Here is a 57,078-nt window from a genome sequence, read left to right as displayed (position 1 = left end):
AAGATCCTGCCTCGCCGGCAGGCAGGCGCTGCGCTTATAGTCCCGATAACTATCGGGAAAAGAACAAAGACTTGATTGTAACTGATTGATAAACAGTCGTTATTCTAAATTAAATTTGCCCGATCACTTTAAGTGAAATTGGTTTCAAAAACAAGGTGTATTTTTAAGTTCTTGAAGCAGATCATGCTTTAAGGGGATTTGCAAACTTTTCACCTATTTTACCGGACACTGATGTTTAGAAATATAAAATAACCAATTGTCGTAATAAACCAAAACATGCTTACAAAACGAATCATTCCGTGTTTAGATATAAAAAATGGACGTACCGTAAAAGGGGTTAACTTTGTGAACCTTATTGATGCGGGAGACCCCGTAGTGTTGGCAAAACAATATGCAGAAAAAGGTGCGGACGAATTGGTGTTTCTAGATATTTCAGCCACTTTGGAAGGACGTAAGACCACCTTGGAGATGGTTTTAAAAGTCGCAGAACAAGTGAATATTCCATTTACCGTTGGTGGTGGAATTTCATCCCTTGAAGATGTTGATTTACTTTTGAAATCAGGTGCTGATAAAGTTTCGATCAATTCCTCAGCTATCAAACGCCCTGAACTTATTAATGAATTGACGGATAAATTTGGGAGTCAGTGCATAGTGGTTGCCATTGATGCGAAACAAATCGACGGACAGTGGATCGTCCATTTGGCGGGTGGAAGCATTCCTACAGAATTGGAACTTTTTGATTGGGCCAAAGAAGTTGAAAGGCGAGGTGCAGGTGAGATATTATTTACTTCCATGGATCATGATGGCACTAAAGACGGATTTGCAAATAATGCGTTGGCGAGATTGTCTACAGAATTAAATATTCCAATCATTGCGTCTGGTGGAGCAGGAACCATTCAGCATTTTGTGGATACTTTCCAAAATGGTAAATCTGATGCAGCGCTTGCAGCCAGTGTTTTTCATTTTGGTGAAATTGAAATCAAAGATTTAAAAGAAGCGTTAAAGAAACATAATATTGAAGTACGATTGTAGATTAAACCAGCAAAACACAGTACCTATTTTTCTTTGACCGCTCAAATTGAATGAACTTACACTTTAAGACAACTCTTATAGCAGTGTGTTGTAATAAACTATATAAAAATGAATTTAAAATATAATTCAGAGGGCTTGATTCCTGCCATCATACAGGATGCCACCACAAAAAACGTATTGATGTTAGGGTATATGAATGAAGAAGCGTTCAGACTAACCCAAGATGCCAAAAGGGTAACCTTTTACAGCAGAAGCAAACAACGTTTGTGGACTAAGGGGGAAGAAAGCGGCAATGTGTTGAATTTGGTGGACATTAAAGTTGATTGTGACAATGACACGCTATTAATTCAAGCACATCCAGAAGGTCCAACCTGCCATAAAGGTTCTGATACCTGTTGGAATGAAGAAAATACCTCCAATTTCGGATTCCTTTCCCAATTGGAGCAGACTATTGAAGACCGTCGCACCAACTCAAAACCTGAAGATTCCTATGTAGCATCACTTTTTGCCAAAGGCATCAATAAATTAGCCCAGAAAGTAGGTGAGGAGGCGGTAGAAGTGGTTATAGAAGCGAAGGATGAGAATGATGGGCTATTTCTAAATGAAAGCGCAGATTTATTATTTCATTACCTCATGTTACTCCAAGCAAAAGGTTTTAAATTGGAAGATATTGAGCGGGTGCTTAAAAACCGTGAGAAAAAATAAATGAACTATTTCTATCTGATCAAGATTCAGTATTTGGGATTTCGTTACCATGGTTGGCAAAAACAGCCCCAGCTGAAAACGGTGCATTTGATGATTGATAAAACATTGAATTACGTCTTTGGTGGCGAAAAAAAATTCAAATCCTTAGCAGTTGGTAGAACAGACGCCATGGTATCAGCCAATGAAACGGCATTCGAATTGTTTGTAGAAGAGCCCATTTTAAATTTTGATATTTTTATAGAGTGCTTCAATTATTATTTGCCTCAAGATATAAGGGCCTTATCTATGAAAGCAGTAGATAAAGACTTTAACGTCATCCAAAACGCAAAACTAAAAGAATACGTCTATGTGTTTGCTCATGGGCAGAAAGCGCATCCGTTCTGCGCGGCAATTATGACCACGTTTAGAGACGTTCTTGATATTGAGATCATGATACAGGGTGCAAAGCTTTTTGAAGGCATACATAATTTTAAAGGTTACTGTTCTAAAGTTTCGGAAAATGGGCTGTATGTAAGAGAGGTTGTATCTTGCCAACTCATTCCAAACACCACGATTACGGCGAGCTTTTTCCCTAAAGAATCCTTTCTACTTAGAGTAAAAGGTGAAGGTTTTGGATACAACCAAATAAGAACCATGATGGGGACGCTCGTGAAACTTGGTCAACATGAAATTTCCTTATCAGAAATTGCCGATAGTTTAAAGTTCAAAAGTAGCGTGACAATGGATTATATAGCACCTGCATCGGGTTTGATATTGAATGCTGTAGAATTTGAATAAATCTTCTATTTCTATAACTGATTAGTTATTTCAACCACTTTCTCGCCACAGCACGTTTTGAAAACCAAATTAGAAATACTGAAATCACCAAAATCGTTAGGCTTAAAAAGATATCGCGAGGATTCACTTCAGTCAGGATATAAAATTGTTGGAAGCCAACCGCTAAAAAAGAAACGATAAATAAAACATAAGCCCAGCGTTTGCGGATCAGCAAAAACATAGAGCCAAACAATCCGGCAAAAACAGCTATGGCAAAGACTGATAGATACCAGGCGGGTAAATGTTGTTCGGTTTTTGAGAGTTCTCCGAGATGATCGTCAGTCATAAACGCGAGGGCAATATAATTATACACGCCAATAGCATTCCATATAAAAGCAATAATGCTAACGATCCAAAAGTAAACTGGAGGCCTATTTAAAGAAGTAAAATTCATAAATTGTAGGTTTTTGGTAGTTAAAAACACAACAATTTATGAATTTTTTATTAATGTACAGTAAGTCTTTGTTGGAGAAACTGTCTGTGGGACAATTTAGTTGTCATCTACCACATGTAGAACGGGCGTTTTGTTAACCCATTTTCCGTTTTTAGATTCCCCTAAGATGTACACTTCTTTTGTCAATTCATACTCTTTGATCGTACGAAGCATGTGTTCCTTGGTATCTCTATGGATTTTAATTCCTGTATTTTTACCTTTATTTCTGATTTCTATATAAAAACCGTCTCTAAATTTGATCGGTCTTGTAGGTGGTCTTCCCATGAATTTAATTATTTGATGTATTAACTCGCATATTAAACAAAATTATGTCAAAAAGCAAACCTTAATTGAACTTTTCAAAAATAGACTCTTTTTTGAGGTAGAGACACTATTCTTGATAGTAATTTTATATTCATTAATAGAGCCATACTATACGAAAAAAATTTTTACTTTTAAGCCATTGATGTTGATAAGAATTCAGAAAAAATATGAAATCTAAAAAGAAGAAAAAATCCTATAAAACCATTAATCGCTCACCGGGCACGATACAATATCGAGGCAAGAAACAGTCTGCCGTAACGGTTGTAGAGATTATTAATTACAGTAAAGAATACTACCATAAAATTGAAACCCAAAAAGTAGAAGACGCGTTCCATTTAAAGGGAAATGATAAAGTAACTTGGATTAATGTAAACGGACTTAACAACACTTCAGAAATAGAAAAATTGGGCAACCATTATGGCTTGCATCCTCTTACTTTAGAAGATATCCTAAACACGAACCACAGACCCAAAATGGATGAGTTTGACCATTATTTGTTTTTGGTTATGAAAATGCTTTATTTTAAAAATGAAGATGAGCTGGTGTATGAGCAGGTCAGTATGGTGGTGGGAGAAGATTATGTGCTGACGTTTCAGGAAGCTGATGGCGATGTTTTTGATGATTTGAGAGAGCGCATCTCAGCAGGTAAAGGTCGAGGACGCAGTATGGGCTCTGACTATTTAATGTATGCCATTATGGATGCAGTGGTTGATAATTACTTGACCGTCATAGAAGCTTTTGGAGATAAAATTGAGGACATTGAAAATCGTATTTTCGATTCTGAAACAGAAAATGATCAAACGGCAAATACCATTCAGACACTAAAACGTGAAGTACTTAAGATCAGACGGTCCGTATTTCCTTTGCGGGAGGTGATTAATAGATTGGAGAAAATTGAACACCCAATTATTGATGATAAGACCAGAAATTTTTTAAGAGATTTGTATGATCATATCGTTCATGTCAATGAAAGTATTGAAGTGTATCGTGAGATGGTGTGGAGTTTGTTGGATATGTATATGACCATTATCAGCAATAAAATGAACGAAGTCATGAAAGTGCTGACTATTATTGCAACCATCTTTATTCCGTTGACCTTCATAGCGGGAATTTATGGGATGAATTTTGATCATATGCCAGAATTGCACCATAAGTATGGTTACTTTATATTATGGGGTCTTATGCTTTTTATATTCTTCATGATGCTACTCTTTTTTAGAAGGAAAAAATGGCTATGAGAATGTTTAAGTCTCTTATTACAAACGGTGTTAGTCCTTCCTGAAATTTCTTTTATGGGATATTTTAAAGTGTTATAGGAAGACGTTTCATAAACGCTTTGAACCTCATAAATTCATGAGTTTTCTTTACAATTAAAGAAGATGAATTGTGCTATTTTATCATAGAAATTATGATATTCTTAGCAGATTGGTTGATGGTTATTGTAACTTTATAGGCTCTTTAAAGAGTTTTTTTGTCTTATGTTCCCTAATCAAAATCATCAAGGCAGTAGTGCACCGCAACTATAAAAAAGACTGTACATTTTAAAATTTTTATATGAAAGACGAATTAAACAAATCCTTTGCCAAGCTGGTTGAAAAACTTTTGGGTTGGATGAATGCCATTGTAGAAAGCTTACCAAACCTCGCCTTGGCCATTTTAGTTATGGTCATTGCATATTTTATGGCGAAATATGTCAGTAAACTTATGCTAAGGATAATTGGGAGTCGGGTCAGACAAAAATCGGTCAGCAATGTCATCTCCAGGTTAACGGCGATATTAGTGGTGTTTATTGGTTTGTTTTTAGCACTCGGAATTTTAAACCTCTCACAAACCTTGACCTCGTTAATTACAGGTGCTGGTGTATTAGGACTGGTAATTGGTTTGGCGTTACAAGGCACGCTTTCAAATACCATTTCAGGAATTGTCATTTCTTTTAGAGAAAAAATTCAAATAGGAAATTGGGTAGAAACCAATGATTTTGCTGGGGAAATTGTCGATATAAATCTTAAAAATTTCACACTGAAGGAATCAGACAATAATCTGGTCTTTATCCCTAATAAGACCATCTTGGAAACACCAATGAAAAACTATTCATTGACGCCATATATTAGAGTGGATGTGTCTTGTGGGGTAGGTTATGAATCGGATCTGGAATTTGTAGAAACACTAACCAAGAGAACGCTAGAACAGACGTTTAAAAAAATTGACGACATGAAACCTGTTGAATTCTTTTTCACCGAATTTGGAGACAGTTCTATCAACTTTAAATGTCGTTTCTGGATTGAAGGCACCAAAAATGTCCATAAACTCAATGCCACCAATAAAGCGATAATCGCCATTAAAAAAGCGTTTGATGCTGAAGGCATCAATATACCATTCCCTATTAGAACGCTGCAGTTTAACAATCAATTGACGGTGAACAAAAACCCTGATAAAAGCGAGGAAGAATCCACCAACGAGTAAAAGAAATTAATAAGCTATAAATTATGACTAAAGCTTCCACATTCTCTAAAGATTTATTGGAGTTTTTGAAACTGTTACAGGAGAACAATGATAGAGATTGGTTTAATGAGCATAAGGCAGCATTCACAAAATTGCAAATAGCCGCAAAACACAACTTCCATACGTTGTTTGAAGCCCTTAAAATGCATGATGATGTGGATCGGGTTAAAATATTCAGAATTTATAGAGATGTCCGGTTTTCCAAAAACAAAGCCCCTTATAAAACTCATTTTAGCGGATCGTTTCACAGAAAAAAACCAGACTTACGCGGCGGGTATTACCTCCATATCCAACCCAACAATGAGAGTTTTATTGCCGTAGGTTTTTGGGATCCTTCAAAAGAAGATTTATTACGAATCAGAAAGGAGTTTGAAATGGACGATGAAGACATTCGTGCCATTATTGAAAATAAAAAAATTAAAGATATTTGGGGTAATTTGGCAGGTGATGAGCTTAAAACTGCTCCAAAAGGTTTCGATAAAGAACACAAGGCCATTGATTTGATTCGCAAAAAACAATTCATTTTTACCAAAAAATATACAGACGCAGAAGTGCTGTCCACTAATTTTTTAAACGATGTTAATGGGGCATTTCAAACCATCAGGCCTTATTTTGATTATATGACTGATGTGTTAAATACAAACAGTAATGGGGAATTGCTTATATAACTTCAATAATGGTAAAGGTGTTGCCATTAAATTCAATAAGGTCTCCTGCGGTTTTGTTGTTGAGCAGCATGCCAATTGGAGAGCCAAGTGAAATTGCAAAAACACTGAAGTCATCGAGATCAATTTTTCCCGCACTAATGGAGATAAAAAAAGTATTGGTTGTTGTTTTGACCAAACTTCCCAGGGTAACAGTATCGTAAACCATCTTTGGGCTAATGGCTTTTAAACTGTCCAACATTTTCTGGGCATCAATTAAATGGATCGAATTTTTCTCCAAATCGTTAAAAAGCTTTCCGTTTCCTGAATCGTCATCATCGCCACTTCCTTTGTCATTGCTTTCAATAGCGTCCTTGATGGTTTCGATTTCATTTTTATAATTGGCAATCCGCTTGTTGGCATAGTCATAACAAGCTTGCAGAACATCACTTTTTAGTTTCATATAACAGTTGCCTTCTCTGGCTTAAATAGTTGGATATGACTGATTAAACGCTCCTTTGCAAGAGTCATCATACGCTTATTTAGGGCTGATGGATTTTCGATATAAACTTCATATTCTTCCATAGTAAAATGACCAATGATCATTCCTTTAATAGAATTTCTGAACTTCATATCCTTGTGGAGGACATTTTCAATATAGCCCAATTGTTTCGGCAAAGATAGGTCATAAAACACATTTTTGTGCTTGGCAATATAATTTTTAAACACCGCCACAATAAGATCGTTTTGAAGCTTTAGCAACGGTCTCAAAGTGGCGTTTTGAAAGCGTTCTCCGGGACTCATGGTGTCGTAAATTAAAGCACTGGAAATGACGGGTCTAATCTGAATGAAATCTTCGGTTCTAGTAGTCATGACTTTAGGTTTTTATAAAATTATGCATAATGATTTTCTTAGAGATCAAGGACCAGAGATGTTGTTAACCGGTTTATTAACAACAGCATTATTTTAGAGGTTTTAAAGGGTTTGTGAGCTTTTTTAAATATTGTTTGCCAAGATTGAAGTATCTTTGGCACATACCTTAAATGTGTTGATATGAAATTTGGAAGCGTTGACAACCCTCAAGATATTGACTTTACATTGCCACCGGATCATAGAGATACGGCTGGTGTTTTGAATGCCTTTAAAAGCAAAAATCCACCAGAGATCTATGTGGGTTGTGCCAAGTGGAATAAGGCCGATTTAAAAGGTTTTTATCCAAAGGGCACCAAAGATGAATTGACCTATTATGCAACACAGTTCAATTCTATAGAACTTAACGCCACATTCTACCGCATATTTTCACCAGAAACCTTTTCTACTTGGTATGAGAAAACACCTGACGGCTTTAAATTTTTTCCGAAGCTCTATCAAGAGATTAGTCATTGGAAACGCTTAAATGGAGTAGAAAAAGTGGTGGACGATTTTCTTTATAGCGCTAATAATCTGAAAGAAAAATTGGGTACTGTATTTCTCCAGATGCACACTAATTTTGCGCCCAAAGATTTTGATAAGGTAGAAGCTTTTGTAAAAGCATGGCCATCAGAAATTCCTTTAGCTATTGAATTTAGACATACAGATTGGTACAATGATGTTGCCGTAGCTGACCGTTTATATGATTTGTTTGAAACCTACAATGTGGCCAACGTTATTGTAGATACTGCCGGGCGGCGTGATTTGATGCACATGCGTTTAACCAACGGGACGGCGTTTATTAGATATGTTGGCGCAAACCATGAGAGCGATTACAACAGACTGGATCAATGGGTATCACGACTCAAAGAGTGGCAGCAACAAGGCATACAAGAAATAGATTTTTTTGTGCACCAAAATATCGAAAAGGAATCACCTTTACTTTCGGCTTACTTTATTAAACAATTGAATGCTGAATTGGGCACAGCTTTAAAGATTCCCAATGATAACAGCCCTGAATTATTCTAACACTAAACTTAAAAACCACAAATCACAATGAGATTTCACACGCGTAAATGGGTAAAACCAGAAGACCTTAATCCTAATGGAACACTTTTTGGAGGGCAATTACTGGCTTGGATTGATGAAGAAGCGGCGCTCTACACTGCTATTCAACTGGAAAATTCAAAGATTGTAACAAAATATATTTCGGAAATCAATTTTATGAGCTCCGCTAAACAAGGAGATATTATTGAAATAGGGATGGATGTTGTTAAATTTGGAGGTACTTCAGTGACCCTCAAATGTGAAGCACGAAATAAAATGACTAGAGAAACCATTCTGACTGTAGACAATATTATTATGGTAAACCTAGGTAAGGATGGCAAGCCTACTGCTCATGGAAAAACCAAAATTGAGTTTGTTAAAGACCGCTTAAAATAGTCGGAAAGTTATATTTCTTAACAAATAGGGAAATCCTTAACAACCAATGTGTAGTAATATTCGTATATTTATTACAAACCAATATAACACTTATCAAAATGAAAAAATTAGGAATAATACTTCTTATGTCGACGCTGTTTGTGTCGTGCTCTTTATCAAAAGTTGAAAAATCAGCTAGAAAAACCGTTGATGGCAATTGGGTACTGAATTCTGTAACCTACGACACTCAGGGAGTTTTCAATACCGTTTTATTCAATGACGCAACGGCATCCTGCTTTAAGGATAGCCAGTGGTTTTTTAGATCCAATAACAGTACCGGAACCTATACTATAATAGATGCCGACTGTTCCACTGGTGTTAGAAACTTTAGATGGGCTGCGAATGAAATTGGCAAAAACACAGGTAACTTTGATTTTACAATGAAATTTACCGATGCCAAGAAAAAGGATTTGCAAGAGGATACCGGCTATAGAATGAATCTTAAATACTTAGATGATAACAGTATGCAGGTAACACAAACTATTCAATTTGAAGGAAAACCCTTTAAAATCAATTTAAATTTTACAAGAACAACTTTATAAACTTTTGAACATGAAAAATACTTTTAAAACAATTGCACTATTATTTATGGTAAGTGCCTTAGTAGTGAGCTGCGATGCCACTAGAAATGCAAATAACAAGCAAAAAGGAACCGTAATTGGAGCCGGTGGTGGTGCTGTTATTGGAGGCGTCATTGGAAATAATGTGGGCAGTAAAAACAATTCAGCCTTAGGTGCTATTATTGGTGCTGTTGTAGGTGGTGTTGCCGGAAATTATATTGGTGACAAAATGGATAGACAAGCTGAACGCATTGAACAAGAAATCCCAGGAGCTCAAGTAGAACGTGTTGGTGAAGGTATCAATGTTGTATTTGATGAAAGTAGCGGTGTTTATTTTGACACCAATAAACATAACATCAATAGCGCATCATCTGCAACCTTGAAAAAATTGGCTGCCGTCTTTAAGGAATATCCAGATACAAATATTTTGGTAGAAGGTCATACTGATAGTACGGGTCCGGACGATTTTAATATGACGCTATCTAAGCAACGTGCGCAATCAGTAACGTCTTTCTTATCAGGACAAGGCATTTCAACTGGGCGTTTTACAACCAATTGGTATGGTCCTAATCAGCCAAAATATGATAACTCTACCTCAGATGGCAGAGCAAAAAACAGACGTGTGGAGTTAGCAATTATTGCTAATGATGACATGAAAAAAGAAGCAATGGAAAAAGCTGGTAATTAAAAAAAATAGATTTTTTTTAGTAGTAAAGCAGCCTTATTTCGAGAATTTGAAATAAGGCTGTTTTTTTTATGCCCTATTCTTTGTTGACATTGAAAATAGTTGGCGTCAATTCGAAAAGTTCTAGATCGAAATAGGTAATGGCTGAAAGCACATGATCGAAAATATCAGACATGATATACTCATAATTCACCCAACGTTTATCGCTGCTAAAGGCATAGATTTCCAAAGGGATTCCTTGAGAGGTTGGTTCCAATTGGCGTACCATTATGGTCATGTCTTTATTAATGCCAGAATGACGTTCAATATAGGTTTGAACATATTTCCTGAACACGCCCAAATTGGTAAGGTTACGGCCGTTGATTAAAGTGTCCTTGTTAACCTTATTAGACGTATTGTAGTCTATTAGTTCCTTTTGTTTGGTCGTGAGATAGGCCGTGATGAGTTCTATCTTTTTAAGGTCTTCAATTTCAGGGTCTGTAAGGTAATGGATGCTTTTTGATTTGATTAAAATAGACCGTTTAATGCGTCGTCCACCGGATGACTGCATGCCGCGCCAGTTCTTAAACGATTCCGAAATAATCGCATAGGTTGGAATATTGGTGATGGTCATGTCAAAGTTTTGAACTTGTACCGTTGAGAGGTTGATCTCAATAACATCACCATCAGCGCCGTACTTATCCATCGTAATCCAATCGCCAATTCTTAAGGTGTCATTGATGGCCACCTGAATGCTCGCCACAAATCCTAAGATGGTATCTTTAAAAATCAAAAGAAGCACTGCAGATGCGGCACCTAGAGTGGTAAAGAATTTTAAGAAAGATAAATTGATGATGGCAGCAAAACAAGATGCAATCCCAATAACCCATACAAAAAGCATGACCACCTGAATATAACTATCAATGGGTTTATCTCTTAAACGGGGTAAGGTTTTGAAAAAAGATTCTAAACTTCTGAGAACACTTCTAACAATCCAAATGGTGAGTAGAATTCCATAAACCTTTAGTAGAATGAGAATAAACGACTGAAATTGAGGGAAGTCATAAAATACAATGGGAAACAATTTGATGGTAATAAATAAGGGTACCAAATGTGCAATGTTTCGGGGTGCTTTATGACTCACTAAAAAATCATCAAATTGCGTAGTAGAACGCTGGGCAAATCTATTAAACGCCTGGACCAATATTTTTCGCGTCAGTAAGTCTGAAACAAAGATGATCACAAACAATATTAAAAGCAGTGTGAGCATGTTAAAGATTGTCGCCCATTCATCAGTGAATCCAAGATCAAAAAAATAATCGCAAAAAATATGGCTGTACTCAGGCATTATGCGGTCTGATTTAAATATTTGCGTTCAATATAGAACGTCGCAAAAGGAATTAACGATGCTAAAAGAACAATTCCCAAAGTTTTAAAAGACCATTTTAATTTGGAGCCCACTAAAAGCGCCAAAATAACATAGGCAATAAATAACAGCCCATGCGCCATCCCGATAGGATAGAGTAAGGTTTTGTAAATTTCAGGATTGAAAGGTTTGACCAATAACATGTTGCCAAATAAGACCAAATAGGAAATACCCTCTAAAATGGCAACAATTTTGAAGCTCTTTAATAATGTAAACATAGCGACTTAAATTTTATGCAAAAATACCTATGTTATACTGTATTAGCTAATTTTTTAAAGGAGATTTTTTTATGTGAATGGTACCGTTTTGCTATTGTTATGTAATGCTTAAGCAAACAAATAGGAGGTTTTTATGATTGATTTTCTGATAGGTATAACCATTCAAAATGGTCTTCATTCTTTAAAGATTTGATTCGGGTAAATCCGTTTTTGACGTAAAATTGATGCAAACGATTTTCTTCCGTCAAGAGGAAATATTTCTCATGTGCTTCGGCTTTCTTCAATTGCGTAAGCCAGTACGAACCTAAGTTGTTGCTCCGTTTGTGTTTTGCAATCCAAATAAAGCCCAGGTATAAATAACCTTTACTGAACCAATAATTGGCTTCATCCTCAAAATAGGTAAAATTAGGTGGGCAGGCAGAAAACATGATGCCACCGCCAATGATGATATCATCTTCTTCTATAATATAAATTTTAGCCACAGATTCGTAGTCGGTCCAAAATGGTACAATTTCTTTTTGCCATTCTGAGGGCAACATATCAAAGAATTGCTGTGGTGCTGTAGTTAATTGTCTAAAGGTAAGGGATTCCATGATTATATTTTTAAGCGTTTAATATATGCTGTATAAATTTAGAAATTTTGTGGCGGATTTAGGGCTATAAAAGTCCCCAGGACCATAATCGATCTGAATCTTCCAACCATCGGTCGCCAATGTCAGTCCTGTAATAACCATTATTGACAATGACATTGCTGATGCGATTGTTCATCATTTTTTGAGCATCTTTCATCGTGATTCCGGTTCCGGTTACCAACAGTGCAATGCCGGTATTTCCGGTAATCAGCCATTCTTCATTTACCTTTTTTAGATGCATCGGGTGGATCCCTTCCTTTAAATCCTTTCTAAATACGACCACCGCATCCTTTGAGAACAACTCGAAAGTTTTTTTGTCGTCATAAGGAAAAGGTGGTACCACCATAAATGCGCCTACTTGGAAGCCCTTTTTTGTTGCAATCCTGAAATTTTGACCTGAAGCAACTTTGTAAAGCAGTTCTCCAATAGGTTCATTAATGCCTGCACGTTGGATGAATATTTGAGGGTAACCAAAGCGCGACGTAAACTCTAAAGGATAAATCCCGTTGCCATTAACAATGCAGTTGATATCAATATGACCAATGAATTTTTGTTTAACCAAAGACGATTCAAATTTCAGCAAAGTGGCATCAAAAATAGGAGAGTGGTTGACCCAAAACATACTTGAACCCATCTCTCCAGTAGAAACTCCCAATTCTTTAGGAAATAGTTTTTTATGCTCAAAAGTGATATTGATAGGTTTTATAAATTCCTTTCCATTAAAAAAGGCGGCGACAGAAATTTCGACCCCTTTCACTTTTTTCTGCAATTGAAAATTTCCAAAGTCGTCTCCCCAAGATTTATCATAGGCCTTTAAGACGCGAATCACATCTAAGCCTTCGTCATCGCTACCTACAAATAGGAGTTGCTTTAATTCCTGCGTTTCGCCGGACGGTTTAATAACATAGGCATCAGGATGTTTCTCTACATAAGCAATGGCATCCTGAAAACTTACAAACTCTTTAAAAGGTAAGGTTTTAATTTTGTGCTTTTGAAGTTCTTTTTGACCAAAATTGCGATCCAATTCGAGAAGGTCAGTATACTCACTTCCACCGAAAACAATTTTTCCGGCCGCTCTTAACTCTGTGCATTCCTTTCCAAATCCGGTATAATCAAAAATCAGAATATCAGCCCAATCAATATGTTTTTTCCAGTCTCTGACTTTCTTTACAAAGCCAGTTCCGATTTCACGAGAGGGTTTATCCTCTATATATAATTTGACATCGTGGCCTTCGTTTTGTGTAGCGTAGGCAATGTCAAGAATTTCTCCCCAACGGGAAATGAACAGGAAGTTTTTAGGTGAGCTATTGTGCTTTTTCAAAGTGTTTTTTAGATCAATATTGTGTTACGAAATTAGTTAATTTTTCGTCTTAATGATCAAATTGAAAATAAAAAAAGACTGTTATTGCTAACAGTCTTTTTAGAATTGATTAATTGAATAAAAACGATTATTCGTTAGTACCCATTAATGCAAAGAATTTATCTAAGTTAGGAAGGATCACAATACGTGTTCTTCTGTTTTTTGATCTATTATCATTGGTGTCATTCTCCGCAAGTGGCTTGTAAGAACTTCTTCCTGAAGCAATCATTTTTTCTGGAGCTACACCGTAGTCATCTTGTAATTTTCTAACCACTGAAGTTGCACGCAATACGCTCAAATCCCAGTTGTCTGCAATTTTGCTCGTACGTATACTTCTAGCATCTGTATGACCTTCAACCATTACTTCAACACTTGGCTCAGAATTGATAACATTAGCCAATTTTTGTAAGATATCGTTTGCTTTGTTGCTCACTTTATAACTTGCTGTGTTAAACAACATTTTGTCAGAAATAGAAATCATTACGACAGTTTCATTAATATCAATTGAAATATCTTCATCTTCATTAAGATTGCTATTATCCAAAGATTTGTTCAAGTTGTAAGACAACGCAAGATTCATTGAATCTTTTAAAGTCTTAGCTTCTGCAAGTTTTGACTGATCTACATTTTGCAAGGTTTTACGCATTGCTTTTTTAGTATCGTTTGAAATCACTGCAATATTGTCAACATTGACGAGCATTGCATCATTTTCTTCAGTAAGTGAATTGATTTTCTTATTGTAGCTATCAACTCTTGCTTGAATAGCATCAAACTTTGCTTCAAGATCTTCTTTCTCTACTCTAGTTTTAGTAAGTTCACTCTTAATTTGACCATTTTCAAGTTCTAAGGCAACATATTTCTTTTTAGAAACACAAGAGCTAAACATTATAACGGTGAATAATGCAATTGAAATTTTTTTCATAATTATAAATTTATCGGTTTAGTATATGTACGGCTATCTGCCCCTTATAGACGTTGGCCCATCTCACATTTTTGATTATTTTAACTTTTAAAGACTGTTATTACAACATAATGTGATAGTTAAGTATTTTCTTTTATTCAAAAGAATCTATATAAGGATTAACTTATGGATCAACATTAATACAGATGCTCATAAAATTAAATTGATACATTGAAATGCGCTGCTTCCTTTTACAATTTCAAGAGGTACTATTCTTTTACACCTTATTTTTTGAACTTTTGATTTTGTTCTCCTGCCCCCGTTGATTCATCCTTTTCCAAACGAATAGGAAATCCTTTTTCTCCACCATAGAGCTTAATTTCTTGAATGTCTGCAGGTAAGTAATACCCATTTTCCTCTAGGGCTTCCTTGACATTACGGACAACATTCCCTTTCGTAATCAGCGCCATTCTTCTAAAATCTTTGGTATCTACCCAAAAATAAACTTTCAAATTAACGGTACTTGTGGCCAATTCATCTTCTATGACAAAATTGACATGTTCTGCATCTTCAATAACATTAGGTTCTTTGCTTAAGGCATCCATAATAGTCTGTTTGGCGCCTAGTATATTGTCTTCGTAAGCAATACCAATAATAAAGTTCCATCGGTAAAAACCATCTTCTGTATAATTGGTCACGGGTTTGGTTAAGACATCACTGTTAGGGATATAAACGTCTTTCCCATCAAAGGTTTTTAATTTGGTATACCGAAATTCTAAATTTTTCACCTTCCCAAAATTCTCACCAATCTCAACAGTATCATCTACATCAAAAGGCCTGTTAAAGGCTAAGATAACCCCCGCAAGAAAGTTCTCACCAATATCCTTAAAGGCAAATCCCAGAACAAGGGCACTTGCGCCCGCGGCGGTTAAGATTGCCGTTGCAATGCTGCCTAAGCCCGCAGACCGTAAGGCAATCATAATAACAAATATGATTAACAAGTATTTTATAGCTTGTCCCAAAAATTTACTCATTAATGGGTCATGGGTTCTTGCGGAAATACGTTTTCTTGTAAATTGCCCAATCCACTTGGCTATCAGCGAGCCTAAAATCACAATGAGAATGCCCACTCCAATACCGGGAAGCTGGTCTATAAGATTGTTATAAAAATTAAGGAACGATTCTGAAACTGTTTTTGTGTCGTACTGCATATATCTAGTTGAAAAATAGGAATCCAAAGAGGAAGCTTATAGGTATCGGTTTTTAAATTGAATAAGCCCAATATGGTGATAATATAAGCAAATCATATGGTTGTTTATACGGTTTCTACTCGGTTTCTTCGAGATGGTCATTTTCTGGCCCACCTTGGCTATAAAGCTGATTTTCTTCGTCCTTTAGTGTTTTTTTCGATCTATCTTCTGGCAATGTTCTTCCAGGAATATCTAAATCTTTCCCTTCAAAATCTACTGGTGCTGACCTGTTGGTCTCGTTCAATTGTGAGTCATCGCCACCATCTGTTCTCAGGTTTTTTTGTTTTTTACCCAATAGATCCTTATCGCGTTGAGAAACTGCTGAGTCATAATTCTTGTCTTTCTTATTCTTTTCCATAGTATCTGTATTTTAAATTGACATTGAAGTTTTAAGATACATTTATCGATCCGCAACACTTAACCGATTACAGATTAATGTTGCTCCAATAGGAAAACCATTTACGGCGCTTCTTCTATGGGGATGAGTCCCCTTTAATTTGGGTTGCATTAAAGAGTTTGATAGGAATGCATTATTTTTGAACTAGGTAATAGAGACACTGGTAAAAGATAAACAGTATTCAGTTTTCGCATTGACAGGGTTTCGGGATCTTACCAAAATTATATATTCTCGTGAAGTATTAATTTGTGAAAAATCAATTAAGTCATCATATCAATAGCGTTGTTTCAATTTCTGATCAAGAAATGAACGAATTCTTGTCGCTATTTTCCGAACAATCTCTCAAAAGGAAGTCTTACCTTATTCAGCCTCAAGATACCGTTACCAAAGAATATTACGTACTCAGTGGATGTTTGATAGCCTATTATGTAGATGTACACGGTGAAAAACACATCTTGCAATTTGCAATTGAAGACTGGTGGATCAGTGACTTTGAAGCGTTTTTCAACAATCAACTAGCTAAACTTTACGTAGAAGCCATTGAGGATTCGGTAGTGTTAGCTATTGAAAAAAGTATGCTTGAGGTAGCTTATAGCCGTATTCCTAAGTTAGAGCGCTTTTTTAGAATAAAAACTACAGCCGCTTTTGTAAGTGCCCACAAACGCATACTCACTACACTAGAAAAATCCGCTACCCAGCGTTATCTCGACTTTTGCCTTTTATACCCAAATATTACCACCCGTATCAATGATTATCATGTAGCTAATTATCTTGGTATAAAGCCTGAAAGCCTGAGTCGCATTAAAAAAGCACTGGAAGTTGCGCCTTAACTATTTTTAACAGTAGCCACTAACCTATATCAAGCATTCCAAGCCGTTGGATATGTATCTTTGAATATCATAATAATGGACCATAAGAAATTTGGGGGTTTTTAACGAAAGCGAAAGAAAGTGCACTTGAAAGTTTATTATAAAAAGCTTAGATGCAGAAACCTGAAAAACTTTTCGTCACTCCCCCAGAATCTTCAGAACAAAATGTCTAGGTCCAATTAATTTTAAAAATATAAATGAAAAACATGTCAAAACAACCTCTATTATCAACATATAAAATGGCCGATTTAGAATTGCCAAACAGAATAGTCATGGCACCTATGACGCGTAGTCGCGCCGACAATGAAGGCAACGTACCCACCGAAAAATTACACGTGCCTTATTATACGCAAAGAGCCACCGCTGGATTAATTATAACGGAAGGTTCTCAGGTTTCAACGCAGGCAGTGGGGTATTATACGGCTGGTATCCACTCTCAAGAACAAGTGGAGGGTTGGAAGAAAGTAACCAAATCTGTACACGACGCTGGTGGACGTATTTATATTCAATTGTGGCACGTGGGGCGCATGTCCCATCCTGATTTTCATAATGGTGATTTGCCGGTGGCGCCTTCTGCTATTAACCCAAATTCGCAATCATTTACACCTAGTGGGTTTAAAGATACCGTGACGCCTAGGGAAATGACTTTGGAAGATATCAAAATGACTATAGCCGACTTCCAGAATGCTGCAAAAAATGCGGTTGAAGCAGGATTTGATGGTGTAGAGATTCATTCGTCCAATGGGTATCTGTTCCATCAGTTTTTTAATGGTACCAGCAACCATCGTAAAGATCAATACGGAGGCAGTATTGAAAACAGAGCGCGTTTCTTTTTTGAGACGCTTGATGCCATAATACAAGTAATTCCAGAAAATAGAATAGGCGCGCGTTTCAATCCGTCACTTCATAATGTATTTGGGATGACCATGGATAAAGACACAATTCCTACATTTGATTATATCATTGAAAAATTGGAAAAAGAATACGATTTGTCGTATATTCATCTGTCTGAGCCCTTTAACGACGTATCTGATGTGGAATTTGCAGTTGAGCATATAGCAAAACGTTACAGACCCAAATATAAAGGTACCTTGATGATCAGTACTGGTTTTGACAAGGAATCAGGAAATAAAGTTATTGAAGATGGTGATGCCAATTTGGTTTCTTTTGCCAAATTATACATTTCCAACCCAGATTTGGTGGGACGTTTTAAAGAAGATGTTGCCACTACACCCTGGGATCCCGACACTTTTTATACTCTAGGAAAGGAAGGTTACACCACATACAAAGCAGAAACTAGAGATTTAATTCCAAATTTATAAACTATGAGTACTACAGATAAACAAAAAACTTTTACAACGATTAATCCAGCTTCAGAGAAAGAGATTACAACCTATACCTATATGACCACCGATGTGGCTTTAAAGGCGGTAGAGAGATGCCATAATGCTTACCTAGATTGGCGATTAAGGCCTATTGAAGAACGCGCCAAAATTATCAAAGCCATTGGTAAGGAGTTATCCAACCAAAAAGACAAATTAGCGGCAATAATGACTGAAGAAATGGGCAAACTTCTAAAGCAAGGGCATCAAGAAATTGAGCTTTGTGTAGGAATTTGCGACTTCACCGCCACTGAAGGTGTTGAGATGTTACAAGATGAAGAACGCGAATTGGCTGAAGGCGGGAAAGGTATTGTGACCTACTCTCCAATTGGTGTCATTTATGGAATTCAGCCTTGGAATTTCCCTGCCTATCAAGTTATTCGTTATTCTATTGCCAATTTAATGGCCGGTAACGGTGTCTTGTTAAAGCACGCAAAAAATGTGACCGGTTCTGCACTGTTGTTGCAGGAGATTTACGAAGCTGCCGGTCTGCCTAAAGATTTATTTAAAGTATTGATTATTGATCACGATCAGTCGGACAAAATTATCGAACATGATTTGGTGCGCGGTGTCACTTTAACTGGAAGTTCTGAAGCTGGCCGAATTATAGGCAAAAAAGCGGGGCAGGTTCTAAAGAAAACGGTTCTGGAATTAGGCAGTAATGATGCGTATTTGGTTTTGGATGACGCAGATGTAACATTGGCCGCAAAAACCTGTGTACAAGGACGGGTGTATAATAATGGTGAAACCTGTGTTTCTGCCAAGCGTTTTATTGTCACAGAGAAAGTTTACGACCAATTTAGAGAGGCATTTATAGAAGGTATGAAAAGTATTGTGACTGGAGATCCTACAGATAAATCTTCTAAAATGGGACCACTTGCACGTAAGGATTTACGGCAAACACTGCACGATCAGGTAGAGGAAAGTGTTAAAAAAGGTGCAAAACTCAGTTTAGGTGGCGAGATTCCAAATGGTAAAGGTTATTTTTACCCTGCTACTGTTTTAGAAAACGTGACACCAGGACAACCTGCCTATGATGATGAGTTGTTCGGTCCTGTAGCCGCTTTGATAAAAGCAAAAGACAATAAAGATGCCATGCGTATTGCCAATGACAGCCAGTTTGGATTGGGCGGCGGAATTTTTTCTAAAGACGAAGACAAAGCTATTGAATTGGCAAGAACACATTTTGATACGGGAATGGTTAATATAAACTCCTTTGGATTGGCACGACCAAATATGCCTTTCGGAGGGATTAAAAATTCTGGATTTGGTAGAGAACACGGCGGATTTGGAATTCGTGAATTTGTCAATGTCAAATCGATATTTGTGCCAAAGAAAAAGTAGAAGTCAACATAATTAAAAAGACTGAATGGTGTTCATAATTATTGTAAAAGCAGGCATTTCAGCATTTTAAAACAAAGATTAACTAAAAAATTTGAAAATTATGAAATTTAATAGAACAGCAAAAGCCCACTGGGAAGGTGGTGGTAAAGATGGAAAAGGATCATTATCTACAGAAAGTGGTGTGTTAAAGGAATCGCCTTACGCGTTTAAAACTCGTTTTGAAGATGCAGTAGGAACCAATCCTGAAGAATTAATTGGAGCAGCACATGCTGGATGTTTTACAATGCAGCTAAGCTTCTACATTGTTGAAGAAGGGTTTACAGCAGAACGTTTGGACACACAAGCCAAAGTTTATTTTGAGGATGGCAGCATTCCTAAAATAGAATTAGACCTAAAAGGGAAAGTCCCTGGAATGGATGAAAGTAAATTCAAGGAACTCGCCAAAAAATCTAAAGAAAACTGTCCCGTATCAAAATTATTGAATGCGGATATTACATTGAAGACAACTTTTGAGAGTTAATAAATGGTTTCTTTATGAATCATCAGTGTCCGGTAAAACAGGTGAAAAGTTTGCAAACCCCCTTAAAGCATGATCTGGTTCAAGAACTTAAAAATGACACCTTGTTTTTGAAACCAATTTCACTAAGTGTGATTGGGCAAATTTAATTTAGAATAACGACTGTTTATCAGTCAGTTAAAATCAAGTCTTTGTTCTTTTCCCGGTAGCTATCGGGACTATAAGCGCAGCGCCTGCCTGCCGGCGAGGCAGGATCTTAATTCTTTATCGGACAATAATGTTTATGAATATAATCGAGTCAAACAATTAATTTAAAAAATTTGAAGAACTCATGAATACAACTATAAAAGCTTACGGGGCAAAGGACTCCAAAGCAGACTTAAAACCCTTGGATATTGAGCGAAGAGCTTGTGGCGATGACGATGTGAAAATCGATATTACCTATTGTGGCGTTTGCCATAGTGATATCCATACCGTTAGAAATGATTGGAAAAACTCGAGATATCCGGTAGTTCCTGGTCACGAAATTATTGGGCGCGTAATTGAAACGGGTAAAAATGTGACGAAATTTAAGGAAGGCGATCTGGTAGGTGTGGGCTGTATGGTCGATTCTTGTCAGGAGTGTTCCGCCTGTAAAGAAGATTTGGAGCAATTTTGTGAAGAAGGCATGGTGGGTACCTACAACGGTAAGGACAAACATTTGGGAGGACATACCTTTGGTGGATACTCTACTTCAGTTGTGGTCAACAAAGAGTTTGTTTTAAATATTCCTGAAAATATTGACGAAAAAGGAGCCGCACCGCTTTTATGTGCAGGGATTACCACCTGGTCGCCATTGTGCAAATGGAACGTTAAAGAAGGTGATAAAGTAGGGGTGATTGGTTTGGGCGGCCTTGGGCATATGGGAGTAAAATTCGCCAATGCCTTGGGAGCACATGTCGTAATGATTACAACCTCGCCAGATAAGGCTAAAGATGCAAAAGCGCTTGGAGCACATGAAGTTCTTATTTCAAAAAATGAAGACGACATGAAAAAGCATAGCAACAGCTTCGATTTTATTTTAAATACAATTCCTGTGGGTCACGAAATGGATCCGTATATCGGATTGCTAAAACGTGATGCTACTATGGTGCTAGTGGGTGCTGTGGAACCACTCAAACCATTTCATGGTGGCGGATTGATTCTCGGGCGTAAACGTATCGCTGGTTCCTTAATTGGAGGAATTAAAGAAACTCAAGAAATGTTAGATTTTTGTGGAGAGCACAATATTGTCTCAGACATAGAAGTGATTGATATGAAAGATATCAACAACGCTTATGAACGTATTATTGACTCTGATGTCAAATACCGATTTGTGATCGATATGGCATCATTGAAAAACTAAGAATACATTTTAAAATAACAACTTCAAAAGAGGCGTTTCAACGCCTCTTTTCCTATTTTTGCCAATTGCTTTTTGTCACTATCCCACTTTGCTACATCATGAACAGTTCAAAAAACACCATCTTTATTATCCTTGCTTTTTTCTCCATTTATGTTATTTGGGGCTCTACGTATTTGCTGAACAAAATAGCGGTAACTGAGCTGCCTCCATTTATGTTGGCGTCCGTGCGTTTTATAACTGCGGGTGTTTTGATTTTTATAATTGCCAAACTTATGGGTAAATCCTTAGCCATTTCTAAAAAACAGCTCATCAATACCGCCATTGCGGGGTTCTTGTTTCTGACCTTTGGAAACGGTATTGTGGTTTGGGCACTTAAATATGTGGACAGCGGTTTTGCGGCTTTAGAAATATCCGCACAACCTCTGGTGGTGTTAATTTTAATGCGGGTATTTCAAGGAAAAAAGATTCAGGCCATGTCTGTTTTAGGGGTGATTTTAGGAATTATTGGTATCTATTTATTGGTCAGTCAAAATGAGGTAGTCAGTAAAGAAGGCTCAATTTTAGGCATGATCATGATATTTGTGTGTATGGTGAGTTGGGCTACTGGGAGTTTATTTGTAGGAAAGGCAGACTTGCCTTCTAATTATTTTGTGAATACAGGCTATCAAATGATTGCGGGAGGGATAATGCTTGTCGTATTGAGTTTGCTTTTTGGCGAAGCGTGGAGTTTGCCCAATGTATGGAGTGAAAAGGTACAATTGTCAATGGTACTATTGATTGTTTTTGGAAGCATAGTGGCGTTTACCTCCTTTAATTTCTTGCTAAAACGCGTCTCGCCAGAAAAAGTGGCCACCTCTACCTATGTCAATCCAATTATAGCCTTAGTATTAGGCTGGTATTTTTTAAACGAGGTGATTACAACCCAATCCATAATTGCCGCTATTGTCTTATTAACAGGTGTTTATTTTATTAATACGAAGAAAAAACTGGTGCTTTTTGCAAGGTTTCGTAATAGAAATTAAATATCTTTAGTTTTTAATTTGATATGGACAAACAAATGCTACGCGACACCAGTCGAAGGATTTCCCCCTATATTCATAACACGCCTATTTTTACATCGCATTTATTGGATGACATGACAGGAGCAAAACTGTTCTTTAAATGTGAAAACTTCCAAAAAATGGGTGCTTTTAAAATGCGTGGTGCCGTCAATGCCGTGCTGCAATTGACCAAAGAAGAGCGGGAGCGAGGTGTGGTAACACATTCTTCAGGAAATTTTGCCCAAGCATTATCCTTAGCCGCCAAAAATTTGGATGTTCCGGCCTATATCGTGATGCCCAATAATGCACCTAAGGTAAAGAAGGATGCTGTTGTTGGATATGGCGGAATTATAACGGCGTGTGAACCGAATATAAACGCTAGAGAGGAGGCAGCAGCTAAAATTGTTGCCAAAAAAGGTGCGACGTTTGTCCATCCTTCAAATGATCTCAATGTAATTTTAGGAAATGCCACTGTAGGGATGGAGCTTTTAAATGCGCATCCCAATCTGGATATGATTGTCGCACCAGTGGGCGGAGGTGGTTTGATTGCTGGTACAGCGTTGTCTTCCCATGTTTTCGGTAAAAATTGTAAGGTTATTGGAGGAGAGCCGTTGGTTGCTGATGATGCCTATCGGTCTCTAGAAAGCGGTCAAATTGAAACAAATTACAGTACAAATACCGTAGCTGACGGATTGAGAACGCAATTGGGTGACATCAATTTTCCGATCATTCAACAGTATGTGGATCATATTATACGGGTGGAAGAGGTGGAGATTATTCAAGCCATGAAATTGCTTTGGGAACGCTTAAAAATAGTTATTGAACCCTCTAGCGCTGTCGCGTTTGCGGCAGTGTTAAAGAATAAAGATTATTTTAAAGATAAGAGGGTTGGAATCATTCTATCTGGTGGCAATGTGGATTTAGAAACCATCAGGTTTTCTTAAGGAATTGTTCTTTGTTAGCCCTTAAAACTCGACGTTCCATAGAAGGAGATATACACATAAAAAAACCCACTAGAAGTAGGCTTTTTTTTGTGCTTAATACTTTAACTATTGTTTGTTAGCTAATTCATTGGCTTCTCTCTTGACATCTTGAACTGCTTCTCTCTTGACGTCTTGAACGTTGTTTTTTATATCGTCCAATTGAGTTTTGACCGAAGATTCGACTTCATTATATTTGTCTTTTACCTTTTGGCCAACCTCATTTACTTTACTATGAAGCTCTTCTTTTTTTTGTGGAGATAAGTTTTTATATTTCCACCAGGCAAAAAGACCTGCCCCAAGTCCTAATAAAGCCAATAGACCTTTTCCTGTTCCTTGTTGATTTTTCATATTCTAAGTTTTTTTAGTTTTGATTATCTGATATTAAAGATAAGAAATTTTTAAATCAAAAGATAAATTTTCGTTATGATTGTGAGAAGTTTAATATCTCATTAAGATAACATTAAGAGCTTATTAAACGAGTTAAACTATTTGTTGAATTCCACTAGATGGATGGATGCGGGCCCATTTGCCGATTCATTGGAAATATAAAGATCACCCTGATCACTAAAGGTCATTCCTTCAGGTTGTGGAAAATTAATCTTGTCTAACTTAAATACCGTTTTAAGTACTCCATTTGAATCCATGATGAGCAATTTTGGATTTTTACCTTCCAACACATAAATATCATGGGTTGTAGGATGCACAGCAATTTCTGAAGGATTAAACGTTTTATACCGTTTTTTGTTTCTGTAAGGTTTTAAGGCCGCAGCGTTCATTTCTATTTTATAGGCTGGCGAATTGGTATCTACATTTTTTGAAGACAATGCAATCTTATACAAGCCTTTAAAATCATCTTCCAGATCTTTATCTTTTGGTGCTGTAAGCAACGCCGAGTCTTTGATAGAGTACACAAGCGATTCCATATTATGAGAGGAGTCAAAGCCGGTTTGATGAGAGGTGACTATTTTATTGGTCGCGTTCCAATTTTTTACTTCGTAAAGTAGACCGTCACTTTGCATCACATAGAGATCATTATTATGGAGAGCGATGCCTTCATAATCACCATTACCAGCAAAAGGAATTTCTTCCGTGATTGCCCGTTCATCAAGATTATAGATGTAAATCATGCCAGTTTCATCTTGCACACAAGCTATAGTTTGGTGATCTATCCAAACAATGCCGCTTATTTCATCAAGTTCTTTGGGTAGTTCCCAAGTTTCAGAAATCGTATAGTTGTCGCTACCTTCAGTTATATGGGCGCTTGCCTTGTTTACTTTGGCAAATCCTATGACCCCTATGCCGATTAAAACAGCGATAAATAGACCTATAAATATGGTTGACTTTTTCATAATAAAAATTTTATAATTCAAAGGTCTATTTTAAAACTGAAAACATTTAGGAATAGTAGTCCAATTGTCTGTATTTAGTATAAGTTTAACTTACACTAGGAAAATGCAGACTAAAGATGTGTTGCGACGTATAAGAGTAGCTAAGCTCAATCCTGTATTTTTCTGAAATAGCTTTTGCTATGGCGAGACCCAGACCCGTGGACTTTTTATCCGTACTGATCTTTTTGAATCGTGAAAACACGAAGTTGGAGTCAAGAGCCGCTTCCAAGCCATAGTTCCGTACTACAATTGAATTATGCGTAATGCCAATAGTAACCGTATGGTTCTGTTGGCCATGAACAATCGCATTTTTAATAAGATTTGTCAGTAAAACGATGGCCAGATCCTTATTCGTTTGAAAATGCAATTGCTCAATACTTTCAACTTTAAGTCCGATGTGTTTATGGGACGCCAAATCTTCAAAATCCTCAGTAATCGTAATGATCAATTGATTAAAATCAATCATTTCTTCATCGGTAAACTGTCTGTTTTCAATTTTTGAAAGTAGGAGTAAGGATTTATTAAGACGGGTCAATCTTCCTAGGTTGTCTAAAATGGACGCCATTGTGTTGAGTTCCGACTCAGACAAGTTGGTGTTTTCTAAGAATAGTTCCAACTTGTTAATACTAATAGCTAATGGTGTTTGTAGCTCATGTGAAGCGTTTTCGATAAAATGTTGCTGTTCTAAATACCGTGCTCTACTTTGTTCAATCAAGGTGGTAATGGAAGCATTGAGCAGTTTAAACTCGACTATAGAAGTGTCTTTGGTTTGGATTTGGTGGTTTTTTTCAATCCTAAAATTGGGCAATTGTGCCATCAAGCTATGAAAAGGTTTCCAAATCTTTTTGAGCATTAAATTGTTTAAAACAACAATCGTGATCATGAGTATGGCATAAAGTACAATAAGATAGGTAACAAGATCCTGAATCAAATCATCTTCTTCCACCATGGACGTAATAAATTTGACCTTGTAATAAACATCATTATAGGCCATTTTAGTTTCATAGGTACGAACTGGTTCAAAATCCTTTTCATTCAACATATACATCAAGGTGTCTGAATACCGTTCAGTAAATTGATCATGATAGGTTTTGGATATAGGCGTAATGCTGTGGTTCCAGAGTTCTAAATCTGTATGCTCTAAAATTTCCGGATTTGTAGGCAAGCGTTGTAAGAGTAATATTTTTTGGTTTTCTAAACCATCGTCAAGACTATCGTAAATCTCATCGAGCATGGCGTAGTAAAAAATGAATGCCCAAATGGTAATCAGTGGCACCAAAAGAATGGCTAAATATTTTGAGGTATGATTGAGTAACTTCATTACATCACTTCTAATTTATAACCAACCCCATAAACAGCTTCAATAGTAATGGTAGCATGCTCCAGTTTTTTTCGTAGGTTTTTGATTTGGGAATAAATAAAATCAAAACTATCTGCCTGATCTATATGATCTCCCCAAACGTGTTCTGCCAATGCAGATTTGGTTACCAATCTTTTTTTATTAGTAATGAGATACATTAAAATATCATATTCCTTGCGGTTTAAAACAATAGGGTTACCGTCCACTTTTACCTCGCGGCTCTCTGGAGCAACAGCTACATTGCCAATATTGATTTGTTGGTTGCCTTCAAAATGACGTCGTCTTAAAACCGCTTTTACCCGTGCATGCAATTCGGCCATATGGAATGGTTTCGGCAAATAATCATCAGCACCTAAATTAAGACCCTCTAATCTATCGTCTAAAGAGTCCTTTGCTGAAACGATGATAACCCCATCATCTTTCCCTGAAGATTTCAAGGCTTTTAACAGCTCCAATCCATTGCCGTCAGGTAAGGTAATGTCCAATAAAATACAGTCGTAATCATAAACACCAATTTTATGGAGTGCCGATTTGTAATCAGAGGCAGTTTCCACAACATAATGTTGACGTTCTAATGTCTGTACCATATTTTCCAACATTTCCGGTTCGTCTTCTATAATCAACAATTTCATCTTTAAGTGTTATCTGTTCTAGGCAATTGTACTACTGAAATCTATAATCATTTAGGAATACTTCTAAAATAGCTAAAAAGAAGCTGTAAGCAGATGGGAGTGGGTAATATTTTTAGAAAAGCTTAACAGTTTACTGTTTTGTATTCCTAATTTGTTACAGTTTTCAGCCCTTCCTTTGTTTCAAATTAAAAACTATAATATTATGAAAAATTTAAAAATAGCTGCGCTATTAATGTTCGCCACTGCAACCATCAGTGCACAAGATTTAAACACCAATGATGTGCCTGCAAAAGTACAAAGTACGTTTACTGCAGCCCATAACAATGCAACTGATGTTGAATGGGAGAAAAAAGGTGATCATTTTAAAGTGGAATTTGAAATCAATAAAATGGATCATGATATCTGGTATGATGCTGAAGGGAAGGTTGTGAAATCGAAAATGGAAATTTCAGAAAGTGAATTGCCAGCAGCCTTGATTTCAGCAGTAAAAAATGCCTATGCAGACTATAAGATTGATTCTGTAGAGGTACTTGAAATGAATGGCGCTAAAACCTATGTGGTAGAAATTGAAAAGGGTTGGTTAAAAGAGCGTAAATTAATAATTGATGCTTCAGGAAAAGTAATAAGTGATTTGGAAGATTAATTTTTTCATAGTGAAGTTAGATAGTAAAGGGATTGGAACCATGTTTCAATCCCTTTTATTTTAAATTTGAAACGTTTATGATCATAACTAAATATCGTTTTTTAATTCTGAGTATAATGATCCTCTTTTCGGTTAAAGGACAATCGCAAGATAAATTTAAAGGCTATTTTGAACCTGCAATAGACTTGTCTTATCAAGTAAATCCAAAATATGGCTTAAGCTTCGGAGTTGAAAATCGCAATGTTATATATAGCGATAAGAACATGCAGTACACTGTTAAACAGATAGATCTTTCACATTTTTCTGAATACCAATGGCATTCCAAGTACGCTTTTGGGCTAGGCGTGCAATACAGGATAGAACATGCTTTTGATGTGGATGAAGAAAGCGAATTGAGGTTTCAGGAACAAATTGTTTACACGCCAGAAAGGTCAGGTTTTGAAACTGATCATCGTGTCAGAATTGAACAAAGGCTGTATGCGTCGGTCACCAAACACAGATTCAGGTACCAATTGGGCTACACCATACCATTAGCTCAAAAACAAGCCAATGAACCGTATTTGAAATTTGATACTGAGAGTTTATTGGAGATTGCCAAAACTCAAAAGCCGGAACTTGAGCAGCGCTTGGGAGTTGGTCTGGGATGGTTTGTGAGTTCTAAAACGACGCTACAATTTGGAGTGGAATATCAATTGGAAAACTATACCCAGCAATTGAACCATGAACTTTTTCTATTGGCCGAATTGGGAATAGAGCTATAGAAAAGTTTAAAAGTAGAAATCAGTAGTCCAAGTTAACGAGGATAAACTTGAGAGTTCTGAAAACGAAGTTGCGACACCGTCAAAACCCAAACGTTCAAGAACGCATAGATAGAGAAGGGTGCCGCTTTAAATATTCTTCCATTTTTGGTAGAAAAATTACTATTCATGGGGGTCAGAATCGTTTTTCTTCTTGTCATCTATCATAAAATTAATAACAATGCCCAACAATGTGGCGCAAACTATTGCAAAAATGATGATCGTAATTACGCCAGTTTTCCAATTGGCATTTAAAAGGAGAGGTTGATACATGTCTTTTATATTGAGTGTTTCGATAAACATAGCCTTTTACCTCCTTAGAAAAGATGATTTATGTCAGTAATTGTTGGTTAATGGTCCAAACTATCCATACAGTCAATAAATCTTTGATTATAGTCTCTAAAAATAATAGTAAACCACTTTTTAGATATGGAAATTGTATAATTTTGCATGGTCTTAAAACACAGATAAAATGAAGCCATATACAATACTGATGCTTATGTTGTTTTCAATAGGATCAGTAGCCCAAGTTGATTACAAAAGACAGTTGGATAGTTTAACTACGGTGCATAAAGTATGCACAATAGAAAGTACAATTAGAAATCATCGGGTAAAGCTCGATCAGTTGAAAAAAGAAAAGAAACGACTTGAGACTCAGTTAACAGAGGTTGAAAGTTTTAAACTGGGGCGTACAGATGCTGAAAAAGAACAGCAACTGTTGGAAGTCAACGCGTTGTTAGAAGCCAATGCTGTGGCACTTACTAAGGCCACCGTTCATTTAACATCTTTGATTAATGATTTGGTGATAGCAAATGAAGATGTAAAAGATTTACAGAACAACTAAGAAATTTAGAGTATTATGGGAGTGTATTGACAGCGCACATTTGAATGGTCAAATGATGTCCTTCAAATTACACTCCCATTATTATTATTATTATTATCTTAAATGTTAAACTTTCTTTGGTGGTAATGCAAATGCTATAGCATCATGCTCAAAGTGGTTACGATGAGAGCCATCGCAAAATGGCTTATTAGCTGATAATCCGCATCTACATAAAGATATAACATCTCGTCCACCAAGGTCGTAGGCATTGCCGTCCTTATCCACAATTTCAAAATCTCCTTCTATTCTTAGTGAACCGTTGTTGTTTACTTTCAGGGTTGTTTTACTCATAGCAATATTTATTTACAGCGTTAATTTTTATTATAGCGTGCTAATTTAGCCTAAGTTTTTCAATTCTTATTGGAAACACTATTTTATCCTGAACACAAATTTTCGAGTCACTGATATTTAGAACATTATAAATGCTTGAATTTTAAGTGTAAAAGGCTTTAAGCTATGAATGCCCTAGGATTAACAAAGCCCTAACAGAAAGACTGCACTTATTGCTGTATTTTTGTTTTTTGACAAAATTTCACCCTGTTTTTAAAAATCACAACACCATATAACATGAAATTCCCACATACAGCATATTCGATTTTAGATTTAGCCTTAGTTTCTGAAGGCCATAGCCTCAAACAAACCTTTAATAATTCACTCGATTTGGCACAACAAGCTGAACGATTTGGTTACACACGATTCTGGTTGGCAGAACATCACAATGCGGTTAATATTGGTAGTAGTGCCACCTCTGTACTGATCGGTTATATTGCAGAAGGTACACATACCCTGCGCATCGGTTCAGGGGGGATTATGTTGCCTAACCATTCACCATTAATTGTGGCAGAACAGTTTGGCACCTTAGGTTCTTTATATCCCAACCGTATTGATTTAGGTTTGGGTAGGGCACCAGGTACTGATAGAGAGACGGCACAAGCTATTCGATCAGATTTTATGCAAGCGGCACATGCGTTTCCTGAAGATCTGGAAGCAATACAGCAGTATTTTTCAATTGATAATGCGCAATCCAAAATCCGCGCTACCGTAGCCGAAGGTGTAGAGGTGCCTATTTATATTTTAGGGTCCAGTACAGACAGTGCCCATCTGGCGGCTAGAAAGGGTTTGCCTTACGCGTTTGCAAGCCATTTTGCGACCCGACATTTGGAGGAAGCTTTAGAGGTTTATCGAAAGGAATTCCAAGCTTCAGAGGTGTTGTCTAAACCTTATGTGATGGCGGGGGTAAATATCATTGTAGCTGAAACAGATGCTGAGGCAGAGAGTTTTGCCACGTCACTCATACGAATGTTTTTGGGCATTTTTACAGGCAAAAGAGATTATATGCAACCGCCAACTGCCATGACCCAAGAATTTAGGGAAATTATGGAACATCCGCAGGTACACCAAATGTTGAAATACTCTTTTATTGGCAGTAAAGCGACTGTTAAATCGCAAGTAAAATCTTTTTTAGAAACGAATCAAGTTGAAGAACTGATTGCTGTAACCAATATTTATGACATTCAAGATCGAATTCGTTCTTACGAGTTGTTTGGGGAGATTATGGATGAGTTGAATGCTGAATTATAGAAATAACCCTTTGAATTTTTGGTGTTTGGGTCAATAGTCGTTCATTTAGGAGCAAGCAGTTCTCGGGTTATTGACCACCTTTAAATTAGTGAAACTCAATTTTTAAAAGTTGCGAAGCAATGAATTNNGGAACTTCTACTTGATACCTCGTACACTTGGGTCGAGGCTGTTCATTAATTTAAAATTATAATCGATGATAAAACCAAGAACCAAAACTCCAGAATTAACTATAAATTTAGTCAATGATACGAAATGGTCTTTAAGCGATCAAAAACCAGAAAACTTCACTCGGTTGGTGGTGTATAGAGGTAAGTACTGCCCAATTTGCAAAAAATATCTCCAAACCATTCAAAAACATATAAAGGCGTTTTCTGAAAAAGGTGTCAATGTCATCGCCATTAGCTCCGATTCTGAAAAACGCGCAAAAGCAACTTATGAAGAATGGAAAGTAAAAGATCTACCAATAGGCTATAACTTTCCAATTACCGATGCAAGAACTTGGGGGTTAGCGATCTCAAAAGGAATAAAGGAAGAACCGGAAGAATTTATTGAACCTGCACTTTTTCTTATCCGTCCAGATCAAACCTTATATACATCCTCCATCCAAACGATGCCATTTGCAAGGCCTGAAATTGAAGATTTATTAAAATCCATTGATTTTATTATTAAGGAAGCGTATCCTGCAAGGGGAGAGGCATAGTTGATTCCTGCGAAAACACTTTCTTTTTTATGTGTCAAAATTTTCTATCAAGATGACTTCTCAAGATAACTCCATAATTTATGACTTTCAGTCGCCACAACAAAACGCCCTCCGTTGGCATGTTGTAAACGACGGGGTCATGGGTGGCCTCTCCAAAAGTAAAATAGCTTTGACTGATGGAGGTAATGGTTTGTTTGAAGGGACTATAACTACTGAAAATAATGGAGGATTTGCATCTGTGAAACATTCATTTTTTCAGAAAGAGGTGTCTCAATTCAACATGGTTAAACTGCGTATAAAAGGAGATGGGAAATCGTATCAATTCCGCATCAAATCTTATGAAGCACAGCAATATTCCTACGTTCAAGAATTTAAAACTTCTGGGGAATGGCAAACGATTACGCTTTATTTTGACCAATTTTATGCAAGCTATAGAGGCAATACCCTAGGCCGTCCCAATTACGATGGCAAACTTATTGAAGAGGTGACCTTCCTTATAGGAAACAAACGGAATGAATCTTTTGCCTTAGAGATTGAACGTATTTGGTTAGAGTGAAAATTTTAGTTTTATGTCAACAGATTAACACCTTTATGGCTTCCATAATTTTGCTTTAAAAACTTCCAAAATGACATTATTTGCGACACGTTTAAACAGGCGTTGTCTTCTAGTCACACAACTGCATCTTGTATTAATAAACCAAATGGTAGGATTCTCTGTAAAAGTGTGGTTATCTTTGCACAAAATTTAGTATATGTCAACACCGTTTTCAGAGTTAGGGATTAATGATCAATTACAAAAAAGTTTAGAAACTTTAAAAATATCCATTCCTACAGATATTCAAATTAAGACCATCCCTGTTGTTCTAAATCAAAAAGAAGATGTTGTGGTGCTGGCAAAAACTGGAACTGGAAAAACGGCAGCATTCGGTTTACCATTATTGCAATTAATTGATTCAGAAAACACATTTGTACAAGCGTTAATTTTAGCACCAACAAGAGAGTTAGGCCAACAAATTTTTAATAATCTGATTGCTTTCGCAGCAAATAGCCCAAACCTATCCATCGCTTCAGTATGTGGCGGAATTCCTATAAAACCTCAAATAGAACGCTTAAAAACGACTACACATGTTGTGGTTGCAACACCGGGTAGATTGCTCGACTTAGTTAAACGTGGTGCTATTGATATCAAAAACGTTAAATATTTAGTATTGGATGAAGCTGATGAAATGGTCAGCGCCCTAAAAGATGAGGTCGATTCGATAATAAAGAACATTCCAAAATCGCGACGCACATTGCTTTTTACGGCTACCATGCCCGGAGCTATAAAGCAATTGGTTCAGAATTATATGTCCAAACATGTGGTGCATATTGAAGCAGATATGGCTTCCGTAGGTCATCAAGGTATTGATCATCAATATGTGGTGGTAGAACCTATTGAGAAATTAGAGGTTTTACTTCACTTTTTAAATTCCAAGGAAGGCGAACGCGGTATTATATTTTGTAAAACCAAAGCCGCTGTCAATAAATTAGCGAAGAACTTAGCTATTAATAAGTTTTCTTCCGGTGCACTTCACGGGAGTTTGACCCAAGGCATTCGCGACCGGATTATGGGGCAATTTAGAGAAGGCTATATTGATATTTTAGTGGCTACAGATTTGGCAGCCCGTGGCATTGACGTAAAGGAAGTGTCCTACGTGGTCAATTATCACTTACCAGACACCTATGAAGCTTATGTACACAGAAGTGGACGTACGGCTAGAGCTGGCGCAAAAGGCTTGTCGTTAACCATCTTGCAACAAGAGGAGGTTGAAGATATTGCTGATTTTGAAAAAGAACTCGGAATTGTTTTTAATACATTCAAAAAAGCGGACGCCCAAAGTATTGCAGAAAATAACGGACTGTTATGGGCTAAAAAAATATTTAAGACCAAACCAAATCGTGAGGTTTCAGAAGATTTTAAATCGAAGATAAAGACCATCTTTCATCACCTGACAAAGGACGAATTGGTAGATAAAATACTCGCCAATTACTTGGCACAATCCAACACGGAAACGCTTAAACCAGAGGCTTCCAAAAAACATAAAAAGAACCAATAGCAATGGCGAATACAATAAAAGATCAACAGGATATTTTAGATAAATTGAATATCCAAACCTTGCATCCCATGCAGAAGGAAGCCATTTCCGTAATATCAGAAAATACCAATACTATTTTACTATCCCCAACAGGTACTGGTAAAACCTTGGCGTTTTTGTTACCCTTATTGGATGTTTTAGATCCAATAAATCCTGACGTTCAGGTACTTATCATTGTACCCTCAAGAGAATTGGCCATTCAAATAGAGCAAGTAGCACGCAATATGGGTGCTGGGTTTAAAATCAATGCTGTGTATGGTGGCAGACCAATGTCTAAGGATAAAATTGAGATCAAGCACACTCCGGCCGTTTTAATTGGAACACCGGGCCGTATTTTAGATCATTTTGATGCGGACCGTTTTTCAAAAGCGAGCATCAAAACTCTTATTTTAGATGAGTTTGACAAATCTCTTGAAGATGGTTTTGAGGACGAAATGAAGCGTATTATTGGGCAGTTGCCGAGTATCAACAAACGCATTCTTACGAGTGCCACCCATTTGGAAAAAATTCCGGGCTTCGTGCGATTGGACAAGCCCATTTTAATCGATTATCTCACCGTAAAAAGAAAATCGACCTTAGCCATTAAAACTGTGGTGTCTCAAAAACCTAATAAACTTCCAATTTTGTTGGAGTTGTTACAGCACATCGGTAATGGGCAAGGCATCATTTTTTGTAATTTAAGAGAGAGTATTGACCGATTGAGCCACTTTTTAAAACGGAACAAAATCAGTCACTCCACTTTTTCTGGAGGCATGGAGCAACAAGACCGAGAACGCTCTTTAATAACCTTCAGAAACGGCACAAGCCAAATATTGCTAGCTACTGATTTAGCATCGAGAGGTATCGACATTCCGGAGCTTAACTTTATCATTCATTATGAATTGCCGAAGCATAAGGAAGAATTCATCCATAGAAATGGGCGGACCGCAAGGGTCAATTCTAAGGGTACTGCCTATATCTTAAAAGGTAGCGATGAAACCTTACCAGATTTTATCAAAGATTCTCAAGGTGTAAATATCTCCAAAAAAGCTCCAATTACGGCACCACAATGGGAAACGCTTTTCATCTCGGGCGGACGTAAAGATAAAATTTCCAAAGGGGATATTGTTGGACTTTTTATGAAGCAAGGCGGACTCACACAAGAGCAATTGGGAACTATAGAGCTCAAACAAGATTGTGCTTTTGTGGCAGTACCGCTTAGTGAATCCAAACGTATTGTCAACCTTTTGGACAATACGCGCTTGAAAAAGAAAAAGGTTCGTATTCGGGTTTTGTAAGGGGTAAATAAAGAATTTTTTGAAACCAACTATCCTCGAGGCAGAGCCTCGGGGAATTCTTTAGGATTAAAAAAACTTATTTTTTAATTCTAACCGGTTTTAATTGAATAATACCAACGGCATCCAAGACTCTGATCACCAAATAAGTCATATCAATTTCATACCATTTGACACCAAAGTTAGCTCTACTGGCGTGTCTGTGGTGGTTGTTGTGATACCCTTCGCCCATCATTAAAAAGTCAAAACGAAATAGGTTTTTACTGGTATTTTTCATCTTATAATTGACATAGCCATAAATGTGGCCAAACCAGTTAATGATAACACCATGGATAGGAGCCATTAAAAAAGTTATAGGAAGTAGTAGCCATTGCCACCATGCAGTTGCGAAGTACACGAAAACTAAAATATAAATGGCTATCCAAAGTAATCTTGAAAATCGAGAGCCTGCAAATTTATCAAATGCAGCCCATTGCGGGACGTTCTTAGTGAATTTCTGATCTACGTCCACACGTTGGTCATTTATATCTTGATAAATAGTTTTCGTTTTCCACATCATCGCAAATAGATTATCGTCGTAAGAAGGGGAGTGTGGGTCTTTTTCTGTATCTGTATAAGCGTGGTGCATACGGTGCATAATACCGTAACCATACGCGCTTAGGTAACTAGAACCTTGAAAAATCCAAGTCAGGACAAAAGTAATGCGTTCCATGGTTTTAGACATCGTAAATACCTGATGTGCAGCATACCGATGTAGAAAGAAAGACTGAAAAAACAGGCCTCCGTACCACAGAACTAAAACGAAAATAACAATAACCATAATATTTTTTTACAAAGATAAACTGATAGTTAGCGCAAAACAATGAACCTAGGTCAAGTAATACGTCTATAAACGTTTTCTAATTCTGCTAAGTGCCTGAGCTGTAATACCAATATAAGAGCTGATATATTTTAACGGAATCACTTTTAGAAGTTCTGGACGTTCTTTGAAGAGTTTCATATAGCGTTCTTCAGCCGTAAGATTCAATAAGTGTTGTTCGCGTTTGGATTTAATTAAAAACAGTCGTTCTGCGGTCAATCGGCCAATAAGATTTCCTATTTGGGTGGTTTTGTACACCGCTTGCAAATCGTCATAAGTGATACTCAGCAGAGTGGTTTCAGTTAGCGCCTGAACTTGATAGGCTGAAGGCGATTGGGTTAAAAACGAATCGTAGGCACTCACAAATTGATCCTTAAAACTGAACCCAAAAGTGATCTCCTTATCTGGATTTTCTTTGGGAATATACAATCGGACCACCCCAGTTTCAATAAATGAAATATGATTTTCAATCTCGTTGAGTTTTAAAAAAATCGTTTTCTTTGGAATGACACGACGGTGCAATCTTGAAGTAAAAAAATTCCAATCGTCGTTTGATATGGTTGCAATTTGATCGAGATAGGTTCTAATTTGGTTCACGGATATTATGTCGGTTTTAGATGACTGCAAAGATAAGTATTTGGAGTTGGTTTTGCAATCCTCTTCTGACCTGTTTAAGACCTCGTCAAAGTAATAGAAAGTGCTGTGGTTACCGACCTAAAAGTAGAGCCTTAAAATAGCAACAGAGAGCATTGAAAATCCTTGAATCGGAAGTTATTCTTGAGTTTAATCAAAAAAAAGAGGTCAGCATATCCTGCTGACCTCTTAAATAAATTAAAAATTATGTATTACTGTCCTACTTTTTTTCGTCGGTAGTTATAGAGTGTTTCATCTATTGTAAACCAACAGAAATAAAAGATTCCGACAGAGAAAATGACATCGCCAATCATACGCAACCATTTTAGGGTTTGAACGACGGGAGAATATAATAAGTCCGCATCTCTGGCGAATGAGTAGCCTTTGGTAATAGAGGTATACGCTTGAATGATACCAATAGGCAATAAGCTAAAAATAACCATCGCCGTCAGTCCAATATTCAATAACCAGAACGCGCGTTTCAACTTTGTGTTTTGCCACACCCGGTCAGAATAAAAGCGGAGGCATATAATGATAAAGCCCATTCCCAACATCCCATATACGCCAAATAAAGCGGTGTGGGCGTGTACTGCTGTGGTGTTTAAACCTTGAATATAGTATAGTGCGATGGGTGGATTGATTAAAAATCCGAAGACCCCGGCCCCGATAAAATTCCAAAAGGCAACGGCAATAAAGAAAAAGATAGGCCATTTGTATTTCTGAATCCAATCTTTACTTTTTAAGAGGTTCCAGTTTTCTCTGATTTCAAAGCCCATTAACGTTAAAGGCACAACTTCCAACGCGCTAAATGTAGCTCCTAGAGCAATAGCTTGAACTGGAGTTCCTGAATAATATAAATGGTGTAAGGTTCCTATAATTCCGCCTGCTAAAAATATGGCTGCAGAAGCTACAGAGACGCGACCCGCAGTTTTGGTAGAAATGACTTTCATTCGAGAAAAAATAAAAGCGATAACCACGGTTGCAAATACTTCAAAGAAGCCTTCCACCCATAGGTGTACCAGCCACCATCTCCAGTAATTAATCACGGGTAAGCTACTGTTTTCTCCATACATCAAACCTGAAAAGAAGAATAAGCCTATAGCTACCACAGAAATTAATAAAATGATGATCAGATCTTTTGATTCGTCTTTCTTATTTATAGCGTACATCAAATGTCTGCCCACCATAACAACCCACAATACCAAACCTATGGCCAAGAAATATTGCCAGAAACGACCCAAATCCATATACTCATAGCCTTGGTGCCCAAAGAAAAAGTTGGTGGTTAAATCTAAGAATTGATGCACACCAAGCCATTCGCCCATCATAGAGCCTAACACAATAATAATTAGGGAGAAGAACAGGAAGTTGATACCAAATACCTGGTATTTCATTTCCTTCCCAGAAATCATAGGAGCTAAAAACAGTCCCGTGGCAAGCCAAGTGGCGGCAATCCAAAAAATAGCCAGTTGCGTATGCCAAGTTCTGGTAATCGAATAGGGTAAATACTGCGATAACTCAAATCCGAAAAACGATTGACCTTCTACCGTGTAATGTACGGTAAGCGCCCCTAAAACCACTTGCAGTGCAATCAATAATGATATGACAATAAAGTATTTTAAGACCGCCTTTTGAGAACCTACCAATTGTAGTTTTGAAAGCGGGTCAGAATTTGGTTTTTCTAAGATCTCACCCTTTTCATGGTTTCTCAAATAGTAGTACGTTAGAATTCCTATAAATAGTAGGAGCAGAACAATTGATAAGCCTGACCAAATGAGAGAGTCATCAGTGATCAAATTATCAATTAAAGGTTCATGGGGCCAGTTGGAGGTATAGGTGTAATCTTTTTCCGGACGATTGGTACTTGCTGCCCAGGAGGTCCAAAACAAAAAGGCATTTAGCTGTCCTAATTTTACGGTATCAGTTAAAGCGCCTTTCGGAATGGCATACTGCTCATGCCCGTCAGAAAATATAGAACTATAATGGTTAATATTGGCTGAAATAGCATCCCAGCGGATTTGTGAAATGCTGATGGTTTGAGTGTCTGCGTCAAAAGTGTTTGTTTTGACATCCTTAATCAGACGTGCCTTAAGAGCGGCTTTCTTTTCCACATCAAGATCATCATAGGCGGTGTTATAATCCTTTTGTGCCCAATGCTCCAGCATGTAGACAGCTTCTTTGTGTATCCAGTCTGCGGTCCAATCAGGCGCCACATAACTCCCGTGGCCCCATATGGAGCCTACTTCCATGCCACCAATAGATTCCCATACATTTTGCCCGATCTGAATATCGGCTTTGGTATATACCACAGTATTGGTTTCTTTAATGACAACTTGTTCAGGAATTGGAGGTTGGGTTTGATAAACCTCGGTGCCGATCCATATCAGCACAATAAATGACAATACAACAACGCTAATAAAAGCAATCCAAATTTTTCTCATGGTTTCTGGTTGGTTTGGGTTAGTCTACAATTTTATTTACACGGTCCACACTATCATTTTTTGAAAGTGATAAACGAATAATGGCGTCTTCAGTACAGTATAAATCGTGAGGCACATTCGCCTCTAAGGCGATGAGATCTCCTTTTTTAAGTTTTAGAGTTTCGCCATTGACACCAAAATTGATTTCCCCCTCAAAAAGGGCAACAACAATGGCGTTAGGCGCTTTGTGTTCTTTCATTAGTTGTCCTTTGCGCATCAGTATTCTAATTTCTTTAGAGTGATCACTCTCCAGCATGACGCTGATGGCAGGTTTGTCGGTTTTGTAAACAAGGTGTTCAGTAATTGAAGCTGTTTTCATAAAATAGTGTAAGTGAATTGTTAATTAATATAAAAGGTCTTTTTATCCTTTATTGATGTAAATGTGTTATCTTTTTAAATGGAAGCGATATAAATTCATGTCGTTGACCAACATGATTAAGGTGGTGTTTTGCAGCATTGCTTTAAGTTCCTCTTTAATGGCTACAAATTTGAAGTGGAGTGGGCAAGGTTTTTTATCATTGCACTGCTTCAGTCCTAAGCCACAATTGGTATAAATGGAATCTCCATCCAAAACGGTTACAACGGCTTCAAGCGTCAGGGTTTTCATGGCTTCTGGTGCCATAAAAAAGCCGCCTTTTGGCCCTTTGCTAGAATCAATGAGGTTGTTTTTGGCTAATTGCTGCAAAATTTTAGCTGTAAATGCCGGAGGTGAATCAACCGCTTGGGAAATCGAAGTCAAGCTGGCTTTATGGCCCAAATGCGATTGTTGCGCAATAAAAATTACTGCTCTTAATCCGTACTCACAAGACTTTGAAAACATAGAGGTGATTTAGACCACAAAAGTATAGGAAAATTTAATAAAGGACAATTTTATCCTTTATTAAATTACTAAAAAAAATATTGCATATTTAGGGATCTGAATGCTAATTATTTAGAAGCAAATTAATTTTATTTACAATAATGACTTCAATTATTTAATTGAATAGTCATAGTTCTCTTTTCTTTCGATATGTTTACATTAGAGAAATAATTATGTCTTTTTAATTAAAAGTCACACCTTAAGAACTTCAGAAAAGGATAACAATCATTACATAAAGTTTGTTATTTGTTTTCAAACATTTAAAACTAATGATTGCATCAGAAACCTTAGTAACCTATATGTGGATTTTATTGGCCGTTTACGCAGCGGTCATTTTATTTTTTGTGGTGCGAGGTGCACGAAAAAATAAGGATATTCAAGATTATGCGGTAGGAAACATTGGATTTCCTGCATGGGTAGTAGGATTGTCTCTAGCGGCATCCATGACCAGTGCGGCAACCTTTATCATCAATCCAGGTTTTATTGCACTATATGGTGTTTCCGGTGTTATTTCGTTTGCATTAGTTTTGCCCATTGCGGCGTTTATTTCATTAATTGTGTTTACCAAAGGCTTTGCCAGACAAGGAAAAGCGGTAAAGGCCACGACAATGGCACAATGGATTGGAAAGCGCTATGAAAGTAAAAAGTACGCTATTTTCTTCGCATTTGTTGCGCTTCTATTGATGACCTTTATTGTTTTGATAAATGTCGGGCTCACCCAAGTCATTTCAAAATCTCTTAATGCAGAACCGTTTTATGTATTGATGGGTATTACCACGTTTGTCTTTGGATATATGATGTTTGGTGGTGCGAATTCTATGGTCTATACCAATACCATTCAAGCGATAATTATGTGTATTGTGGCCATCATCTTAATTGGGTCTGGTGCCGAATATTTTACCGATGGTATTGATGGGTTTATGCAAAAATTGAATTCCATCGATCCTAATTTGACTAAACCAACCAATCCGTCAAGTTTCCTTTTTCGTGATTACTTTGAAATTATCGTCACCCAAATTGTTATTGGTGTCGCTATAGTCTGTCAGCCGCATATCATCACCAAATCCTTATTATTAAAAGATGCAACAAAAATAAACACCTATTTGATTAGTGGAATTTCATTTATGATCATATTCTTTTTGGTGGTTATTGTTGGCCTTTATGCACGTCTCAGTTTCCCAGATTTCACAATTAACGGCGAAACTTTAAAAATGGATGAAATTATTCCTACCTATGTAGTAACCAAGTTCTCTGTAGGTGTTGGGTTGGTGATTGTGGTGGGACTGATTTCTGCCGGATTGTCCACTTTAGAAAGTTTGATACAATCCTTATCCATTACCATCACATCAGACATTATCAATCCGCTGTTTAAGGATAAGTTTACTAAAAACACCATCTCAATTAATAAAGCGGTGATTGTGGTGTTGGGGATTGTGAGCTTTTTGCTCAGTTGGAATCAAATTAAAAATCCAGATATTAGCGTGGCTATTTTTGCTCAGAACGGCGTGTATGCTTACTTTGCTGCGGCCTTTGTACCCGTTCTTTTCGGTACATTTCTTAAAAATGTTTCCACAAGATCCGTTTTTATTGCCAGCATCACGGCCATAGTGGTTCATTTTGGAATATATTACGGAAGGATTACACCCTATATGCAAGAGCCTGTAAATAATCCTGGGGTTTCTGCAGCCATCGGAATCGTAGCCTCACTCATTGTAGGTTATATATTTTATAAATTAGACGAAACAAAACAACGTGGACACACTAGATTGGACAGCTAAATGGGCGGATTACACCCCAGAGAAAATTGCAATCACTTCGTACGATTCAAATAAGAGTTATACGTACAGCGATTTAAATAGATATGCCAATCAGTTAACCAAAAAATTTACTGAACTCTACATAGAAGAAGGCGACCGCATTGCCGTTTTGGCGGAACACGGCTTAGACTATATCGTTCTTTTTGTAGCCTGTCAACGGATGGGTGTGATTATGGTACCTTTAAACTACCGACTGTCGCAACGAGAGATTTATAAACTCATTGCCGATTGTACGCCAAGTTTAATCATCTATAATCTGAGCCATCAGGATAAATTAGAGCAGCTCTCTTCTGAAAACTTAAAAGCGATCTCGTTTGATGCCCTAAGAAATTATTATAAGAAACCTGATGCCTCGCCAGTTAAAAGTTTTGAGATAAAAGAGAACAATCCCTTATTCATATTTTATACGTCCGGCACCACTGGCACTCCAAAAGGTGTGATTTACACCAACAAGATGCTGTTTTGGAACAGTTTGAATACGTCCATGCAACTTGGCATCACCTTTCGAGATTCCACCGTCAATATCCTACCACCATACCACACTTCCGGTTGGAATGTCTTTATCACACCAATATTGCACAAAGGCGGTCATATAGGCATGTTGGAAAAATTTGATGCTGAAAAAACATTGTGTCTGTTAGAACTCAATAAAGCTACTTTGTTTATGGCGTTGCCCACCATGCTGTTAATGATGCAACAATCGTCAGTTTTTAAAAAGGTCAATTTAAAAAGATTGCGCTATATCATTTCAGGAGGCGAAAAAGTACCTTCAGAACTCGTAAGCTATTGGAAAACCGAAAAGAACATTTACATCAGACCTGGTTACGGGTTAACAGAAGCTGGACCGAGCATTACCTCGCTACACCATAAAATGGCGCATCTCAAACCGAATTCTATTGGCAAGCCGAACTTTTATTTGAGTATTAAAATCGTCGACAAGAAAGGTTTTCAGGTAGCCCCAAATGAAGTAGGGGAGTTGTGCATTAAAGGAGATATTGTGACACCAGGTTATTGGAACAATTCCGTTAAAACCAACAACAAAATTAAAAAAGGCTGGCTTTTTACGGGCGATTTTGCCTATAGCGATGCCGAAGGATTTTTGTACATGAAGGGCCGAAAAAATGACATGTACATTTCTGGTGGAGAAAATATTTATCCTCAAGAAATCGAGACGCAACTCGAGGCTATTCATGGTGTTGACAAAGCCGTGGTATTGAGTGTGAAGGATGATAAGTGGGGTCAATGTGGTATAGCCTTTGTAACCATGATTGGTGAGGATTTGTCAGTGGCCGACATCAGAGCATTTTTAAAACCAAATCTTGTGGCGTTTAAGCACCCAAAATATATTTTTATTCTGGACGACATTCCACAGACGAGCTTGGGGAAAGTATCCCGAAAACAACTCTTAAAATATTATAACAGCATAACATCCAACCCATGAAACAGTTTAGCATTTTATTCGCTTTTATCCTAATTAACGCTTCCGTATACTCACAAAAACCTATGAAAGAGCTACTTTCAGATTATGATTTCCAAAGTCATATGATCGCCTTAAACGATTTAGACATCAACTATATTAAAGAAGGTTCCGGAGAGAAGACATTGCTTTTTGTACATGGGCTAAGCAGTAATGCCGATGCTTGGTCTAAAAACATTGATGCGCTTAAAGAAACGTATACCTGCGTAGCTTTAGATTTGCCAGGATACGGAAAATCATCAAAACCGGACGTCACTTACAGGCCTACATACTTTGCTGAAGTTGTATCCCAATTTATTGAAAAATTAGAGTTGCAAAACATCGTTTTGATAGGTCATTCCATGGGTGGGCAAGCCAGTGTAAAGTTAGTAATTCACCATCCTGAAGTCATTGAAAAACTAATTCTGGTGGCACCAGCAGGCTTAGAGCAATTTTCAGAAGCTAGTGCTAAGATCATGGAATCATTTTTAACCGAAGACGCTGTTAAAAATACTACTGATGAGCAAATTGTAAAAAATTACTCCTTAAATTTTTATGAGCAACCTGAAGATGTTTCTAAAATGATTGCGGACAGAATTCGTATTAAAGAGGCATCAGATTTTGACGCACATTGCAAAGCTATTGTCAGCAGTGTTTCTGGAATGCTACACGATCCTATTACTAATGATTTACAGTCCGTTTCACAGCCTACCTTGGTCATTTTTGGAGATCAGGACATGTTAATTCCGAATCGTTATTTTAATCCGACCTTAACAACCAAAGCTGTTGGTGAGATTGCTCTAGCTCAGATTAAAAATGCAAGATTAGAGTTTGTCGAAAATGCTGGGCATTTTGTGCAATTTGAAAAACCGTCCGAAGTGAATGCGCTGATTCAGAAGTTTGTAGAAGGAAGATAAGGCATTGATAATACCCTTTAAAGTTCTCAGAATCTTAAAGGCGTTGTATAAAAATTTAGTTCCAACCAGTGTTATCTAGATGAAGACCAAGCTTAAAAAATTCACGGAGTTCAGTACTTCCATTTTGCCTAATGAAGCGAAATACCTTCAAGGTCAGTATCAGTTTATTGATGATGAAAAGCTTCAAATTATAAAGTTGGTCATCACAAATGCGTTATCTCAAACTAAGCGTAAAGAATTTGATGATATCATTGATAAGCGCAAATATTCATACATTAAGGATTGGACAGAAAAGAAACTGAATAGCATAGATGTCGATGCTACCATTGGTTGGATCATGTCCTTAAATCAGAAAATCCTTACTGATGCGATTTCTTCCATCGAAGAAAAACAATTTCTAAGTTATATAAACACTTATAAAGCGGTCGATTTTAATTTTCAGAATTTATATGAGCTGGCCAAGGAGTATAAGTCATTTCTATTGGTCAGAATGCGGTACAAGGACCATCAAGTAGTGGCCGATTTTATTAAAGAATTCACGGTGTCGTATAAAAAGGCCATCGCTATAAAGGAAAAACTTTACACAGCCACAACGGAAATCACCAACCAATACACCCTCAACAATAACGAAACAAAGCATTTGGAGTCTTGGTTATTGGAGGTCTTTAATGATAACTTAATAAGCGGAAAAAACCGATATCAGGCCTTTGTGCTCCTCGCATTTATGTACACCAATTACAATGAAAATGACAAGTTAAAAGTGCTATTTGATCAAATTGATGTGTATTTCAGTCAAGGTAAAATGTATAGTAGGCGATTGTTGTCCAATTATTATGCGAGTCGTGTGCTCCTGCATTCCAAACAGAATGAATTTAAGGAAGCTGAGTATTATGGTTATCTCTCCATCCGTCAAAACAATAACGATACGTTGATGTATCTGAATAACTTGGTTGCCATATTATTACGGAACAATCAGCCTGATAATGCGTTTTCATTGTTGGAAAAACACAAAGATCTTTATAAGGAAACCCATAATTACCATCAAAAAATTGGCTACTGCTCGTACCAAATTCGGGTGCTTTCTGAACTTCATAAAAACGAACTCGCTGAAGCTAGCGCCAGAACGTTTTTAAGAAAATATAAAAATGAAGTTCTCAAACACCGTTGGCATCACTTTTTTACCTCCTACATCAACACCTTAATCGCACAGGAAAAGTACGAAGACGTTTTGAAGCTTTCATCCAAATATGGACTTGTAGAAAAGGAAGAAGAGCGCCAAAAACAGAAGAATTATGTGCCAAATATCTCTTGGAGTATTTCTCTATCGCGCTATATGGAAGGCAAGATTAATTCTGCACGTTTATTGGATGAAATAAAGCTGCCACTTCTGGATATCAAACCCACCACAAACCAAAAACAATTAATGGTTAAGGTGATTGATCGGCTTTCTAAAAACTTACCTGAGGCCTTTTTAAAACTAAAGTCGCACATCTAATTTTTCCTGATGAGTCCATAGCTATAACACAGTTTGTAGCTCTTAAAAGTTCGTTTATATTGCATAGTCACACTTAAAACCTTCTGTTTTCTACAACCTTTGTTTTGTAATTCCTAATAGATTGCCATCTAAACGAATTCAATCCATATTCACACATTATGAAAAAACTACTCTTATTACTCACCCTAATTGGTTCTTTTGTGGTTAACGCCCAAAATACAGGAACCGTTAGCGGATTAATTACAGATGCTAAGGGCATGCCTTTATCTGGCGCAACTGTGTCTATTAAAGTCATCAATAAAGGCGCTATGACTGATTTTGACGGGAAATACACCATTGAGAATGTAGAAGCTGGCACGTACAACGTTTCTATATCTTATATTGGTTATGAGACCAGCACTAAAAATATTTTGGTAACTGCTGGGCAAACCACCCAAGTTGATGTGTCTTTAAATGATTCGGATACTATTTTGGATGAAATCATCTTAACGGCAAACAAAAAGCCACAAAAAATTACTGATGTACCAGCTACTGTAAACGTGATTACAGCAAGAGAAATTGAAGAATTTCCGAGTTTTAATATTGGTGAGTTGGCTGCACGGCAAAAAGGTGTGGATTTTGTAAGAACAGGAGTGTTAGGCACAGGTATTAACATTAGAGGTTTCAACTCAGCATTTAATTCTAAAAACCTACAAATTACGGATGACCGCTTATCGTCATTAATTGCTACAGGATTACCGTTAGGCTCTTTTTCTACGGTAACTAAAGACGACATTGAACGCGTTGAAATTCTATTAGGTCCTAATGGAACGCTTTACGGCCCTAATGCACATAATGGTCTTGTGAGCACGATTACCAAAAATCCAAGAACTTCTGAAGGAACGACGTTTGCAATAGGTGCGGGAAACCAAAATGTATTGACTGCAAGGTTGCGACATGCACAAATTATAGACGACAAATTTGCCTATAAATTTCATTTTGAAAGATCTCAAGGGACTGAATTTGATTATGTAGATAGTGTATATGTTGGGACGAAAGCGTATAAAGAACTCGATTTGGACCGTGATTTTGACTCTCAAAAATATGGGGCGTCTTTATACTATAAACCTACAAAAGGCTCTGAACTTTCAGGATATTACGGACACAGTAATAGTAATAATATTGGCGCAACCAATGCAGGTCGTAACCAAATTAAGGATTGGAGTATTGACGTGGCACAATTGAAATTTGTGTCTAAGAACTTCTTTGCAAACACGTATTACACGTGGAGTAAAACCGATGATACCTATGCCATGAACCAACGTACTCAAAACTATGTTTCTTTTATTGAGAACGGGTTTACTGAGCAGGAGGCACGTGAGCGCTCGTATACTGAACAATGGTTGCCTACAGGTGAAGGCACAGGTGTAGCGTTGCAACGTGGTGCAGTATTTAAAGATGCTTCAAACCGTTTCAATGCTGAAGCGCAGTACAATAATAACTGGGATGAGTTCTATTTAACTTTTGGGGCACAATATCAATTGGATATGGCAGATTCTAAGGGCACATATCTTTTAGATGATGGCGGCATTGATTTGGCACAAACAGGAGTGTACACACAAATAGAATATAAATTGGAAGATTCAGGATGGGGATTCTTATTCGGAGCGCGTTTAGACAACCATGATTTATATGGGTCTAACTTTATTCCAAAAGCTGCAATTACTAAAAAAGTAAACAACGGTACCTTTAGAATTACTTATGGAAAAGGAATTGCTGTACCATCCATTCTTAACTTAAAAGGCAATTTATTTGGTGGTTTGGTATTAGGTAACGGTGAAGGATTTACCTTGAAGGATGGTACAAAAATCGCAAAATTGGATGTAGAAACCATCAATTCTTATGAGATTGGCTATAAAGGGAAATTATCAGACAAATTATTTATTGACACAAATGCCTATTACAACCAATCTGATAATTTTATCAGTCCATTGGTAAATGTTGCTGGTACTGCCACAGGAAACTTTGTGACGCATGTTGGAGATAGGCCAATTGGAGAAGTGATAGAAGGGTCGAACGGTGCGTTTGTTTTAACCTATTTAAACTTCGGACATGTGGATACTTACGGTCTTGATGTTGGTTTGAACTATTATTTTAGCGACAGTTTTAGAACGGTTTTCAACTACTCCTATTTTGATCGTGATCTTGATTTAAATGATATGGCTAATGATGGTAACTTGGATGGAAAAGTTCTTGAAAGCGAATTGCCTATCAATACGCCAAACCACAAATTCAGTTTAGGGTTCCACTATAACCAAGGCAATTTTTACGGTTCTATTTTTGGACGTTATGTTCAAAAATATGATTTCTTCTCAGGAATTAATGTGGCTGCAAAAACACAGGATCAAGATGGCGACGGGGTAAATGAAATTGTTGAAAACGCTAGAGTTGGAAGAACTTGGAACTACGGTCAATTAGGTGGTTTTACAGTAGATGCTAACGCAGGCTACAACTTTTCAGACAGTCTTTCTTTAGGAATGAGCATTACTAACTTATTCAATGCCGATGTTAGAGAATTTGTAGCATCACCAGCAATTTCAACATTGATCTCCTTTGAGCTGAAATACAAAATCAACTTCTTTAAGAACAAGGCAACCAACTAAGTTTCTAAAGCATGTTAAAGATACAAGTGAACAGCATTGAACTTGATTATGAAGATTATGGAACCGGACAAGTGCTTCTATTGCTTCACGGATTAGGATCAACAAAAAAAGATTGGGACGCTCAAGTCCCTTTTTTTTCTAAAAAATACCGCGTCATTGCTTTAGATTTGAGAGGGCATGGCGACTCTAGCATACCAATAAATGACTATGGAGTAGAGGTAATGACTGAAGATGTCAAGGCGTTTATGGATCAATTAAAAATTGATAAGGCCACGTTTGTAGGATTTTCAATGGGCGGTGCCGTCGCCTTTCAAATGGCGGCTAGCTATCCGGAATATGTGGAGCATTTAGTCATTGTCAATAGTGGTCCAGATTTCAATACTATGGGAAGCATTGGCGAAGATTTACTAAAGAGTAGAACCCAGTTTTTGGAAAGCAAAGGTTTAGACGTATTGGCCAAGGAGATTTCCTTTAATATGTTTCCGGAAGAGCATCAGCTGGAGTTGAGAAAGGCTTTTGAATTGCGTTGTAAAAACAATGATTACCATGCCTATTATCAATCTTTTGTGACTCTGATGGATTGGGGATTGGGAGATCAGTTGCAAGGCATCAAAGCCAGAACACTCGTGGTGGCGTCAGATATGGATTATACATCAGTGGCTTTTAAACAAGACTATGTAGACCGGATGCAAAATGCAAGATTAGCGATTATTGAAAACTCAAGACATGGTGTGGTCATAGATCAACCAGACGCATTTAATAAAGTACTCGAAAAATTTTTGGAAGATGAATAAAACTGTTCTCATTACAGGAAGCACCAGCGGTATAGGATTGGCCATAGCAAAGAAGTTTGCAAAGAAAGGTTATGACATCATGTTTCATGGTTTAGAAACCAACGGTGCTGAAATCGCAAAAAAAGTAGGAGCGAAGCATAACGTTAAAGTCGCATTTTCTAATGCCAATTTATTGAAATCTGAAGCCGTAGAAGGTTTGATTGCGGACACCATCACCAAATTTGGTGAGTTGCATGTATTGGTGAACAATGCAGGCATTCAACACGTGTCGCCCATTGAAGACTTTCCAAATGCCAAGTATGAAAACATCGTTGCCATTAATATGAATGCGGTGTTCTATGCTTCAAAAGCGGCTTGGAATCAGATGAAACAACAGAAGTTTGGTAGAATTATCAACATTTCGTCCGTCCATGGATTAAGAGCCTCAGAATTTAAATCGGCTTATGTGGCCGCCAAACACGGCGTTATTGGGATGACAAAAGTTTTGGCTCTAGAAGGCGCTCCCTATAATATTACCTGCAATGCCATTTGTCCTGGCTATGTAAAAACACCCTTGGTGGAAGGTCAGATAAAGGACCAGGCCAAAGCCCATAATATGACGGAAGAAGACGTTGTTGAAAAGGTCATGCTTAAAAAGCAAGCCGTAAAACAATTTGTTCCGGTTAAAGTCATTGCAGATATGGCCATTTTATTGGCCAAAGAATCCTCAACAACCATTACGGGCACCTCGTTTGCCTTAGATGGAGGCTGGAGTGCACAATAAAAAATAAAAATACTGCTAATTTAATTTTAATAGTTGAGTTCTCAATGCCCCGAAGGTTACGCCTTCGGGGTTTTGTGTTTCATAATTCTTACTGCATGGCTCTTCTATATAGATGAATCGATTGAAAGCCTATTGCAAATGTCTATCAATTTAAAAAGTGTTTCGAAGTGTAGAAGAAACATAAAATTCTCCTTCTTTCTTAAGGAGGAGTGGATTCTGCTTTAGTATAAAAGCAGAAGACGAGGTGGTTTTTTATTGATGAAACTCATAAAATCTAAAATTTACAGTTTAATAAGCTTAGAAGAGATTAGTGGTAATAGTGAAGTGGAATATGTCTATCTGATACACTTAGGATAAATCTGTTCAATAATTTAGTATATGTGATGATATATATTTTAAGGAACATCAGAATCCCAAAATTCTCCTCCTTTTTCAAAGGAGGAGTGGCTTCTGCTTCGGCAGAGAAGCAGAAGACGAGGTGGTTTGTTAAAAGATTTTCATATGATTTTCACATTCACAATTTTCGTAATTTGTCAGTCTCTAAATCACATGCTATGGATCAAGTGACTTCTTTTGACTGGGCACGAATATTTGTTGGGGAACAGCCCTTATTCTTCTTGGCCGAACTGTTTTTACGTGTAGTAGTCATTTATATTATGGCCTTGCTTCTGTTGCGCCTCGCCGGGAAACGCTCCCGTCAACAACTCACTACACTCGAGCTGTTGTTGGTGATTGCTTTAGGCTCCGCCGTAGGCGATGTGATGTTTTATCCGAGCGTGGCAATTATCTATACCATTATCGTCATGTTGACGATTTTGATTCTGCAGCTCCTCATCGAAAAGTTGAAAACGAAATTTCCACGCTTCGATAAATTTGTAGATTCAAAACCGAGTCTTATTATAAAAAACGGAAAGTTTGTAGAAGACAATCTCAAAACTGAAAACCTCACAAAAGCAGAGATTTACAGTTCGCTACGCTTAGAAGGAATTCGCAATATGGGAGAAGTAGAGTATGCCTATTTAGAAATACCTGGCAAAATCAGTGTCTTCAAATTTGAAAAAGGCCATGAACTAGACGGCTATGTTTTGGTGCCTTACCAAGAGGAATAAAATAAATATTTTGTTAATAATAAAAATTTGTGAAATGGATTTTGAAATGCATCAGGACCACAAAAATCTCCTCCTTTTTTAAGGAGGAGTGGCTTCTGCTTCAGCAGAGAAGCAGAAGTCGAGTTGGTTCTTTTCTGATGAAACTTATTACAGCTGAGTTATACAGTTCGCTGCAATTAAATAGAATTATTATTTAAACGAAGTGGAATATACCTATCTGATACACTCAGGATAAATCTGTTTGGTCAATTAGTATATGTTTTATAATGGATTTTGATAAGTTTTGGCATCACAAAAATCTCCTCCTTTTTTAAGGAGGAGTGGCTTCTGCTTCCACAGAGAAGCAGAAGACGAGGTGGTTTTTGAGCTAGGATCAAACCTCACCCCTCAATCCTCACCCCTAAAACCTATCTCACTAAAGGTCCCAAAGTTTCCCAAACCGTTTCCGCCAATAGTTTATGACCTTCCACATTCGGGTGAATGCCGTCTCCCTGATTCAGCGAGGCAATCCCTCCAACATCTTTCAAAATAAACGGAATAAATTCCAAGTTGTTTTTTTGAGCTAAGTCGGCATACAATTCTCTAAATTCAGTCGTGTATGCCTTTCCCATATTTGGTGGTAATTCCATTCCGGCAAGAATGATGGTCGTCTCCGGACTTTTTGCTTTAACCACATCAATAATCGCCTGTAAATTGGCGCGTGTTTCTGATAAGGGCACACCACGCAAGCCGTCGTTGGCCCCAAGCTCTAATAAAAAGATATCTATAGGTTGTTTGATCACCCAGTCAATTCTACTCTTTCCACCTGCAGTCGTTTCACCGCTTACTCCCGAATTAATTACCGTATAATTCAAATCTAACGAATCAATTTTTTGCTGCACCAAAGCTGGATATGCATCAGTGGTATCTTCCAATCCGTAGCCTGCCGTGATGCTATCACCAAAACATAAAATGGTTTTGCTAGCATTTTCTGGGGCTTTTGAATTTTCAACCTGTGCTTCGGTTTGTTGGCTTTCTGTTGTTTTTTTTGCTTCAGAATCGCCACAGGAAAACAACAACAGCGGCAGCATAAAATAACAAAACTTTATGAGTTTATGCCCGCTAGACGTTGGTAGATATGATTGCAATTGATTATTTTGAGCCTCGAACATAAATCGCTATTTAAATTAAAATTAGATGTCAAAGATATTAAAGATTAATGGGTTGGAAAAGACATATACCAGTGGTAACAAACAATTAACGGTCTTACACGACATCTCTTTTGAGGTAGAAAAAGGCCAAACCTTTTCAATTGTTGGTCCTTCGGGCAGTGGCAAGACCACGCTGTTGGGCATTTGCGCTGGTTTAGATCAGCCCAATTCTGGCAGTGTGGAGTTATGCGGACAGGATCTAAATAGTTTAAATGAAGACCAACGTGCGCAATTGCGCAATACCGACGTCGGATTTATTTTTCAGAATTTTCAATTGTTACCAACCCTTACCGCACTCGAAAACGTGAGTGTGCCCTTAGAATTGCAAGGTGCCAAGGATGCCACCCAAAAAAGCAGAGTCTTATTGGAAAAAGTGGGCCTGGGAGACAGAGTGCACCATTATCCATCGCAACTGTCGGGTGGTGAACAGCAGCGTGTGGCATTGGCGCGAGCCTTTGCAAATTCACCTTCCATTTTATTTGCTGATGAACCTACCGGCAATTTAGATGAAGAAACAGGAGAAAAGGTTATTCAGTTATTATTGGATCTCAACAAAGAAAATGGTACCACTTTGGTTATCATTACCCACGATTTGGAATTGGCCAACCGAACCCAACAAATCCTAAAACTTAAAGGCGGAAAAATAGTAACCAATCAACTGACTTCTGTACTGTGAATAACTCCAATTACAACAGCACCCTACAAACACCTTGGCTTTTTAAAATGGCGTGGCGCGATGCCAAGGCCAGTAAAGTGCGCTTGCTCTTATTTATGGCGTCCATTATCTTGGGCATTGCCGCGGTGGTATCCATACAATTGTTCAGCACCAACTTAAAAGACAATATCCAGCGCCAGTCAAAAAACTTGATGGGAGCTGATTTCATAATTGATTCCAGACAAGTGCCTACCGAACGGGCGCAAGCCATTATTGATTCCTTACAACCTAACGCTTCTGAAGTCAAATTTGTATCGATGATTGCGTTTCCAAAAAATGGCGGTACCAAATTGGTACAGGTACGTGGCTTGGAAGGTGGTTTTCCTTTTTATGGCAGCATGGATACCGAGCCAACTAATGTGGCGGGAACCTATCAGGAATCTGGAGGAGCGTTGGTAGATGCTACTTTATTGCTGCAATACAACGTAAAACCTGGAGATTCTATAAAAATAGGCGAACTGACACTTCCAATTGCTGGAGCTTTAAAGTCGATTCCGGGAAGTTCTTCGTTTTCGAGTTCTGTAGCTCCGCCGGTGGTCATTCCGTACGGGTTTATAGAAGAGACACAATTGTTACAGTTTGGAAGCCGTAAAGAATACCAATATTACTACAAAGTTTCCGATACTGTTAATTTAAAACAACTTCAAGACCATCTCGAACCACAACTCGATTTAGAAAATGCTGATTTAGACACACATACCAGTACCACCAACCGTCTGGGTAAACGTTATGATAATGTGGGCAAATTCTTAAATTTGGCCGCGTTTATCGCATTGCTATTAGGCTGTATCGGGATTGCCAGTTCCGTACACATTTATATCAAAGAAAAATTACGGGCCATTGCCGTTCTCAAATGTATGGGTGCATCGCGACTTCAAAGTTTTCTGATTTTCTTGATTCAAATTGCGGGGATCGGGATTATTGGTGGACTTGTGGGCTCGTTGATTGGGGTCGGACTCCAAGAATTGTTTCCGTATCTGCTTAAGGACTTTTTACCATTTACACTTGTCATTACCATTACACCGCAGCCTATTTTAATAGGGGTGTTCTTGGGGCTCTTTATGTCGGTGTTATTTGCACTGTTACCATTATTGCGCACTTGGTATGTATCGCCTTTGGATGTGTTGCGCGTAGATGAAGGAGCGTCTCAAGAACCCACCAAAGTGCGAATGTTGGTTTTTGGGGCGATACTCATATTCTTGTATGTATTTTCACTATGGCTCATTAAGGATGCACTATATGCCTTAGGGTTTGTAGGAGGCACAGTAGTCACGTTTGCTGTTTTAGCAGGGGTTGCTTTAGGGTTTATAAGAATGGTAAGACGATTTTTTCCTAAACATTGGAATTTTACAGCGCGCCAAAGTCTGCTGAATCTGTTCCGTCCCAACAACCAAACCGTAGTACTGGTGGTGGCGATAGGTTTGGGTACATTTTTGATTAGCACCTTGTATTTTACAAAAGACATTCTGCTGTCTAAAACAGAAGTAGGGCAGACTTCGGAAAATGCAAACATCATCGTTTTAGATGTGCAGCCTCCCCAGTTGGATTCTGTGGCCAAAAGTATTACGGCAAACAGTTTGCCGGTTCTCAATAATATTCCATTGGTAACCATGCGGATGCATCGTATTAATGGCCTATTAGTAAATGAACTGAGGCAGGATACCACCCGTCACGTACGCGGTTGGGTCTTGAACCATGAATTTAGAACCACCTATCGGGATGCATTGACAGCTTCCGAAGAATTGGCAGAAGGCGAATGGACACCACAAATTAACCCCAATGACCCTATTGTCATCTCCATTTCAGATAATTTAGCGTCGGATGCGAAATTGAGTGTCGGCGATCCTGTGGTGTTTAATGTACAAGGCGTGCTGATGGAAACCACCGTGGGCAGTATTCGTAAAGTAGATTGGGCACAAATGCAGCTGAATTTTACCATCGTCTTTCCTGCAGGAGTATTAGAACAGGCACCACAATTTAATGTGTTGACCACTTCAGTACCTGACGATGCAAGCTCCGCGGCCTTGCAGCAAGATTTGGTGTCTAACTTCCCCAATCTGACAATTATTGATTTACGCCAAGTCTATACGCTTGTAGAGGATATTTTAGATCAGGTGTCATGGGTGATTAACTTTATGGCGTTTTTCAGTATCATTACCGGAATTATTGTATTGATTGGTTCGGTAAGGACCAGCAAATACCAGCGCATTAAAGAAAGTGTACTACTCCGTACATTAGGCGCTAAAAATTCGCAGATTTTACAAATTTCAGCCTTTGAATACGTGTTTTTAGGTTTACTAGGAAGTTTGGTGGGGATTCTATTAGCCTTGGTGAGCAGTTTGTGTTTGGCATTATTTGTATTTAAAGCACCTTTTATACCGTCGTTGATTCCTTTTGTGGTGTTTTTACCGGGGATCACGTTATTGGTAGTTGCTATTGGGCTAAGCAACATTCAAACGGTGTTGAGAAGCTCACCTTTGGAGGTGTTACGACGTGAAGCGTAACCCCTTATGCTTTCAAATTTAAACCGTTCCGAGTGCTTTCGGGACGTTTTTTCTTCTTTTTTAGGCTCTTAAAGCTGTGTTATTTTATTCGTTTTTACTGATTTATTCCGTAAATTGAGTGCTCACCATTAACTTATAAAAAATGCTATATTCAATATCTTCTTTAATTATACAATTGCCACCAGGCACCCGAAACCCGGATGATAATAGTCCCCTAGACTTTACCAACGCCTTTGATGTGATTGTCTATATCATTCTGCCCATCCTTCTCATCATTTTTTATGTGCTATGGAGACGGAGTAAGAAGCGCCATAAAGATTAGAATTTTCCTGAACCCATAAATTAATCCATCAACACAGCTGATACATGTTACAAAATGTTTTATTAGAACGCCAGATCTACGCCTCAGAAGAACACAAAATGATGCGCCAGATGATTCAGGATTTTATTAAAAATGAAATTATGGAACATTTGGACGAATGGGAAAGAAATGGCATGGTCAGCCGAGACATCTGGGAACGTGCGGGCGAATTGGGATTACTGTGTATTGATATGCCCGAGCAGTACGGAGGCAGCGGACTGGATTTTAGTTTTAGCGCCTTATTTATTGAAGAATTGGGGAAAGAAGGCATCAATGGGCCAGGATTTTCATTGCATTCTGATATTGTAGCTCCTTATCTATTAAAGTATGGAACTGAAACCCAAAAGGAAAAATACCTCCCTCTAATGGCTTGTGGTAAAATGATTACATCCATTGGAATGACCGAGCCCAACTGTGGTAGTGATCTTAAAGCGATCAGAACCACAGCAGTTGATAAAGGCAACCACTATTTGGTAAACGGACAAAAAACCTTTATCACCAATGGTTATATGTGCGATATGTCTATCGTTGCCGTAAAAACCAATCCAGGTACAGAAAAAGAAGGCGTGTCTTTATTGATTATGGAAAGTGCTTTGGACGGTTTTGAAAAAGGCATTCCGTTTAAGAAAATTGGCATGAAAGCTCAAGATACCTGCGAACTCTTTTTTGATAATGTCAAAGTTCCGAAAGAAAACTTATTGGGAGAAGAAGGGCTGGGCTTTAAAATCATGATGACCGAATTGGCCAGAGAACGATTAACCGTAGCGCTAAATGCGATTGGTGGGGCAGAAGGAGCTATAGGCAAAACGATTGCCTATACTTCTACAAGAACCGCGTTTAAACAGCCTATTGCCGGATTTCAGAACACCCAATTTACCTTAGCCGAATGCGCCACGCAATTGCAATTGCATCAAGCCTTTTTAGACCGGTGTACCCAGTTAGTATCCGAGCATCAACTCACTGCTGAAAGTGCATCCATGGCGAAATATTCTGCCACGGATATGCACAGCAAAGTGGTGGATGAATGCTTACAGTTATTTGGAGGCTATGGCTATATGTGGGATTATCCAATTGCCCGGATGTATGCCGATAACCGCGTGGCCAGAATTTACGCCGGCACCAACGAGATTATGAAAATATTGATTGCGCGTGGGTTGTTTAAGGAATTGTTTGAGCAGATGAAGAAAGAATCAAGACCGCTTCGCTGATAGAATCAAGAACCAAGACTTGTTTGGAGGAATTATCATCTTTTGAGTTTTTATTATCTAGTTAAAGGTAAAAACCCTGCTCCCGAGCTATCGGGATTCATTGCAGTTA

General features: G+C 37.7%; 60 protein-coding genes. 37 read left to right on the top strand and 23 right to left on the bottom strand.

Annotation, left to right across the window (positions count from 1 at the left end; all coding sequences use genetic code 11):
• Positions 1-276: 276 nt before the first annotated feature.
• From hisF to JEM65_RS19755, 3 genes are all read left to right on the top strand, one after another.
• Complete coding sequence (hisF, locus tag JEM65_RS19765) at positions 277-1,032, top strand: imidazole glycerol phosphate synthase subunit HisF (protein WP_199603274.1); 756 nt, start codon at positions 277-279, stop codon at positions 1,030-1,032.
• A 108-nt stretch (positions 1,033-1,140) separates the two neighbouring features.
• Positions 1,141-1,737 carry a bifunctional phosphoribosyl-AMP cyclohydrolase/phosphoribosyl-ATP diphosphatase HisIE gene (gene hisIE, locus JEM65_RS19760; RefSeq protein WP_199603273.1) on the top strand — a complete coding sequence of 199 codons (597 nt, stop codon included), beginning with the start codon at positions 1,141-1,143 and terminating at the stop codon, positions 1,735-1,737.
• On the top strand, positions 1,738-2,514 hold the full coding sequence (locus tag JEM65_RS19755) for a tRNA pseudouridine(38-40) synthase TruA (RefSeq protein ID WP_199603272.1): 777 nt from the start codon (positions 1,738-1,740) through the stop codon (positions 2,512-2,514).
• 25 nt (positions 2,515-2,539) lie between these two features.
• Here JEM65_RS19755 and JEM65_RS19750 read toward each other — a convergent pair whose 3' ends face one another.
• Positions 2,540-2,947: a hypothetical protein gene (locus tag JEM65_RS19750; protein WP_199603271.1), complete on the bottom strand. Its 408-nt coding sequence runs from the start codon at positions 2,945-2,947 to the stop codon at positions 2,540-2,542.
• Between the two features lie 96 nt (positions 2,948-3,043).
• The gene (locus JEM65_RS19745; RefSeq protein WP_199603270.1) at positions 3,044-3,271 is read right to left on the bottom strand and encodes a hypothetical protein; all 228 of its coding nucleotides are present in this window, start codon (positions 3,269-3,271) and stop codon (positions 3,044-3,046) included.
• Between the two features lie 206 nt (positions 3,272-3,477).
• Here JEM65_RS19745 and corA point away from each other — a divergent pair, with 206 nt between their 5' ends.
• From corA to JEM65_RS19730, 3 genes are all read left to right on the top strand, one after another.
• Positions 3,478-4,548, top strand: a complete 1,071-nt coding sequence (corA, locus tag JEM65_RS19740; RefSeq protein WP_199603268.1) for a magnesium/cobalt transporter CorA — start codon at positions 3,478-3,480, stop codon at positions 4,546-4,548.
• Between the two features lie 316 nt (positions 4,549-4,864).
• On the top strand, positions 4,865-5,773 hold the full coding sequence (locus JEM65_RS19735; RefSeq protein WP_199603266.1) for a mechanosensitive ion channel family protein: 909 nt from the start codon (positions 4,865-4,867) through the stop codon (positions 5,771-5,773).
• 23 nt (positions 5,774-5,796) lie between these two features.
• Positions 5,797-6,480 carry a DUF2461 domain-containing protein gene (locus JEM65_RS19730; RefSeq protein ID WP_199603264.1) on the top strand — a complete coding sequence of 228 codons (684 nt, stop codon included), beginning with the start codon at positions 5,797-5,799 and terminating at the stop codon, positions 6,478-6,480.
• On the opposite strand, the gene JEM65_RS19725 is transcribed toward JEM65_RS19730, so the two are convergent.
• The gene (locus JEM65_RS19725) at positions 6,473-6,919 is read right to left on the bottom strand and encodes a transcription elongation factor (RefSeq protein ID WP_199603262.1); all 447 of its coding nucleotides are present in this window, start codon (positions 6,917-6,919) and stop codon (positions 6,473-6,475) included. The two genes, JEM65_RS19730 and JEM65_RS19725, sit on opposite strands and share 8 nt — an antisense overlap.
• The gene (locus JEM65_RS19720) at positions 6,916-7,329 is read right to left on the bottom strand and encodes a glyoxalase (RefSeq protein WP_199603260.1); all 414 of its coding nucleotides are present in this window, start codon (positions 7,327-7,329) and stop codon (positions 6,916-6,918) included. The genes JEM65_RS19725 and JEM65_RS19720 overlap by 4 nt, the downstream gene beginning before the upstream one ends.
• Before the next feature lie 180 nt (positions 7,330-7,509).
• Here JEM65_RS19720 and JEM65_RS19715 point away from each other — a divergent pair, with 180 nt between their 5' ends.
• The 4 genes from JEM65_RS19715 (at position 7,510) to JEM65_RS19700 (ending at position 10,095) form a co-directional block, all read left to right on the top strand.
• Positions 7,510-8,394 (top strand): DUF72 domain-containing protein, encoded by an 885-nt coding sequence (locus JEM65_RS19715; protein ID WP_199603258.1) that lies wholly within the window; start codon positions 7,510-7,512, stop codon positions 8,392-8,394.
• A gap of 27 nt (positions 8,395-8,421) precedes the next feature.
• Entirely contained in the window at positions 8,422-8,808 is a 387-nt protein-coding gene (locus tag JEM65_RS19710; protein WP_199603251.1) for an acyl-CoA thioesterase, read from the top strand.
• Positions 8,809-8,906: 98 nt separating this feature from the next.
• Complete coding sequence (locus tag JEM65_RS19705) at positions 8,907-9,389, top strand: lipocalin family protein (RefSeq protein ID WP_199603249.1); 483 nt, start codon at positions 8,907-8,909, stop codon at positions 9,387-9,389.
• Positions 9,390-9,399: 10 nt separating this feature from the next.
• The gene (locus JEM65_RS19700; RefSeq protein WP_199603247.1) at positions 9,400-10,095 is read left to right on the top strand and encodes an OmpA family protein; all 696 of its coding nucleotides are present in this window, start codon (positions 9,400-9,402) and stop codon (positions 10,093-10,095) included.
• Between the two features lie 73 nt (positions 10,096-10,168).
• On the opposite strand, the gene JEM65_RS19695 is transcribed toward JEM65_RS19700, so the two are convergent.
• The 7 genes from JEM65_RS19695 to JEM65_RS19665 form a co-directional block, all read right to left on the bottom strand.
• Positions 10,169-11,419 (bottom strand): mechanosensitive ion channel domain-containing protein, encoded by a 1,251-nt coding sequence (locus tag JEM65_RS19695; protein WP_199603245.1) that lies wholly within the window; start codon positions 11,417-11,419, stop codon positions 10,169-10,171.
• Positions 11,419-11,715, bottom strand: a complete 297-nt coding sequence (locus tag JEM65_RS19690; protein WP_199603243.1) for a DUF3817 domain-containing protein — start codon at positions 11,713-11,715, stop codon at positions 11,419-11,421. Before JEM65_RS19690 ends, JEM65_RS19695 begins: the two co-directional genes overlap by 1 nt.
• 131 nt (positions 11,716-11,846) lie before the next feature.
• Positions 11,847-12,308, bottom strand: a complete 462-nt coding sequence (locus tag JEM65_RS19685) for a GNAT family N-acetyltransferase (protein ID WP_199603241.1) — start codon at positions 12,306-12,308, stop codon at positions 11,847-11,849.
• 64 nt (positions 12,309-12,372) lie between these two features.
• Complete coding sequence (locus tag JEM65_RS19680; RefSeq protein ID WP_199603239.1) at positions 12,373-13,668, bottom strand: phosphoribosylamine--glycine ligase; 1,296 nt, start codon at positions 13,666-13,668, stop codon at positions 12,373-12,375.
• A 127-nt stretch (positions 13,669-13,795) separates the two neighbouring features.
• Positions 13,796-14,629, bottom strand: coding sequence for an OmpA/MotB family protein (locus JEM65_RS19675; protein ID WP_199603237.1), 834 nt, complete (start codon positions 14,627-14,629; stop codon positions 13,796-13,798).
• 263 nt (positions 14,630-14,892) lie between these two features.
• Positions 14,893-15,819, bottom strand: a complete 927-nt coding sequence (locus tag JEM65_RS19670; RefSeq protein WP_199603236.1) for a mechanosensitive ion channel family protein — start codon at positions 15,817-15,819, stop codon at positions 14,893-14,895.
• A 115-nt stretch (positions 15,820-15,934) separates the two neighbouring features.
• Positions 15,935-16,216 carry a hypothetical protein gene (locus JEM65_RS19665; RefSeq protein ID WP_199603235.1) on the bottom strand — a complete coding sequence of 94 codons (282 nt, stop codon included), beginning with the start codon at positions 16,214-16,216 and terminating at the stop codon, positions 15,935-15,937.
• Between the two features lie 287 nt (positions 16,217-16,503).
• Here JEM65_RS19665 and JEM65_RS19660 point away from each other — a divergent pair, with 287 nt between their 5' ends.
• The 7 genes from JEM65_RS19660 to JEM65_RS19630 all read left to right on the top strand — a co-directional run bounded on the left by JEM65_RS19660 (position 16,504) and on the right by JEM65_RS19630 (position 23,735).
• Entirely contained in the window at positions 16,504-17,085 is a 582-nt protein-coding gene (locus tag JEM65_RS19660; RefSeq protein ID WP_199603234.1) for a Crp/Fnr family transcriptional regulator, read from the top strand.
• 245 nt (positions 17,086-17,330) lie between these two features.
• Positions 17,331-18,446 (top strand): alkene reductase, encoded by a 1,116-nt coding sequence (locus JEM65_RS19655; RefSeq protein WP_199603232.1) that lies wholly within the window; start codon positions 17,331-17,333, stop codon positions 18,444-18,446.
• Positions 18,447-18,449: 3 nt separating this feature from the next.
• Complete coding sequence (locus JEM65_RS19650; protein WP_199603230.1) at positions 18,450-19,850, top strand: NAD-dependent succinate-semialdehyde dehydrogenase; 1,401 nt, start codon at positions 18,450-18,452, stop codon at positions 19,848-19,850.
• 100 nt (positions 19,851-19,950) lie between these two features.
• A complete protein-coding gene (locus tag JEM65_RS19645; RefSeq protein ID WP_199603228.1) occupies positions 19,951-20,370 on the top strand; it encodes an OsmC family protein in 420 nt (139 codons plus the stop codon).
• 328 nt (positions 20,371-20,698) lie between these two features.
• Complete coding sequence (locus JEM65_RS19640) at positions 20,699-21,751, top strand: NAD(P)-dependent alcohol dehydrogenase (RefSeq protein WP_199603226.1); 1,053 nt, start codon at positions 20,699-20,701, stop codon at positions 21,749-21,751.
• Positions 21,752-21,849: 98 nt separating this feature from the next.
• Entirely contained in the window at positions 21,850-22,773 is a 924-nt protein-coding gene (locus JEM65_RS19635) for an EamA family transporter (protein WP_199603223.1), read from the top strand.
• 23 nt (positions 22,774-22,796) lie between these two features.
• Complete coding sequence (locus tag JEM65_RS19630) at positions 22,797-23,735, top strand: pyridoxal-phosphate dependent enzyme (protein WP_199603221.1); 939 nt, start codon at positions 22,797-22,799, stop codon at positions 23,733-23,735.
• A 105-nt stretch (positions 23,736-23,840) separates the two neighbouring features.
• Here the strand turns inward: JEM65_RS19630 and JEM65_RS19625 are convergent, their stop codons facing one another.
• The 4 genes from JEM65_RS19625 to JEM65_RS19610 all read right to left on the bottom strand — a co-directional run bounded on the left by JEM65_RS19625 (position 23,841) and on the right by JEM65_RS19610 (position 27,154).
• Complete coding sequence (locus JEM65_RS19625; protein ID WP_199603219.1) at positions 23,841-24,122, bottom strand: YtxH domain-containing protein; 282 nt, start codon at positions 24,120-24,122, stop codon at positions 23,841-23,843.
• 137 nt (positions 24,123-24,259) lie between these two features.
• A complete protein-coding gene (locus JEM65_RS19620; RefSeq protein ID WP_199603217.1) occupies positions 24,260-25,123 on the bottom strand; it encodes an SdiA-regulated domain-containing protein in 864 nt (287 codons plus the stop codon).
• A gap of 85 nt (positions 25,124-25,208) precedes the next feature.
• Positions 25,209-26,483 carry a sensor histidine kinase gene (locus tag JEM65_RS19615; RefSeq protein WP_199603215.1) on the bottom strand — a complete coding sequence of 425 codons (1,275 nt, stop codon included), beginning with the start codon at positions 26,481-26,483 and terminating at the stop codon, positions 25,209-25,211.
• Positions 26,483-27,154, bottom strand: a complete 672-nt coding sequence (locus JEM65_RS19610; protein WP_199603213.1) for a response regulator transcription factor — start codon at positions 27,152-27,154, stop codon at positions 26,483-26,485. The genes JEM65_RS19615 and JEM65_RS19610 overlap by 1 nt, the downstream gene beginning before the upstream one ends.
• Before the next feature lie 202 nt (positions 27,155-27,356).
• Here JEM65_RS19610 and JEM65_RS19605 point away from each other — a divergent pair, with 202 nt between their 5' ends.
• Both JEM65_RS19605 and JEM65_RS19600 read left to right on the top strand, forming a co-directional pair.
• Complete coding sequence (locus JEM65_RS19605; RefSeq protein ID WP_199603211.1) at positions 27,357-27,797, top strand: PepSY-like domain-containing protein; 441 nt, start codon at positions 27,357-27,359, stop codon at positions 27,795-27,797.
• Between the two features lie 77 nt (positions 27,798-27,874).
• The gene (locus tag JEM65_RS19600; RefSeq protein ID WP_199603210.1) at positions 27,875-28,558 is read left to right on the top strand and encodes a DUF2490 domain-containing protein; all 684 of its coding nucleotides are present in this window, start codon (positions 27,875-27,877) and stop codon (positions 28,556-28,558) included.
• A gap of 159 nt (positions 28,559-28,717) precedes the next feature.
• On the opposite strand, the gene JEM65_RS19595 is transcribed toward JEM65_RS19600, so the two are convergent.
• Positions 28,718-28,897: a hypothetical protein gene (locus JEM65_RS19595; RefSeq protein WP_199603276.1), complete on the bottom strand. Its 180-nt coding sequence runs from the start codon at positions 28,895-28,897 to the stop codon at positions 28,718-28,720.
• Positions 28,898-29,066: 169 nt separating this feature from the next.
• On the opposite strand from JEM65_RS19595, the gene JEM65_RS19590 reads away from it, so the two are divergent.
• Positions 29,067-29,438 (top strand): hypothetical protein, encoded by a 372-nt coding sequence (locus JEM65_RS19590; protein WP_199603207.1) that lies wholly within the window; start codon positions 29,067-29,069, stop codon positions 29,436-29,438.
• A gap of 105 nt (positions 29,439-29,543) precedes the next feature.
• On the opposite strand, the gene JEM65_RS19585 is transcribed toward JEM65_RS19590, so the two are convergent.
• Entirely contained in the window at positions 29,544-29,768 is a 225-nt protein-coding gene (locus tag JEM65_RS19585; RefSeq protein ID WP_199603205.1) for a CDGSH iron-sulfur domain-containing protein, read from the bottom strand.
• 276 nt (positions 29,769-30,044) lie between these two features.
• Between JEM65_RS19585 and JEM65_RS19580 the strand changes: the two genes are divergently transcribed.
• The 5 genes from JEM65_RS19580 (at position 30,045) to JEM65_RS19560 (ending at position 35,170) form a co-directional block, all read left to right on the top strand.
• The gene (locus JEM65_RS19580) at positions 30,045-31,058 is read left to right on the top strand and encodes an LLM class flavin-dependent oxidoreductase (protein ID WP_199603204.1); all 1,014 of its coding nucleotides are present in this window, start codon (positions 30,045-30,047) and stop codon (positions 31,056-31,058) included.
• A 193-nt stretch (positions 31,059-31,251) separates the two neighbouring features.
• Positions 31,252-31,758, top strand: a complete 507-nt coding sequence (locus JEM65_RS19575) for a redoxin domain-containing protein (RefSeq protein ID WP_199603203.1) — start codon at positions 31,252-31,254, stop codon at positions 31,756-31,758.
• A 52-nt stretch (positions 31,759-31,810) separates the two neighbouring features.
• Positions 31,811-32,314 carry a CIA30 family protein gene (locus JEM65_RS19570; protein WP_199603202.1) on the top strand — a complete coding sequence of 168 codons (504 nt, stop codon included), beginning with the start codon at positions 31,811-31,813 and terminating at the stop codon, positions 32,312-32,314.
• Positions 32,315-32,510: 196 nt separating this feature from the next.
• Positions 32,511-33,854 (top strand): DEAD/DEAH box helicase, encoded by a 1,344-nt coding sequence (locus tag JEM65_RS19565; protein ID WP_199603201.1) that lies wholly within the window; start codon positions 32,511-32,513, stop codon positions 33,852-33,854.
• A 2-nt stretch (positions 33,855-33,856) separates the two neighbouring features.
• Positions 33,857-35,170: a DEAD/DEAH box helicase gene (locus JEM65_RS19560; RefSeq protein ID WP_199603200.1), complete on the top strand. Its 1,314-nt coding sequence runs from the start codon at positions 33,857-33,859 to the stop codon at positions 35,168-35,170.
• Positions 35,171-35,246: 76 nt separating this feature from the next.
• Here JEM65_RS19560 and JEM65_RS19555 read toward each other — a convergent pair whose 3' ends face one another.
• From JEM65_RS19555 to JEM65_RS19535, 5 genes are all read right to left on the bottom strand, one after another.
• Positions 35,247-35,987: an acyl-CoA desaturase gene (locus JEM65_RS19555; RefSeq protein ID WP_199603199.1), complete on the bottom strand. Its 741-nt coding sequence runs from the start codon at positions 35,985-35,987 to the stop codon at positions 35,247-35,249.
• A gap of 66 nt (positions 35,988-36,053) precedes the next feature.
• Positions 36,054-36,623 (bottom strand): Crp/Fnr family transcriptional regulator, encoded by a 570-nt coding sequence (locus tag JEM65_RS19550; protein WP_199603198.1) that lies wholly within the window; start codon positions 36,621-36,623, stop codon positions 36,054-36,056.
• A 248-nt stretch (positions 36,624-36,871) separates the two neighbouring features.
• Positions 36,872-39,100 carry a nitric-oxide reductase large subunit gene (locus JEM65_RS19545; RefSeq protein ID WP_199603196.1) on the bottom strand — a complete coding sequence of 743 codons (2,229 nt, stop codon included), beginning with the start codon at positions 39,098-39,100 and terminating at the stop codon, positions 36,872-36,874.
• Between the two features lie 19 nt (positions 39,101-39,119).
• On the bottom strand, positions 39,120-39,458 hold the full coding sequence (locus tag JEM65_RS19540) for a cupin domain-containing protein (RefSeq protein ID WP_199603194.1): 339 nt from the start codon (positions 39,456-39,458) through the stop codon (positions 39,120-39,122).
• Positions 39,459-39,524: 66 nt separating this feature from the next.
• The gene (locus JEM65_RS19535) at positions 39,525-39,959 is read right to left on the bottom strand and encodes an RrF2 family transcriptional regulator (protein ID WP_199603193.1); all 435 of its coding nucleotides are present in this window, start codon (positions 39,957-39,959) and stop codon (positions 39,525-39,527) included.
• Between the two features lie 308 nt (positions 39,960-40,267).
• Between JEM65_RS19535 and JEM65_RS19530 the strand changes: the two genes are divergently transcribed.
• The 8 genes from JEM65_RS19530 to JEM65_RS19495 all read left to right on the top strand — a co-directional run bounded on the left by JEM65_RS19530 (position 40,268) and on the right by JEM65_RS19495 (position 50,991).
• The gene (locus tag JEM65_RS19530; RefSeq protein WP_199603192.1) at positions 40,268-41,776 is read left to right on the top strand and encodes a sodium/pantothenate symporter; all 1,509 of its coding nucleotides are present in this window, start codon (positions 40,268-40,270) and stop codon (positions 41,774-41,776) included.
• Positions 41,751-43,256, top strand: a complete 1,506-nt coding sequence (locus tag JEM65_RS19525; protein WP_199603191.1) for a class I adenylate-forming enzyme family protein — start codon at positions 41,751-41,753, stop codon at positions 43,254-43,256. The genes JEM65_RS19530 and JEM65_RS19525 overlap by 26 nt, the downstream gene beginning before the upstream one ends.
• Positions 43,257-43,318: 62 nt before the next feature.
• Positions 43,319-44,188 carry an alpha/beta hydrolase gene (locus JEM65_RS19520; protein WP_199603189.1) on the top strand — a complete coding sequence of 290 codons (870 nt, stop codon included), beginning with the start codon at positions 43,319-43,321 and terminating at the stop codon, positions 44,186-44,188.
• 79 nt (positions 44,189-44,267) lie between these two features.
• Positions 44,268-45,683 carry a hypothetical protein gene (locus tag JEM65_RS19515; RefSeq protein WP_199603187.1) on the top strand — a complete coding sequence of 472 codons (1,416 nt, stop codon included), beginning with the start codon at positions 44,268-44,270 and terminating at the stop codon, positions 45,681-45,683.
• A 158-nt stretch (positions 45,684-45,841) separates the two neighbouring features.
• Positions 45,842-48,325 (top strand): TonB-dependent receptor, encoded by a 2,484-nt coding sequence (locus JEM65_RS19510; protein ID WP_199603184.1) that lies wholly within the window; start codon positions 45,842-45,844, stop codon positions 48,323-48,325.
• 11 nt (positions 48,326-48,336) lie between these two features.
• Positions 48,337-49,119, top strand: coding sequence for an alpha/beta fold hydrolase (locus JEM65_RS19505; protein WP_199603182.1), 783 nt, complete (start codon positions 48,337-48,339; stop codon positions 49,117-49,119).
• Positions 49,112-49,882, top strand: coding sequence for a 3-hydroxybutyrate dehydrogenase (locus JEM65_RS19500; protein ID WP_199603180.1), 771 nt, complete (start codon positions 49,112-49,114; stop codon positions 49,880-49,882). The genes JEM65_RS19505 and JEM65_RS19500 overlap by 8 nt, the downstream gene beginning before the upstream one ends.
• A 554-nt stretch (positions 49,883-50,436) precedes the next feature.
• Complete coding sequence (locus JEM65_RS19495) at positions 50,437-50,991, top strand: DUF421 domain-containing protein (protein ID WP_199603178.1); 555 nt, start codon at positions 50,437-50,439, stop codon at positions 50,989-50,991.
• Positions 50,992-51,398: 407 nt separating this feature from the next.
• Here JEM65_RS19495 and JEM65_RS19490 read toward each other — a convergent pair whose 3' ends face one another.
• Positions 51,399-52,142 carry an arylesterase gene (locus JEM65_RS19490; RefSeq protein WP_199603176.1) on the bottom strand — a complete coding sequence of 248 codons (744 nt, stop codon included), beginning with the start codon at positions 52,140-52,142 and terminating at the stop codon, positions 51,399-51,401.
• Positions 52,143-52,167: 25 nt separating this feature from the next.
• Between JEM65_RS19490 and JEM65_RS19485 the strand changes: the two genes are divergently transcribed.
• From JEM65_RS19485 to JEM65_RS19470, 4 genes are all read left to right on the top strand, one after another.
• Positions 52,168-52,857, top strand: a complete 690-nt coding sequence (locus JEM65_RS19485) for an ABC transporter ATP-binding protein (protein WP_199603174.1) — start codon at positions 52,168-52,170, stop codon at positions 52,855-52,857.
• Between the two features lie 47 nt (positions 52,858-52,904).
• On the top strand, positions 52,905-55,400 hold the full coding sequence (locus JEM65_RS19480; RefSeq protein WP_199603275.1) for an ABC transporter permease: 2,496 nt from the start codon (positions 52,905-52,907) through the stop codon (positions 55,398-55,400).
• A gap of 142 nt (positions 55,401-55,542) precedes the next feature.
• Positions 55,543-55,722 carry an adenylosuccinate synthetase gene (locus JEM65_RS19475; protein WP_199603172.1) on the top strand — a complete coding sequence of 60 codons (180 nt, stop codon included), beginning with the start codon at positions 55,543-55,545 and terminating at the stop codon, positions 55,720-55,722.
• 44 nt (positions 55,723-55,766) lie between these two features.
• Complete coding sequence (locus JEM65_RS19470; RefSeq protein ID WP_199603170.1) at positions 55,767-56,969, top strand: acyl-CoA dehydrogenase family protein; 1,203 nt, start codon at positions 55,767-55,769, stop codon at positions 56,967-56,969.
• The last annotated feature ends 109 nt before the right edge of the window (positions 56,970-57,078 follow it).

Origin of the sequence: Gelidibacter salicanalis, from assembly GCF_016469035.1 — a bacterium.
GTDB lineage: Bacteria > Bacteroidota > Bacteroidia > Flavobacteriales > Flavobacteriaceae > Gelidibacter > Gelidibacter salicanalis_A.
This window is presented reverse-complemented; position numbering and strand designations above follow the sequence as displayed.

Bases quoted from the DNA above. Each gene is read 5' to 3' on its own strand.
- hisF (WP_199603274.1), top strand. From the start codon at position 277: ATGCTTACAAAACGAATCATTCCGTGTTTAGATATAAAAAATGGACGT.
- JEM65_RS19690 (WP_199603243.1), bottom strand. From the start codon at position 11,715: ATGTTTACATTATTAAAGAGCTTCAAAATTGTTGCCATTTTAGAGGGT.
- JEM65_RS19580 (WP_199603204.1), top strand. From the start codon at position 30,045: ATGAAATTCCCACATACAGCATATTCGATTTTAGATTTAGCCTTAGTT.
- JEM65_RS19640 (WP_199603226.1), top strand. From the start codon at position 20,699: ATGAATACAACTATAAAAGCTTACGGGGCAAAGGACTCCAAAGCAGAC.
- JEM65_RS19510 (WP_199603184.1), top strand. From the start codon at position 45,842: ATGAAAAAACTACTCTTATTACTCACCCTAATTGGTTCTTTTGTGGTT.
- corA (WP_199603268.1), top strand. From the start codon at position 3,478: ATGAAATCTAAAAAGAAGAAAAAATCCTATAAAACCATTAATCGCTCA.
- JEM65_RS19470 (WP_199603170.1), top strand. From the start codon at position 55,767: ATGTTACAAAATGTTTTATTAGAACGCCAGATCTACGCCTCAGAAGAA.
- JEM65_RS19610 (WP_199603213.1), bottom strand. From the start codon at position 27,154: ATGAAATTGTTGATTATAGAAGACGAACCGGAAATGTTGGAAAATATG.
- JEM65_RS19520 (WP_199603189.1), top strand. From the start codon at position 43,319: ATGAAAGAGCTACTTTCAGATTATGATTTCCAAAGTCATATGATCGCC.
- JEM65_RS19535 (WP_199603193.1), bottom strand. From the start codon at position 39,959: ATGTTTTCAAAGTCTTGTGAGTACGGATTAAGAGCAGTAATTTTTATT.
- hisIE (WP_199603273.1), top strand. From the start codon at position 1,141: ATGAATTTAAAATATAATTCAGAGGGCTTGATTCCTGCCATCATACAG.
- JEM65_RS19515 (WP_199603187.1), top strand. From the start codon at position 44,268: ATGAAGACCAAGCTTAAAAAATTCACGGAGTTCAGTACTTCCATTTTG.
- JEM65_RS19605 (WP_199603211.1), top strand. From the start codon at position 27,357: ATGAAAAATTTAAAAATAGCTGCGCTATTAATGTTCGCCACTGCAACC.
- JEM65_RS19755 (WP_199603272.1), top strand. From the start codon at position 1,738: ATGAACTATTTCTATCTGATCAAGATTCAGTATTTGGGATTTCGTTAC.
- JEM65_RS19475 (WP_199603172.1), top strand. From the start codon at position 55,543: ATGCTATATTCAATATCTTCTTTAATTATACAATTGCCACCAGGCACC.
- JEM65_RS19495 (WP_199603178.1), top strand. From the start codon at position 50,437: ATGGATCAAGTGACTTCTTTTGACTGGGCACGAATATTTGTTGGGGAA.
- JEM65_RS19530 (WP_199603192.1), top strand. From the start codon at position 40,268: ATGATTGCATCAGAAACCTTAGTAACCTATATGTGGATTTTATTGGCC.
- JEM65_RS19505 (WP_199603182.1), top strand. From the start codon at position 48,337: ATGTTAAAGATACAAGTGAACAGCATTGAACTTGATTATGAAGATTAT.
- JEM65_RS19725 (WP_199603262.1), bottom strand. From the start codon at position 6,919: ATGAAACTAAAAAGTGATGTTCTGCAAGCTTGTTATGACTATGCCAAC.
- JEM65_RS19715 (WP_199603258.1), top strand. From the start codon at position 7,510: ATGAAATTTGGAAGCGTTGACAACCCTCAAGATATTGACTTTACATTG.
- JEM65_RS19735 (WP_199603266.1), top strand. From the start codon at position 4,865: ATGAAAGACGAATTAAACAAATCCTTTGCCAAGCTGGTTGAAAAACTT.
- JEM65_RS19585 (WP_199603205.1), bottom strand. From the start codon at position 29,768: ATGAGTAAAACAACCCTGAAAGTAAACAACAACGGTTCACTAAGAATA.
- JEM65_RS19745 (WP_199603270.1), bottom strand. From the start codon at position 3,271: ATGGGAAGACCACCTACAAGACCGATCAAATTTAGAGACGGTTTTTAT.
- JEM65_RS19600 (WP_199603210.1), top strand. From the start codon at position 27,875: ATGATCATAACTAAATATCGTTTTTTAATTCTGAGTATAATGATCCTC.
- JEM65_RS19560 (WP_199603200.1), top strand. From the start codon at position 33,857: ATGGCGAATACAATAAAAGATCAACAGGATATTTTAGATAAATTGAAT.
- JEM65_RS19635 (WP_199603223.1), top strand. From the start codon at position 21,850: ATGAACAGTTCAAAAAACACCATCTTTATTATCCTTGCTTTTTTCTCC.
- JEM65_RS19590 (WP_199603207.1), top strand. From the start codon at position 29,067: ATGAAGCCATATACAATACTGATGCTTATGTTGTTTTCAATAGGATCA.
- JEM65_RS19730 (WP_199603264.1), top strand. From the start codon at position 5,797: ATGACTAAAGCTTCCACATTCTCTAAAGATTTATTGGAGTTTTTGAAA.
- JEM65_RS19665 (WP_199603235.1), bottom strand. From the start codon at position 16,216: ATGGAAAAGAATAAGAAAGACAAGAATTATGACTCAGCAGTTTCTCAA.
- JEM65_RS19480 (WP_199603275.1), top strand. From the start codon at position 52,905: ATGGCGTGGCGCGATGCCAAGGCCAGTAAAGTGCGCTTGCTCTTATTT.
- JEM65_RS19575 (WP_199603203.1), top strand. From the start codon at position 31,252: ATGATAAAACCAAGAACCAAAACTCCAGAATTAACTATAAATTTAGTC.
- JEM65_RS19685 (WP_199603241.1), bottom strand. From the start codon at position 12,308: ATGGAATCCCTTACCTTTAGACAATTAACTACAGCACCACAGCAATTC.
- JEM65_RS19565 (WP_199603201.1), top strand. From the start codon at position 32,511: ATGTCAACACCGTTTTCAGAGTTAGGGATTAATGATCAATTACAAAAA.
- JEM65_RS19540 (WP_199603194.1), bottom strand. From the start codon at position 39,458: ATGAAAACAGCTTCAATTACTGAACACCTTGTTTACAAAACCGACAAA.
- JEM65_RS19595 (WP_199603276.1), bottom strand. From the start codon at position 28,897: ATGTTTATCGAAACACTCAATATAAAAGACATGTATCAACCTCTCCTT.
- JEM65_RS19500 (WP_199603180.1), top strand. From the start codon at position 49,112: ATGAATAAAACTGTTCTCATTACAGGAAGCACCAGCGGTATAGGATTG.
- JEM65_RS19650 (WP_199603230.1), top strand. From the start codon at position 18,450: ATGAGTACTACAGATAAACAAAAAACTTTTACAACGATTAATCCAGCT.
- JEM65_RS19620 (WP_199603217.1), bottom strand. From the start codon at position 25,123: ATGAAAAAGTCAACCATATTTATAGGTCTATTTATCGCTGTTTTAATC.
- JEM65_RS19485 (WP_199603174.1), top strand. From the start codon at position 52,168: ATGTCAAAGATATTAAAGATTAATGGGTTGGAAAAGACATATACCAGT.
- JEM65_RS19750 (WP_199603271.1), bottom strand. From the start codon at position 2,947: ATGAATTTTACTTCTTTAAATAGGCCTCCAGTTTACTTTTGGATCGTT.
- JEM65_RS19490 (WP_199603176.1), bottom strand. From the start codon at position 52,142: ATGTTCGAGGCTCAAAATAATCAATTGCAATCATATCTACCAACGTCT.
- JEM65_RS19720 (WP_199603260.1), bottom strand. From the start codon at position 7,329: ATGACTACTAGAACCGAAGATTTCATTCAGATTAGACCCGTCATTTCC.
- JEM65_RS19655 (WP_199603232.1), top strand. From the start codon at position 17,331: ATGTCAAAACAACCTCTATTATCAACATATAAAATGGCCGATTTAGAA.
- JEM65_RS19705 (WP_199603249.1), top strand. From the start codon at position 8,907: ATGAAAAAATTAGGAATAATACTTCTTATGTCGACGCTGTTTGTGTCG.
- JEM65_RS19645 (WP_199603228.1), top strand. From the start codon at position 19,951: ATGAAATTTAATAGAACAGCAAAAGCCCACTGGGAAGGTGGTGGTAAA.
- JEM65_RS19670 (WP_199603236.1), bottom strand. From the start codon at position 15,819: ATGCAGTACGACACAAAAACAGTTTCAGAATCGTTCCTTAATTTTTAT.
- JEM65_RS19695 (WP_199603245.1), bottom strand. From the start codon at position 11,419: ATGCCTGAGTACAGCCATATTTTTTGCGATTATTTTTTTGATCTTGGA.
- JEM65_RS19630 (WP_199603221.1), top strand. From the start codon at position 22,797: ATGGACAAACAAATGCTACGCGACACCAGTCGAAGGATTTCCCCCTAT.
- JEM65_RS19700 (WP_199603247.1), top strand. From the start codon at position 9,400: ATGAAAAATACTTTTAAAACAATTGCACTATTATTTATGGTAAGTGCC.
- JEM65_RS19545 (WP_199603196.1), bottom strand. From the start codon at position 39,100: ATGAGAAAAATTTGGATTGCTTTTATTAGCGTTGTTGTATTGTCATTT.
- JEM65_RS19555 (WP_199603199.1), bottom strand. From the start codon at position 35,987: ATGGTTATTGTTATTTTCGTTTTAGTTCTGTGGTACGGAGGCCTGTTT.
- JEM65_RS19675 (WP_199603237.1), bottom strand. From the start codon at position 14,629: ATGAAAAAAATTTCAATTGCATTATTCACCGTTATAATGTTTAGCTCT.
- JEM65_RS19625 (WP_199603219.1), bottom strand. From the start codon at position 24,122: ATGAAAAATCAACAAGGAACAGGAAAAGGTCTATTGGCTTTATTAGGA.
- JEM65_RS19710 (WP_199603251.1), top strand. From the start codon at position 8,422: ATGAGATTTCACACGCGTAAATGGGTAAAACCAGAAGACCTTAATCCT.
- JEM65_RS19570 (WP_199603202.1), top strand. From the start codon at position 31,811: ATGACTTCTCAAGATAACTCCATAATTTATGACTTTCAGTCGCCACAA.
- JEM65_RS19615 (WP_199603215.1), bottom strand. From the start codon at position 26,483: ATGAAGTTACTCAATCATACCTCAAAATATTTAGCCATTCTTTTGGTG.